Genomic DNA, 57,671 nt, shown 5'->3' with positions numbered 1-57,671 from the left:
AGGATCCTGAAGGCGTGTATCTTGTGGTGGGGATTTTAATTCATTTGTCTCTGCAGGTTATACTTAATATTGCGGTTGTAACGGGAGTGTTGCCTAATACCGGAGTTTCACTTCCATTTATAAGTTACGGAGGTACATCTATTTTGGTACTGCTTGGAGAGATGGGAATTGTTCTGAGTGTCGCAAGATCAATAAAGCTGGACTACTGATATGAAGAAGTTTTACATTGTTTTATTTTGCCTTGCCTTTATAATTGTCGGAATTTTCTCGGTCAAAATAACCGATTTCAATTTTGGAGGAAATACAAGGTATACTGATGAAGAAATGAAGGAAATGCTGTTTCCGAATGAATTATCAAAAATAACACTTTATAATTTTATACGAAGTAAATTTAAAAAAGATTACAATATACCTTTCATTCAAGGGGTTGATATATATGTAACCGGAATGAACAGCGCCGATATCATAGTATATGAAAAAAGTGTTGTAGGCTGTGTAAAATATATGAGTTCATATATGTATTTTGATAAGGACGGAATTGTGGTGGAGAGTTCAAATAATCTTCTTGACGGAATTCCTATAATAGACGGTTTGGATTTCGGAAGAGTTGTATTATATGAGAAACTTCCAATCTCAAATGAAAAAGTTTTTGAAGAAATGCTAAATATTACTCAGGTTCTGGTAGGATACGGAATAACGGTAGATAAGATTACAATTTCTTCGGATAATAATATAACATTATATATAGGAAAAATAGAAGTCTATCTGGGAGATTCGAGTGAATTAAACGGGAAAATAGGCGAATTGAGAGATATATGGGATAAAATAAAGGATTTGTCCGGGATACTTTATCTGGATAATTATAATCCTATAAAAGAAAATACAACATATACTTTTAAGAAGAGATAACTATATGATATACTTAAGTTATTACAGAAGACTTTAAAGAAAAATAAGTTGATATTTATATAAAAAACCTTTATTATAAGATGAGAGTTTGCTTAAGTGTAGGGGTACAGGAGGAATATATCTGTGTTAGAAATAAATAAGCCGGTAAATGAGAATGCAGCGAAGATTATCGTAGTTGGTGTCGGAGGTGCCGGAAACAATGCCGTAAATAGAATGATTGATGAAAATGTAGAAGGCGTGGAATTTATTGGAGTTAATACCGATAAACAGGCCTTGGTTAATTGTAAAGCCGGGAGTATTATACAGATAGGCGAGAAGCTTACAAAAGGACTTGGTGCCGGAGCAAAGCCTGAAGTGGGAGAAAAAGCGGCAGAAGAGAATATTGAAGATATCACAAATAAGCTGAAGAATGCAGATATGGTATTTGTTACATGTGGAATGGGTGGTGGTACAGGAACAGGTGCATCACCGGTTATTGCCAGAGCGTCAAAAGATCTCGGTATACTTACAGTAGGTGTAGTAACAAAGCCTTTCCCTTTTGAGGGCAGGCAGAGAATGAAAAATGCACTTGCAGGTATAGAGAATTTGAAGCAGTATGTGGATACTTTGATTGTGATACCGAATGAGAAATTACTTCAGATAGTGGACAGAAAGACTACTATGCCTGATGCATTGAAAAAAGCTGACGAAGTATTGCAGCAAAGTGTTCAGGGTATAACAGACCTTATCAGTGAGACCGCTATTATCAACCTGGACTTTGCAGATGTTCAGACTGTAATGACGGGCAAGGGACTTGCACATATCGGTATCGGTTACGGAACAGGAGACAACAAGGCTCTTGATGCTGTGAAGGCTGCTGTTTCATCACCACTTCTTGAGACAAGTATTGACAATGCCACTCATGTTCTTATTTCAATATCAGGTGATGTCGGCCTTGTTGAGGCAGATGAGGCAACCGGCTATGTACGTGAGCTTGTGAGTGAAGAGGCAAATATTATCTTCGGTGTATCATATAATGATGCTGAGCCGGACAGTGTGAAGATTACAGTTATTGCTACAGGTGTAACCAATGCAATAAATGATACTCCTGTAGGAGAATTGATCAGAGATGTAAATACCAAGCATCAAAACGATAATATTCCGAAAAGAAATGATGCATATTTGCAGGGAATGAATACGGCGGGTATGGAAAGACCTGTACAGACTCAGCAGGAGCAGAATAATTATATAAATCCTACAGCTCCTACAGCAAACTATGCAGGAGAGAGCTATCCGGAAGGCGGTTATACCGGCGGATATACAGGAAACTTCGGGCAGTATCAAAGTGACTTTAACAATCAGAATTTGAATACTCAAAACAATCAGGGATTGAATAATCCGAATATGAATAATCAAAATTACAACGGAAATTACATATCAGGACAGCGCCCGACTATTATAAGAACAGGTGATGCAAAGATAAATGTACCTGATTTCTTAAAGAGAAAGAAATAATGCAATTAATAAGCCTTGGAAGAAATTTCCAAGGCTTATTTGTGCTTATATATGATTTTTGATATATAGCTTGAGCAATCCCTTAAGTAAAAGATTGTCATCTACGATAATATCATGTGTACAAAGAGGGGCTACAAAAGGTGCGAGACCTCCTGTGGCGATTACATTAAGTTTTTCACCAAGCTCTTCTTCCATACGTGATATAATACCGTCCATCATACCGGCATGTCCGAACAGGATACCGCTTCTCATACTGTCTATTGTATTCTTTGCTATAACTTTTTTCGGCATATCAAGATTTACTTGTGGAAGCTGAGCGGTTTTTGAACTTAGAGTATCAAGTGAGATTCTAAGTCCCGGATGTATTATACCGCCTATATAATTTCCGCTTTTATCTACTACAGATATGGTGGTGGCAGTTCCCATATCTATGATTGCCAAAGGGAGCGGATATTCATCCATTGCAGCAACAGCGTCAACTATCATATCGGAGCCGACAGTTTTCGGATTGTCCATAAGTATATTCAATCCTGTTTTCATACCTGATTCTACAAGCATACATTCAATACCGAGTACTTTTTTGATTGCATTTCTGATGGTTTCATTCAGAGGAGGAACTACACTTGAAAGAATTGCACCTTCTATATCAGAAGGTTTTATTCCATGTATATCAAGTATTCCTTTTATATACATAGAGTACTCAAGATCGGTTCTTGTAGTATAGGTTGTGACTCTTTCAAGAAAATATGTTTTTGTATTGTCGATACCGCCGATGACAATATTTGTGTTACCCATATCGATTGCTAAAATCATAAAATTTTCCTTCTTATGTAAGTAGATTTAAGGCTTTTAAAGTATATATACCGTCTAAGCGCCCAAGAACGATATTTCAAATAAAAGCTTTATTTTATATAAAGTATACTAATCTCTGTTCTTGCTTGCAATAATAAAATAGCGTATAATCGTGTAAGCATTATATCTAAATAAAAATTAAGATTTATGGAGGCTTTATGCTGAAAGATAAAAATATATTACTTGGTGTAACCGGAGGTATTGCGGCATATAAAATTGCAAACCTTGCAAGTATGCTAAAAAAACAGGGTGCAAATGTAAAAGTAATAATGACTGAGAATGCCTGTCAGTTCATCACACCTATGACATTTGAAACTCTCACTGCACAAAAAGTATATACAGATACATTTGACAGAAATTTTGAGTTTAAAGTGGATCACATAGAGCTTGGAAAGTGGGCGGATGTATTTTTGATTGCACCGGCCACCGCAAATGTTATAGGAAAGTTTGCAAACGGTATTGCGGATGATATGCTGACTACTACAGCTTTAGCAATGAGATGTCCTATATTGGTTTCACCCGCTATGAATACTACCATGTTTGAAAACAAGGTGGTTAAGCACAATATTATGAAACTTAGAACCTATGGTATGGATATTATCATGCCTGCAAGCGGTCATCTGGCATGTGGAGATAGCGGAGCAGGGAAGATGCCTGAACCTGAGATGCTCCTTGAATATATCAAAAGAGGAGTATATGCTAAAAAGGATCTGGCAGGAAAGAAAGTATGTGTAAGTGCGGGACCTACAAGAGAGGCAATAGACCCTGTAAGATATATATCAAATAATTCCACAGGGAAGATGGGAGTGGAGATTGCAAAGATGGCGGCTTATCGAGGTGCAAAGGTAAGCCTCGTAATGGGACCGTCAAATGTCTTTGTACCTGATTTCATAAACAGAATAGATATAAAATCGGCAGAGGATATGTATGAAGAGATAATGAAGATCTCAGATTCACAGGATATTATTATAAAGGCTGCGGCCGTTGCGGATTATACACCTGCAAACTACAGTGATGAAAAGATAAAGAAAAAAGATGGAGATCTTTCTATTGAACTTTCAAGAACCAAAGATATATTAAAAGAACTTGGTGAGAGAAAAGAAAATAATCCTAAAAAACAGTTTATTTGCGGATTTTCCATGGAAACCGAAAATATGGAAGAGAACTCAAAGAATAAACTGGCAAAGAAAAATGCGGATATGATAGTTGCAAATAATGTAAAGGTTGATGGAGCAGGATTCGGAACCGATACAAATGTGGTTACCATATTTACAAAGGATAATGAGATAAGACTTGATAAGCTGTCAAAAACAGAAGTGGCAGAAAAGATATTTGATGAGATAGTGAGGAATTTTTAAGTGAACTTTGGAGAGATAAGTAAGAGAAGAACATTTGCCATAATATCACACCCGGATGCCGGAAAAACAACATTGACCGAGAAGTTTTTGCTCTATGGAGGTGCTATTAACTTGGCAGGAAGTGTAAAGGGAAAAAAGACTGCCAAATATGCGGTAAGTGATTGGATGGAGATAGAAAAGGAGAGAGGTATCTCTGTAACCTCATCTGTTATGCAGTTTAACTATGACGGATTTTGTATAAACATTTTGGATACACCGGGACATCAGGACTTCTCAGAGGATACATACAGAACTTTGATGGCGGCAGATTCTGCAGTCATGGTAATAGATGCAAGTAAGGGTGTTGAGGCACAGACTATAAAACTTTTTAAGGTCTGTGTAATGAGAAAGATACCTATATTTACATTTGTAAACAAGCTTGACAGAGAGGCGAGAGATCCTTTTGAGCTCTTGGATGAGATAGAAAATGTGCTCGGCATAAGAACATGTCCTGTAAACTGGCCTATCGGATCGGGAAAGAATTTTAAGGGTGTATATGACAGACAGACGAAGCTTATAAATAAGTTTACTGCAAATCATGCCGGAATGAAGGAAGTTGATACTCAAGTTATCGATCTTGAGGACAGTAAGCTGGATGATTATATCGGATTTGACTATGCTGATATATTAAGAGGAGATATAGAGCTTTTAGACGGTGCAAGTGATGACCTTGATATGGAGAGAGTGTCTGCGGGTGAACTGAGTCCTGTATTTTTCGGCTCGGCTCTTACAAACTTCGGAGTGCAGACCTTCCTTGAACATTTCCTCAAAATGACCACATCACCTCTTAAGAGAAAAACTCATGACGGAGTGGTAGATCCTATGAAGGATGAGTTCTTCTCCGCCTTTGTATTTAAGATTCAGGCAAATATGAATAAAGCCCACAGAGACAGAATCGCATTTATGAGAATATGTTCAGGCGAGTATGATGCAGGTATGGATGTTTTCCATGTACAGGGAAACAGAAAGATAAAGCTCAATCAGTCAACACAAATGATGGCGGATGAGAGAAAGATAGTTGAAAAGGCATATGCCGGAGATATTATCGGAGTGTTTGATCCGGGTATATTCGGTATAGGTGATACACTTGCCACGGTAAATGATATTGAGTTTGAAGGTATACCTACTTTTGCACCTGAGCATTTTGCCAGAGTACGTCAGGTGGACACCATGAAGAGAAAGCAATTCCTAAAGGGGGTGTATCAGATAGCTCAGGAGGGTGCAATCCAGATTTTCCAGGAGTATAATACCGGAATGGAAGAGATAATAGTGGGAGTTGTAGGTGTGCTCCAGTTTGAAGTATTATTATACAGACTGAAGAATGAATATAATGTAGATGTAAAACTTGATAAGCTGCCTTACGAGCATATAAGGTGGATAGATGAAACATCTACTGTAGATATAGATAAGATACAGGGAACAAGTGATATGAAAAAGATTAAAGATCTTAAAGACCGCCCGCTTCTTATTTTTACACACCCTTGGAGTGTGAGAATGGTTGAGGAAAGAAATGAAGGATTGGTTTTAAGTGAGTTCGGAAAGAACTAAGAAAGGAACATTATGAGAAAATACAGACAGGAAATAGAAAAATATATAGATGAGCACAGAGACGAGATGGTAGCCGATATCATTAAGCTCTGCTCTATAAACAGTACAAGAGGCGAGTATGTGGAGGGTGCACCTTTTGGTGAAGGTCCCAAAAGAGCACTTACCATGGCACTCAGCATTGCAGAAAAATACGGTTTTGACATAACAAACTATGATAATTATGCGGGTGCGATAGATCTTAACAACAAAGAAAAAGGGCTTGATATACTTGCTCATTTGGATGTAGTACCTGAGGGAGAAGGATGGAGCGTTACAGCCCCTTTTGAACCTAAGGAAATAGACGGAAAGATCTACGGAAGAGGAACTTCTGATGATAAGGGACCTGCGGTTGCTGCGCTTTTTGCTCTTCGTGCGGTTAAGGATTTGAACATACCTGTAAAAAAGAATACAAGACTTGTTTTGGGTACGGATGAGGAGTGCGGAAGCAGCTGTATAAAGTATTACTATACCAAGGAAAAAGAAGCTCCTATGACATTTTCACCTGACGGAGAATTTCCGGTGGTAAATATTGAAAAGGGACAGCTGCAGGGTGAGTTTTCAGCCGCTCTTGAGGATGCCGGTGAAAAGAGACTTGTAAGTATTGAAGCAGGTACAAAGGTAAATGTAGTACCTCCAAAGGCAAAGGCGGTCATAGAGGGATTTGATATAGAAGAAGTTGAAGCAAAAGCCAAGGAAGTGACTAAGGAAACAGGTATACAGTTTAAGTACGATCTTGTGCCGGTTTTTGAGATTACGGCACTTGGTGCAAATGCACATGCATCAACTCCTGAGAACGGAAATAATGCCATTACAGGACTTTTGGAATTACTTTGCAGACTTGATTTTTCACCTTCAAAGAAGATAGAGACTATAAAGAAATTGTATGCTCTTATGCCGCATGGAGATACAAAGGGTGAGGCAATGGGCATTGCCGTAGAGGATGAGAAAAGCGGTGCACTTACACTTGCTTTTTCAATGCTCACTTTAAAGAATAATATAATGCACGGATTCTTTGACAGCAGAATTCCTGTAAGCGGTGACGGAGATAAGATATTAAAAACCGTCAGGGAAAAATTCACAGGCATAGACGTGGAGTTTTTAAATGATTCGGTTCTGGCACCACATGAGGTGGATGGAAATTCACCTTTTGTAAAGACATTGATATCAATATATGAGGACTATACAGGTCTTAAAGGCGAATGCATTGCCATGGGAGGCGGTACTTATGTACACAATATTGAAAACGGTGTAGCATTCGGTGCGGTTTTCCCGGGTACAGATACAAAAATGCATGGAGCTGACGAGTTTGTTGTAATAGATGAGCTTATTGCTTCAGCAAAAATATTTGCACAGTCCATAGTGGAGTTGTGTAATTAAGGGGGAGTATGGATTCTATTGTAAGCTTAAAGTCCATGGGCAAAGTCTTTCATACAAAGAACGGAGATGTAAAGGCCTTGGATGATATAAATCTGGATATAAACAGAGGAGAAATATTCGGAATAATAGGTTTATCGGGAGCAGGTAAGTCTACTTTGGTCAGATGTATCAATTATCTGGAGGTACCTACTGAAGGAGATGTGTATTTTGAAGGCAAGCCTTTAAAGCAAATGGGTGAGCCGGGTATAAGAAATATCAGAAGGAATATGGGAATGATATTTCAGCAGTTCAACTTGCTTTCACAAAGAAATATACTGAATAATGTGTGCTTTCCTTTAGAAATAAGCGGTGTTCCAAGGGCTGCGGCTGTAAAAAGAGCAAAAGAGTTACTTAAGCTGGTGGGACTCTCGGACAGAGAAAAGGCATATCCTGCGCAGCTTTCGGGAGGACAAAAACAAAGAGTGGCTATAGCAAGAGCGATTGCCACCAATCCGAAGCTCTTATTATGTGATGAGGCTACATCGGCACTTGATCCTAAGACCACAAAGCAGATACTTGATCTTATAAAAGATATAAATAAAAATATGGGAATTACGGTGATAGTAATAACTCATGAGATGAAAGTTATTGAGAGTATATGCGACAGAGTTGCAATTATTGAAAACAGCCGTATTGCCGAGATGGGCAGAGTTGAGGACATCTTTGCCAATCCGCAGTCTGATATCGGTAAGAAACTTATACTCGGTGATGTATTGCCGAATAAAGAAATTGTATCGGGAGTTAAACTTCGAATAGAATTTGACGGCAGAAGCTCTTTTGAGCCTGTACTCTCAAATATGATTTTATCCTGTGGAATTCCCGTAAATATTCTTTATGCTCAGACTAAAGATATAGGCGGTTCGGCTGTGGGACATATGATAGTTCAGATTTCAGGTGAAGAAGAAGCCGCAAAGGCAAAAAGATATCTTGACAGTATAGGTGTGGTATACCATGAGGTGGAATTAACCGAAGGAAAGGAGCTGATAGATTAATATGACATCAATGATTTTAAAAGGTCTGTTTGAGACTTTATTAATGACTGTTGCTTCATCATTCTTCTCATACCTTATAGGTATTCCGCTCGGGGTTATTTTGGTTGTTACAGATAATACAGGTATAAAGCCCATGCCGAAGCTTAACGGAGTTTTGGGAATGATTATAAATCTGATAAGATCGGTTCCTTTTATGATTTTGCTTATTATGGTAATACCTCTTACAAGAATTATAGTGGGAACATCAATAGGGCCTGTTGCAGTTATACCTCCACTTGTTATAGCGGCAGCACCTTATATCGCCAGAATGGTTGAGTCTTCACTAAAAGAGGTGGACGCAGGTGTAATAGAGGCGGCAAAGTCAATGGGTGCAAGTAATGCACAAATAATATTTAAAGTGCTTTTACCGGAGTCAAAGCCGTCTCTTCTTGTAGGTGCTGCAATATCAGTTACAACAATACTCGGGTATTCGGCAATGGCAGGATTTACAGGTGGCGGAGGTCTTGGAACAATCGCCATAAACTACGGATATTACAGATATCAGACAGATATAATGTTTATTACCGTAGCAATCCTTGTAATTTTGGTTCAAATAATACAGGAGATTTTTATGAGAAGTTCAAAGAGCTCCGATAAGAGAATAAGGTAATATAACAGGTTATAAAAAAAGACTATAAAGATATGAGAGCTAAATCATTGACATAATATATTGTATGGTCTATAAATTGTATATGAAATTTAAGGAGGAATAATAAATGAAGAAAAGAATATTATTAGCATTAGGTTTGGTATCACTTCTTGCACTTGCAGGATGTGGAAAGAAGGCTGCAGATACAAATACAAGTGAAAGCGCAAGTGAGTCTGTCAGCGAGTCGGCAGAAACAAGTGCAGTTTCAAAAGATTTAAAGACAATCACTGTAGGAGCAACTCCTGCACCACATGCTGAAATTTTAGAGGCTGCAAGAGCAGAGCTGAACAAAGAAGGCTATGATTTAAAGATAGTTGAGTATAATGATTATATTCAGCCGAATGTGGCTCTTGATACAAAGGAATTGGATGCAAACTACTTCCAGCATTATCCATATCTTGAGAACTTTAATAAAGAGCATAATACAACTCTTGTTTCAGCAGGTGCAATCCATTATGAGCCTTTCGGTATCTATGCCGGAAAGACTGCATCACTTGATGCTCTTGCAGACGGTGCAAAGATTTCAGTGCCGAATGATGCTACAAATGAGGCAAGAGCATTGCTCTTACTTGAGGCAAACGGACTTATAAAGTTAAAAGATGGTGCAGGAATCAATGCTACAAAGCAGGATATAGTAGAAAATCCTAAGAATCTTGATATTCAGGAAATTGAGGCTGCACAGGTTGCAAGAACACTTAAAGATGTTGATGTTGCCGTTGTAAACGGAAACTATGCAATCGAGGCCGGATTAAAGGTAAGCGATGCACTCGCTATAGAGGATTCCAAGTCACTTGCGGCTACTACATATGCAAATATTATAGCTGTAAGAGAGGGTGATGAGAAATCCGATGCAATTCTTGCACTTATAAAGGCTCTTGAAAGCGATACTGTAAAGAAATTTATCGAAAGTAAGTACAATGGTGCTGTTGTACCGATGTTCTAATCTATGAGTAGATTTACAGGGAAAAAGATTATATTTACTCTGATTGCCTGTGTATTTGCTTTTGTTTCTGTCGGAAGGATTACATTTGCTTCAGAGACAAGTGTAAAGACGGCTCTTGACAGTATTGATTTTGAAAGAAAGTCAAAAAATGAGATTAATCTGTTTTTTTCAGGCAACGGTATAAATGAAGTCGGAAGATATGTAATACTTAGAAAGGATGCATCTTCAAAGGACTTCAAAGAGATAAAGAGAATTTCATCCAAGGATGTAAATAAAACAGGAAATATTTCTTATACCGATAAAATAAGTACAAACGGATATGTAAAATATGAGTACAGAGTGGACGCATATTTAAAAAACGGAAAGCAGGTAAAGGGTAAATCAATATTTGCAAGTAATGTCCTTATATGTATTGATCCGGGACATTTTCAGACAAAGAATGCGATAGAAGGAGAGGACGGTTACGGCTACTCTGAATCTATGGCGGTATTAAAGCTTGGATTGGCCTTAAGAGACAGTTTAAAGAAAAACTACGGTATATCTTCTGTTCTCACAAGAACAACGGAAAGTATTACTATTGACGGATTTACAGATAAAAATCTCGATGGCGGTCATATTTCACTTAGAGGAGAAATGGCGGGAAGAAGCGGTTCGGATTTGTTTATATCATTGCATACTAATTCAAACAATTCACATGCAAACGGATATCCTACAAATTCACAGCCTGTTACAATTAATAAGCCGCTTATAATATTAAATTCTCTTGCAAAAGAGAATGAGATATGTATAAATATTGCCAATAAGATAGGTGAGAATTTATCTGTTGTAAACTTTAATGAAGGACTTGCAAAGAGTAAGGAATTTGATTCCGTTAAGAAAGGTTCCTTAAGTGAGTGGACTGTTGCTAAAAATGACAGTATTACAATTAATGGCAGTGTATACTATAGAATGGGAGAAAGTGGAGACTATTACGGTGTACTTAGAGGTGCAAATGTAGCCGGGGTGCCGGGAATGATAGTGGAACATGGTTTTCACTCGGTGCCTGAAGTCAGAAAAAAGGCAATGCAATCCGATTTGATAAATAAATGGGTTGATGCGGATGCCAAGGCTATAGCTTCAGGTTTCGGATTTTAAAAATTAACATAAATAAGAGTTATTACAAATAAAACTCCTCAGCAGGTGAACCGACTGAGGAGTTTTTATTTTAGTAAATAACCATGGCATCATATATTGCAATGGTTGCATTGGATCCCGGGTCTACAGAGTATTGTGAGAATCTCCATATACCGTCACTGCCTTTTTTTAGAATATATTCAGGCTTTTGGTTTACTCTTTCCCAGATACGTATCTGACTGTCTGCATTTGCACTCCATGAGTTTTTATATAGAGCGGTATTGACTTGAGTCAGCTTGTCGCCTGTAAATGAAGAGTATTTTCTGTCAAGTATAACATCATAATCTTCGTTGGTAGCAAGTTTTATGGTGTTTTCATCCACCACAGTTATAGAACTTACATTGTAGGACATAAGACTTTCGCTTACTACATTGGCAAAGCCACCCGTAACCTGTTTAGTCATCTGATATTTAAGTCCTGTTTCATCTGTAGGACTTACTGTATCGTCAATTTTTGAAGCCATCTGATTGTAGCTGTGTGCATTCATATCTTCAATATAGCTTCTTAGGAAATTGCCGAGAAGGGTGTTGAAGAAGTCATTTCCTGAGTTTGTTTCTATATCCGCACTTCCTCCGACTCCGTCTCCCTTCACATATACACTGATATCTCTCTTATCCGTATAATTATTTGCGTCAGGCATTTCATATTCTATCTCATAGTACTGCTTCATACCTTTGTAGATGCTGCTGTAGAAATTGCCCATATCCATACCGAATGAGTTGAAGTATTTAAATTCACCACCTGAAGCGGAAGTAATCTGAATAAGATCACTGTCATTTGCACTGTAATTATCACCTATTCTGACTATGTAAACAGGAATCTTATATGCCGATACCACATTTATAACATCACTTGCACTATTGTAGCTTCCGACATCTTCGCCGTCGGTAAAAGCAAGGACACATTTTGCACCGGGTATTCCGGATACATCCTGAACGGCATAGATAAGTGTATCATACAGTTTAGTTTGTCCTGATGCGATATATGAAAAAATCTTTTGGTTTAACGCGTTTACATCGGAAGTGAATACACCGCTTTTATCAATATATGAGTTGAACTCTGTAAGCTTTACCTTATCACCTACATTAAACTGAACCGTATTAAGGAAGGTGGACATTACAGTTTTTGCACTGCTCAGTCTTTCTCCCTCCATACTTGCACTTGTATCTGCAACCATATCAATATTTAATGCATCCTTTTGGTCAAGCATTGAAATATTTTTAATTGTAACAGATTGAAAGTCACCGTTTGCAACACTTTTTTGTGATACATAGAACATATTCGGTGAGAGATTTGTGACAACATCACCCGAAGAGTTCTTTACATCCACATACATTCTGACTGTAGGATAATTGGTGTAGTCAAATTGGACTATATTTACATCCAGACCGGTAAGTTTTGTACTTGAGTATTCTACAAGTTTGCTCCAGTTTTCTGAAACCTCCTTGTAATTGATAAAATCATGTTTCTTCAGCATTTCAGAAACGGTTTCACTGTATTCTGCAAGTTTTTTCTTTTCATCTTCCGAAGCATAGGGTACATCGGCATTATCTAATTTTTCTACAAGTTCTTTAGCTGAAGTCTCGATTCTGGATTCTACTTGTGAAGTCAGTTTGACAAGCTTTTTTGCAATCAAAAGCTGATTCTTGTAATCATTGTCTCCGATATCATCACATTCAGCATCAATCTTGTGAAGCCTCTCTTTTTCATTCTCCTCCAGACCGTAAGATTCAAGTTTTTCCACCAGGTCCATTTCCCATGCGTTGAACTCCTGACCTTCAGTTATCTTTTTCAGACTGCCCTTGTCAACAAGTCCGCATGCAGTCAAAGAAATCGACAGAGTCAAGAAAGTAACAGCAATTATGACTTTTTTCATATTCAATAAAACTCCTTACTTTATTATTAATATTATACATCTTAAAATATTAAGTGTAAATCAGGAACAGAGGTCGATTATATAGTATTCAGGAAAAATTTATGGTAAAATTATTATATAAAGAAGATAAGGGAGAATGAGCATGTTTTGTTCAAAATGTGGAAAGCAAGTCAGAGACGGAATGAATTACTGCACAAACTGCGGTGAGCCTGTAAAAAAGGATGAAGGTGGAGTAAATCTTAAAAAAGATGATGATAAGGTAAGTTCGGCAGCCACTTTACCTCACGGTAATGTTTCGGGTAAAAGTAATACGGAGGGTAATAAGGCTAAAAAAACCAAGAAAAATAAAGGTGTTAAAATTGTATTTATTACAATAGCGGGTATTATCCTTGCACTTCTTTTGATTTTATTTGCTTTAGTTCAGACAGGAATTATCAGCATATCAATTGATGACAGTACAAATCAGGAAAGTGTACTTGATAAAAAAAGCAAGTCGTCAAAGAGAGAAAAGGAAAAGGAGAGAAGAGCCAAGGAAAAAGAGAGTGAAGAAGGGGATGTAACAACACAGGCACAGACAGAGCCCGTTTCTACAGAGGCACAGACCGTACAGCCTGCTACAATGCCAAGTACAGTCGCAATAAATAATGAATTTATTTTGCCTGACAGCAGCGTAAGAGTACTTGATAAAAGCGAATTGTCAGGATTTAGTGCCGAGCAGTGTCGTCTTGCAAGAAATGAAATCTATGCAAAACACGGGAGAATGTTTGATGATGCAGGATTGCAAAACTATTTCAATTCCCGCAGCTGGTATCACGGCACCATACCTGCAAAACAATTTAACGACAATATGTTAAGTGATATTGAGATACAGAACAGAAATTTGATAATCGCCTTTGAAAAGGAGATGGGATATACAAAGTAAGGAGTGAATATGAAAAGAATTAAAAAGTATAATTTGTTATGTACATGTGTATTGGTTATATCTGCAGCGACAAGTATAAGTGTAAGTGCGGGTTTGGCAAAAAGAAAAGTAACTCCGGTTACAAGATACGGTACTGCAGAGACTACAGCTGCTACTCAGGCAGTTAATCAGCAGGAGGATAAGAATTCAAAGGGAAATAGTAAGATAATTACAGATAAAGGCGTGTATCATCTAAGTGAAAACTCAAAGTACAGACCATATTTGTGGAAAAATGCCGACGGTAGTGCTCCCGACTATAAGGCCTATGTATTTGAGCCGGCTGTATTCAACGGACATACCGTATTTGTAGACCCCGGACATGGTGACAATAATGCACCTGAAGCCAATCAAAAAAGAGAAAAATATTATCCTGTTGATGATTCAATGCTAAAGCCCATGAAGACTTCTATGGTAGGTGATAAGGGTTATGGAGTAGGTGTTGAAGCAAGAGACAGTAAGAATATCTATGACAAAACAGAGACGGAGCCTGAATTCAGTTTGAAAGTAGCACTGAAACTTAAGGATTTGCTTATAGATAAGGGATATCGTGTGGTGTTGAGCAGGACTGATTTTAATCAAAATATTTCAAACGGTGCCAGAAGTGCTTTAGCCGGTGAGACCTCGGATATAATGATATCAATTCACTCAAATACAGGTAAAAACTCAGGTACTCTAAGCTTTTATCCGGGAGACAATGATTATATTTCGGGTAGTAATTATCCGGGATATACAAGTATAATGGGACTGACAAAGATAAATATAGAGTTGTCAAAGAAACTTGCCGAAAATATGGAAAGCAATATTACTGCTGCTACAGGTCTGAAGAATAAGGGAACGCATACTGCAGTTCTTAGAATATTCTCATATTCATCTATTCCCACTTGCTTGGTAGAGGTAGGATTTGCCGATAACGCTATTGATGCCAAGATACTCTCAACGAAAAAGGATGAAATTGCAAAATCTATGGCAAATGCTATAGATCAGTACTTTAATAAATAGTGGAGGTTTTATGAGAAAAATAATATATTTAATTTGTGTATTTGTAAGTATATGTGTTTTGTCAGGTTGCGGTTCAAAAAGTGTTACCATAAAATTTGGAGGTGATACTGAAACCGTAGAAGAAAGTAAAGTTGAGTCCGGAACAGAAGAGGAGAGTAACATAGCTGAGAAGTCTGCTGTTCAGGAAACGGTAGCAGAGGTTGCAAATTCAGAATCTTTGCAGGAAACTCAGCCTCAAACTGTAGCTGTTACTCAGGCACAGGTTTTGACAACTCTTTATGTAGTGAATTGTAATGAAAGCATTACGCTTCGTGTATCAGATTCCACAAATTCAAAGGAGATAAAGCAGATACCTTTAGGTGCGGCGGTAAGCTTTATGGAGAATGCGGCAAACGGTTTTTATAAAGTAAGTTACAACGGAAGCATAGGTTATGCACTGGCATCATATTTAAGTGTCGACCCGTACGATCATTATGTTGCACCTACAAAAGCAAGTACGGTATGGTCAGGAAAAGTGGTAAGATGCAATGAATATATAACACTTCGTAGGACTCCAAGCACAAAGGGAGAGGAGATTACAAAGATTCCGCTTGGAGCTATAGTTACAGTTTATAGCGGAGCGGATAACGGATTTTACTATATAGATTATGACGGATTTGAAGGCTATGCATTGGCAGGATATATTGATGCATATTGATATTCTATTGTTCAGTAAGCTGTATTATTTGGTATAAGGATCAGTATTATAAATATTGACTAGATATATATCGTGGTATATACTACTTGTGAAAGGACGGTGATTTTATGTTGTCGGCAAAAATTTTTGAAAATGGTAGAAGTCAAGCGGTAAGATTACCTAAGGAGTATAGATTTTGCTGTGATGAAGTTATGGTAAATAAAATTGGTGATGTATTGATTTTATTGCCGAAAAACGGTAAGTGGGATTCATTTATTACAGCCATAGATATGTTTTCAGATGATTTTATGGCTGACAGAGGAGAAATCTCGGATCAAAAGAGAGAAGAACTATGAGATATATGTTGGATACAAATATATGCATATATATAATAAAGAATAAACCTGAGAGTGTAGTAAAAGAACTGAAAAGGCATGATCCTACGGAAATATGTATTTCCGCTATAACATATGCAGAGCTTATACATGGTGTCGAGAAAAGTATGGTAGTTGATAAAAACAGACTTGCGCTAACATTGCTGTTGTCGAATATAGAGGTATTGGAATTTGATATTAATGCAGCAAATAATTATGGAAAGATAAGGACATATTTGGAAAAACAAGGAACACTGATAGGTCCTCTTGATATGATGATAGCTGCTCATGCACAGTCGCTAGGTTATTCTATAGTAACCAACAATATTAAAGAGTTTATGAGAGTACCAAATTTAGAAGTATGTAATTGGGTCAAGTAAGTATGAAATCTGATTTTCCCCCTGTAAGTATGAAATCTGATTTTCCCCCTTGCATTTATGTAAGAAATGTGCTATAGTGATTAAAATATGTTTGACAGGAAAGTGGGCCGATGGGTCCACTTTTTTATGCATATGAAAGGATAGAAATGAGCAAAAGTGAAACTTATGTAAAAAGAACGGAAGAGTTCTTGGAAAAACTTAGCGGTGAGCTTCAATTTGAAGTGGTGGATGTCGAATTTGTAAAAGAGGCGGGAGAGTACTACTTACGAGCATACTGTGATATGGACAAAGAAGGCGGCATAGGAATAGATGACTGTGTCGAAATTTCAAGGCATCTTAGCGACTGGCTGGATGAAAAGGACTTTATTGAAGAGGGATATATTCTGGAGGTTTCCTCTCCGGGACTTGGAAGAGCACTGAAAAAAGACAAGGATTTCATAAGAGAACTTGGAAAGGAAGTGGAACTCAAGCTCTATAAGGCAAGAGAAGGTGTTAAAGATTTTGAAGGAATATTAAAGGCTTTTGACGGTGAAAATATTACCGTAGAAACAGAAGGTGGAGACGAAGTCTTTACAAAAAAAGAGATTGCAAATATCAGATTAAAGATAGATTTTTAACGGAGGATAATACTAAGGATGAATAAGGAATTACTGGAGGCACTTGATCTCCTGGAAAAAGAGAAAAATATAAGTAAGGCGGCAATTTTGGAAGCTATTGAGAACTCTTTAATTTCCGCATGTAAAAACAATTTCGGAACAGCGGATAATGTAAAGGTAAGTGTAAATCCTAACACATGTGATTATTCCATAATACAGGCAAAAGAAGTTGTAGAGACTTTGGGCAGCAAGCCTACTATAGAAGACAAGGCAACAAAGATATCACTTGCAGATGCCAGAATGCAAAATCCTAATTTAAGCATCGGTGATACAGTACTTGTACCGGTTATTTCAAAGGAATTCGGAAGAATAGCCGCAGGAGTTGCCAAAAATGTTATCTTACAAAAGATAAGAGAAGAAGAGAGAAAAGTGATATTCAACGACTACTATATGAAAGAAAGAGATATAGTAAGCGGTGTTGTTACAAGATTTATGGGTAAGAATATTGCAATCAATCTCGGCAGAATAGATGCCGTGCTTGCAGAGAGTGAGCAGGTAAAAGGAGAAGAATTAAAACTCGGAGACAGATTGAAGGTGTTTGTGTTGGAGGTAAAGGACAATCCCAAGGGACCGAGAATATCTGTATCAAGAACACATCCCGAATTTGTAAAGAGACTTTTCGAGTCTGAAGTACCTGAAATCAGAGACGGAGTGGTAGAGATAAAGTCAATCTCAAGAGAGGCCGGATCAAGAACAAAGATTGCCGTATGCAGCCATGAAGCTGATATTGACCCTGTAGGTGCCTGTGTAGGTGTTGACGGTGTCAGAGTAAATGCTGTGGTGGAAGAGCTTAGAGGAGAGAAAGTCGATATAGTAAACTGGGATGAAAATCCGGGATACTTGATAGAGAATGCACTTTCACCTGCAAAAGTAATTGCTGTTGTGGCGGATGAAGAAACAAAAGAAGCTGATGTAATAGTTCCTGATTATCAGCTTTCACTTGCTATCGGTAAGGAAGGACAGAATGCAAGACTTGCAGCCAGACTTACAGGATATAAGATAGATATAAAGAGTGAGAGCCAGGCAAGAGAAATGGGAGTATTTGATTCTTTGGACGGCAGTGAAGATATGTCTGATGATATGCCTGTTGACGAGGGATATACACCGGATACTGAAGAATTTGATGCTGAGGCAGAAACAAAAGATGACAACGACATTGAAGAATAAAACACCTCAAAGAAAATGCATCGGATGTAATGAGTCAAAGCCTAAAAAAGAATTGATACGAATAGTAAGGACACCTGAAGGAGAGATGCTTTTAGACAGCACCGGCAGAGCAAACGGAAGAGGTGCTTATATATGCAATAATATAGATTGTCTGCAAAAAGCAATAAAGACCAAGGGACTTAACAGAGCATTTAAGATGAATGTTGATAATGATGTTTTATTAAAGCTTAGTGAGGAGATGGCGGAACTTGGCAAGAGATAGGATATTAAATTTAATCGGACTTGCTATGAAAGCAGGTAAAGTGGTGTCGGGAGAGTTTTCGGTTGAAAAGTGCATAAAATCCGGTAAAGCGAGGCTGGTAATAATAGCATCGGACGCATCTGAAAACACGAAGAAGAAATTTGAAGATAAATGTAAATTTTATCATGTTCCTATATTAATATATTCCACAAAGGAAGATTTGGGAATGATTTTGGGCAAAGGGCTTAGATCATCAATAACATTAACTGAGGACGGATTTAAAAATGCAATATTAAAAATCACGGAGGAATGATAATTGAGAGTAAACGATCTGGCAAAAGAATTAGGCAAAAATAATAATGAGTTGACAGCATATTTGAAGGAGAAAGGCATATCAAAGGTGGCCATGTCAAATATATCAGCTGATGAAGAAAAAATGCTTAGAGAAAAATTCAATAAAATAGATGGAAATAAAGTAGTGAATAATAATAAAGAAAATATGGAAAACAACAGAACGGTAGAGACTACACAGGAAGTATCGGAAACAAAGAAGGAGGAAGCGCCTAAGAAAAAGGTTGTAGTATTCAGACCGCAGAATGCACAGCAGATGCCTGCAAAAAAGTCGGGTTCAAAAACAGCCGCAGCTCCTAAGAAGAATACAAAAAAGGATGCGGAAGCAGCAAAGCAGCCTCAAAAGAAGGCTACTGAAGAGAAGAAGACCGATGTTTCAAAATCCGATATTTCAAAAGAAATAAAGAAAGAAGAAAAGGCGGTTGAGACTGTAAAGACAGAGGAAGTTGTTACAGCAAAAGAGCCTGTAGCAAATGTAGAGAGTAAAACACCTGTTGCTACAGAGGAGAAGAAGGCACAAGCTCCGGTTTTAGAGAGTGCAGAGCCTGCTAAACCTAGAAATGTATATGCGGAGATGGAAGCCGCTAAAAAGGCTAAGGAAAGTGCTCAGCCTATAAGAAATATCTTCAAAGAAAGAGAAGAAAGAGATAAGGCAAGAGGTAAGGATTCCCGTCCGCAAAACAGAGATAAAAAGCCTTTTAATAAAGATAAGGACCAAAAGGGAAACTTTAAGAACGACAGAAACTCAAAGGGCAGAGACGGTGCCGGAAATAATGACAGAAACAGAAACTTTGCCGGAAAAGACAATAAAAACTTCCAGGGTTCAAATGACAGAAACAACAGAAATGACAGAAATAAGGATTTCTCCAAGGATGAGAATACAGGCAGAAGTTTCGGAAACAACAAGCAGCAGGGATTTAAGAAAAATGATGCTGCAGCAGGAGTTCCTGTACTTGACGGTTTAGGAAAGAAAACTTCCAACAGAGTTAATAAGAATAATTTCAAAAATAATAACAAGAACGATAAGAAGCACAGAACCGAGGACGGTCCTGCAAAGGGCAAGGTGAGCAAGCATCCGTTTATAATGCCTGTAAAGCAAAAGGTTGAAGAGGTACAGGATGATATCAAAGAAATCATCATTCCTGAGACAATTACAATCAAGGAGTTTGCTTCAAAGCTTAAGCTTCAGCCGTCAACAATTGTAAAGAAGCTTTTCTTAAAAGGCCAGATAGTTACACTTAATACGGAGCTTACTTTCGAGCAGGCTGAAGAGATTGCTCTTGAGTATGATGTAATCTGTACTATGGAGGAGAAGGTAGATGTTATCGGAGAGCTTTTGGCGGAGGCTGAGGATCCTGAAGAGACTTTGGTGTCAAGACCGCCTGTAGTGGTTGTAATGGGCCATGTCGATCACGGTAAAACATCACTTCTTGATGCTATAAGAAAAACTAATGTTACCAGCAGAGAGGCCGGAGGTATTACACAGCATATCGGTGCCTATATGGTAAAAATAAACGGAGAACCTATAACATTCCTTGATACACCGGGACATGAGGCGTTTACAGCAATGCGTATGCGTGGTGCACAGGCTACAGATATTGCAATACTTGTAGTAGCTGCAGATGACGGTGTAATGCCGCAGACTGTAGAGGCTATAAACCATGCAAAGGCGGCAGGAGTTGAAATAATAGTTGCTATCAATAAGATAGACAGACCGGCCGCAAATATTGACAAGGTAAAGCAGGAGCTTTCAGAGTATGAGCTTATACCTGAAGATTGGGGCGGTTCCACAATTTTCGTACCTGTATCTGCAAAGAACGGTGACGGTATATCAAATCTCTTGGAGATGGTAATACTTACAGCGGAAGTAAAGGAGCTTAAGGCAAATCCTAACAGAAAAGCAAGAGGTCTTGTAATAGAGGCGGAGCTTGACAAGGGTAAGGGACCTGTAGCGAGAATACTTGTTCAAAAGGGTACACTTCATGTAGGAGATTTCATAGCGGCAGGATCATGTTCAGGTAAGGTTCGTGCCATGATGAATGATAAGGGAGTTAAGGTAAAGTCGGCAGGACCTTCAACACCTGTTGAGATTTTGGGACTTGACAGCGTACCGAATGCCGGTGAAGTATTTGTAGCTACAGAAAACGATAAGGAAGCAAAGGCATTTGCGGCTACATTTATCTCGGAGAGCAAGAATAAGCTTATCGAAGATACAAAGGCCAAGCTTTCACTTGACGATCTCTTCAGTCAGATTAAGGCGGGAAATGTCAAGGAACTTCCTATAGTTGTGAAGGCTGACGTTCAGGGTTCTGTAGAGGCTGTAAAGCAGTCACTTACAAAACTTTCAAATGAAGAAGTTGCCGTAAAGGTAATCCATGGCGGTGTAGGTGCAATTAACGAGAGTGACGTTGTACTTGCGGCTGCAAGTAATGCGATTATTATCGGATTTAATGTAAAGCCGGATCAGATGGCAAAGGCTACAGCGGAAAGAGAAAATGTAGACCTTAGACTTTACAGAGTAATCTATCAGGCAATTGAAGATATAGAGAGCGCTATGAAGGGTATGCTTGAGCCTATCTATGAGGAGAAGGTTATCGGACATGCTGAAATCAGACAGATCTTTAAGGCTTCAGGCGTAGGCAATATCGCGGGAAGCTATGTGCTTGACGGTAAGTTTGTAAGAGGCTGTAAGGTAAGAATTACAAGAGACGGAGAGCAGATCTTTGACGGAAATCTTGCATCACTTAAGAGATTCAAGGATGATGTTAAGGAAGTTGCAACCGGATATGAATGCGGTCTTGTATTTGAAAAGTTCAATGATATTAAGGAATTTGACCAGGTAGAAGCATATGCTATGGTAGAGGTTCCAAGATCATAATAAAGAAAGGAATGTATGAGAAAGAACAGTTTAAAGTCTACTATGATCAACTCGGAGGTAATGAAGACAGTATCTGAAATCATAAGAGGTGATGTAAAGGACCCAAGAGTCGCACCTATGACAAGTGTAACAGATGCGGAAGTTACCACAGACTTAAAATACGCAACAATTTATGTCAGCGTATTGGGTGATGATGAGCAGTCAAAGAAGACATTACAAGGTCTTAAATCTTCTTCAGGATTTATAAGAAAAGAACTTGCAAGAAGATTAAACTTAAGAAATACTCCTGAATTAAAATTTGTTTTGGATGAGTCATTGGCTTACGGCATGAAAATGGATAAGCTGATAGATGAAGTAATAAAAAAAGATGAGAAGGGCAATGAATAAACTAATAGAGCTTATTGAAAATGCAAAAAATATAGCTATAACAGGTCATGTAAGCCCTGACGGAGACTGTACAGGATCCACCTTGGGATTGTATAACTATATAACAGAAAATTTTGAAGATAAGAATGTAAAAGTATGCCTTGAAAAGCCTTCAATGAAGTTTTCATTTATGAACGGGTTTGAGCTGATAAGTGAGGACCCGTTTATGGAGGCCGACTTACTTGTTTCTTTAGATGCGTCAGACAGAGAAAGACTTGGAAGCAGAGGTGTAATGCTTGAGAGTGCCGCACAAAGCATATGCATAGACCATCATATCACCAATACAAAGTTTGCAAAATTTAATATAGTGGAAGATTTCAGAAGTTCTACTTGTGAACTCTTGTACACTTTGCTGGATAGTGATAAAGTAAGTGTAGAGACTGCAAAATGCTTATATACAGGTATAGTCCATGATTCCGGAGTGTTTAAATATCAATCCACCACAAAGGAAACCATGGATATAGCCGGAGAGCTGATTTCAAAAGGTTTTGATTTCACAAAAATCATAGATGATACATATTTTAAAAAAGATTTTAATGCAAGCAAACTTTTGGGACTGGTACTTACAAATGCAAAATTGGAATTTGACGGTAAGTGCTGCTACGGTGTTCTGGATTATGATACCTGGAGTAAGTATATTTCAGATAAAAAGAAAATGGATGGAATCATAGACAATCTGAGAAATATAGACGGTGTGGAGATTGCATTATTTATGTATGAGACCGCTAAAGATGAATACAAAGTAAGTTTGCGTTCTATAAATAAAAACGTCAGCAGTATTGCGGCTGCACTTGGTGGAGGCGGTCATATCAGAGCCGCCGGTGCTACAGTGTACGGCAAGGCCGATGAAATTTTAAAAAACACACTATTGCCTATGATTGAGAAAGAATTGAATGGCTAAGAATGCTTATAACGGAATAATAAATATATTCAAAGAAAAAGGATTCACATCTCATGATGTTGTAGCAAAAATGAGAGGAGTTCTTAAGCAAAAGAAAATCGGGCATTCGGGAACATTGGACCCGGATGCTGTCGGTGTACTTCCGGTATTGTTAGGTAATGCTACCGTATTGTCGGATATGTTAACCGATAAGTCAAAAGAATACGAGGCGGTACTGCTTTTAGGAGTGTCTACAGATACACAGGATACTTCAGGAAAAATTTCGGAAAAAAAAGACACTTCACATTTGACCGAGGATGAAGTTAAAGAGGTAATAAATTCATTTCTTGGAGAGTATATGCAGCTTCCACCTATGTATTCGGCATTAAAAGTAGGCGGAAAAAAGCTTGTCGATCTGGCAAGAGAAGGCAAGGAAGTAAAGAGAGAACCGAGAAAAGTTGAAATTTTCAATATTGATATAATTGATATGGATTTGCCGAGAGTAAAGTTTACGGCCAAAGTATCTAAGGGAACTTATATCAGAACATTATGCCATGATATAGGAGAAAAACTTTCGGTAGGCGGTTGTATGGAGTCTCTTGTCAGAAAGAGAGTGGACAGATTTGATATAGACGGGGCCATTACCCTAAAACAACTGGAATCAGAGAGAGATAATATAGATAAGAGGATAATGAGCGTGGAAGAGTATTTTTCCTTCCTGCCCAAAATAAATACCTCCCCTGACTTTGATAAATATCTGCATAACGGAAATAAATTAAAATTTGAAAAAGATTTTGAAGACAGTGACTTATATAGAGTCTATGATTCTAATGACATATTTATTGCAATATATAAAAAAGAATCGGATGAATTAAAGCCATTCAAGATGTTTTTATAGATAGGTGATAATGTGATTACATTTATAAATACTACAGACATAAAGATAACAGAGAGAACAGCTGTTGCCATAGGGAAATTTGACGGTGAGCATAGGGGACACAGAAAATTATTCAGAACACTGAAGGAAGAGGCTAATAAAAAGGGTTTAAAGACTGTAGTTTTTTCTTTCAAAACTTTACCGTCAAATATTGTAAGAAATAATCATACCACACAGATATTTACAAATGTGGAAAGACAAAAAAAATTGGAAGAACTTGGAATTGATTATTATATAGAATATCCTTTTGATATGGACATTGCAAAGCTGTCAGGTGAAGAGTTTTTGACAGATATTCTTATAAAAAAACTGGGTATGGCTGTGATAGTTGCAGGAGCTGATGCGGCTTTTGGATATAAAAAGAGCGGAAATGTTGAGCTTTTGAACAGATTGTCAAAGACTTTGGGATATGATGTAAAGATAATTGAAAAGGAAAAGGATGATTTCCATAATGATATAAGCTCAACACTTATAAGATCAAAGCTTGATGAGGGCGATATGGAAGAAGCAAATAAGCTTCTTGGAGGAATATATTCTATAAGCGGAGTTGTTGAGGAGGGAAATAAGATAGGGGCGACCATAGGTTTTCCGACCTTAAATATTTTCCCTTCAAACCAGAAGCATCTGCCCAAGTATGGAGTTTATGCATCCAGAGTAAGAATCGGTGATGATGATACTCTTTATCTCGGACTTACAAATGTCGGATCAAATCCAAGTATTGAAAATGATAAAAAAAATCATATTTCAAGAGTCGAGACATACTTGTATAACTTTGAAGCAAACCTTTACGGCAGAGAAATAGAGGTATATCTTTATAAATATATAAGACCTGAGATGAAATTCGCCAGTCTTGAGGAATTAAAAAACCAAATAAGTAATGATAAACAGGAAGTTTTAAACTTCCTTAACAGTCAAGTAAAATAAAGGAGAACTATGGACGATAAGAATTTATTTGAAAACGGTATAGTGGAAGAAGGTAATGTTTCAGTATCTATAACACTTGAGGATGATACTGTACTTGAATGTGTTGTGCTCAACATTTTCAGTGCCGGAGACAGAGAGTATATTGCGGTAATGCCTGAGGATGACAATGATGAGGGGACTGTATATCTTTACAGATACTCGGAGACCGAGGACGGACAGCCTGAGCTTACCAATATAGAGACCGATGAAGAATATGAGATAGTTGCAGATGCTTTTGACGAGCTTCTTGATGAAGAAGAGTTTGAAGACCTGCTTGGTGAAGAAGATTTATAGTTTTTAATATGGAGCAATGTAGTACTGTTGTATTATATTGCTCCAAAATTTTAGAGAGAATATGAAAAAAGAACTGGATTATTTTTATATTGACGGAAAATACGGATGGAATCAGGAAGATTTCAAAAATCTGTGGATGAATAAGGGCGGATGCGCCTGTGTTACAGCCTGTGACAGCTTTGTTTATATGAGAAAGTATTTGGGTAAAGATAATCTCTACCCATATCATATAGAGAATGTGAACTCACTTGATTATGTGGATTTTTCAAATGATGTAAAGCCTTATCTGAGGCCAAGGTGGACAGGCATAGACAGACTTGAGATATATGTTGACGGTATAAGTGATTTCTTGGAAGATATTGATGAACACAGTATAAGTTTGTCTGAGTTTTCAGGTGATAATGATATCGAGGATGCTGTTAAGATTGTAAAATCTCAGATAGATAAAAAAATGCCGATACCCATGCTTGTACTGATGCATAAAAATCCGAAATTCAAAGATTTCGTGTGGCATTGGTTCTTACTTACAGGATATGAGGAAGACGGCAAAAAATTTATGGTTAAAGTTGTAAGCTATGGAAGTTACAGATGGTTTGACTTTAAAGAGCTGTGGAATACAGGGCATAAACGCAAGGGCGGACTTATATTGTTTAATGAAAACAATTGATTTATCTTAGATTAAAATTAATTAGCTTGACAATACATTAAATAAAGCATAGATTGATAGAGATAAGGCTTGTGTAGTTGCCGGAAAAAAGGATGGAATAGAATAATGGAAAAAAGAAATTTGACACTGTTGACTGACTTGTATGAACTTACAATGATGCAGGGCTACCATTTGGAAAATAATGTAAACGAAACGGTTATCTTTGATATGTTCTACAGATCAAATCCGAATAAAAACGGATATGCTATCTGTGCAGGACTTGATCAGGTGATAGATTATATTGAAAATTTGCATTTTGACGATGAAGATATTGAATATCTCAGAAAGACAAAGCTTTTTAGAGATGATTTCCTTGAGTACCTCAGAGATTTTAAATTTACAGGTGATATCTATGCTATACCTGAGGGAAGTGTTATATTCCCAAGAGAACCGCTTGTAAAGGTCATTGCACCTATAATGCAGGCACAGCTTATAGAGACAGCACTTTTAAATATCATAAATCACCAGTCACTTATAGCGACAAAAGCCGCCAGAGTGGTTTTGGCCGCAGACGGTGACGGAGTAATGGAGTTCGGACTCAGAAGGGCACAGGGACCTGATGCAGGTATCTACGGCGCAAGAGCGGCTGTGATAGGAGGTTGTGTAGGAACAAGTAATGTTCTCTGCGGAAGAATGTTTGACGTACCGATACTTGGAACACATGCTCACAGCTGGATAATGAGTTTCCCTGATGAGCTTTCAGCATTCAGAACCTATGCAAAGACTTTCCCGACAGCATGTACACTTTTGGTAGATACATATGATACCCTAAAATCAGGCGTACCGAATGCTATAACTGTATTTAAGGAGATGAGGGCTGCCGGTATACCTCTAAAGAATTACGGTATCAGACTCGACAGCGGAGACCTTGCATACCTTTCAAAGAGAGCCAAGGAGATGCTTGATGAAGCAGGCTTTGAGGATGCGGTTATATCGGCTTCAAATGATTTGGACGAGAATATTATATCTTCATTGAAATTGCAGGGCGCCACAATCAACAGATGGGGTGTAGGTACCAACCTAATTACATCAAAGGATTGTCCGGCATTTGGAGGAGTATATAAGCTTGCGGCAGTTATGAATGAAAAAACAGGAGAGTTTATTCCTAAGATAAAACTGTCAGAGAATGCCGAGAAGATAACAAATCCGGGAAATAAGAAAATATACAGAATTTACAATAAAAAGACAGGCAAGATAATAGCCGATTATATCTGTTTGGAAGAGGAGAATCTGTCTACAGACGAGTCGCTTATGCTCTTTGATCCGGTTGAGACATGGAAGAGAACAAAGCTTAATGCAGGTTCATTTGAGACTAAGGAACTCTTGGTACCGATATTTAAAAAAGGTGAATGTGTATACAAATCCCCTTCGGTAATGGAATTAAGAGAATTTTGTAAAAAAGAGCTTGATACCCTTTGGGATGAGTCAAAGAGACTTGCATATCCTCATGAGACATATGTGGACCTTTCACAGAAGCTATGGGATATGAGATACGAGCTGTTACAAAAGTATAATTATCAGGAGTTATAGATTTAAGCAGTAAAGAAAGAGTAGTATGATACAGGAAATATATCCGAAAGTATTTTATCCTGAATATAGGAGAAAGAAAGCCACAAAGGAAAATAATAAAAAATCATTTGTTTTACATTTTGAGTACAATAAGATAATGCTTATAAAGGATGCATTGACAGGAGCATTGAGTATTCCGAGATTTGAAGATTTGGAAGACGAAGATGAAAATATATATGAAAAATCCTACTATGTAAACTCTGTAGATGATGAGGAATTTTATCTGGTAGATGATATAAGTATTCCTGAGTTTGGCGGATTCTATATGGAGGGCATACAAGCTTTGCGTGAGTTTGAGCCTCGTTATCAGGCTTTTGCAAGTGTAAGTGCTTCACAGGTATACAGATGGATGCAGAGCAGAAAATATTGCGGATACTGTGGTACAAAGACTGAAAAGTCTGCGACTGAAAGGGCATTGATTTGCCCGAAGTGTAAGAACATAGAATACCCTAAGATATCTCCTGCAGTTATAGTAGCGATCAGAAACGGAAACAAACTGCTTCTTACAAAGAATGCAAAAGGTACTTATAAATATTATGCATTAGTTGCAGGCTTTGTTGAGGTAGGTGAAACACTTGAAGAAGCTGTTGCCAGAGAAGTAAAAGAAGAGGTCGGACTTAAGGTAAAAAATATAAGACCTTATAAATCACAACCATGGTCGTTTTCAGATACCATCATGCTTGCATTTATTGCAGATTTGGACGGAGATGACACGATCACATTGCAGGAAGAAGAGTTATCCGAAGCAAGGTGGTTTGAGAGGGAAGATGTACCTGTACTGCCTTTCCATATAAGCGTAGGACATGAAATGATTCAAAAGTTCAGAGACGGTGAAATATAAAAAAGTCGGGTTTTCCCGACTTTTTATGGTAGTCTGTACGGATAAAAAGGAAGATTCCTTATTACTCCATATATTAATAATATAACAATTATAACAATCATGATATTGTTTTCAAATTTACTTATTTTTCTTTGCCCGGTTTTTATATATCGTAATTGATAAAAAATATAGTAGATTACGATTAAAGGAAAAAGAAATACAAGTATCTGATTATAGTAAAAAGCGGACCTTATATCACCGTGAGAAAGTGATACACACATTCTGCTGACCCCACAGCTTGGACAATCCAAATGAGTTATAGTCTTAAACGCGCATGGGATACGGATATGAATAAAATACAGTATATATAAAAAAATACCAAGGCAAGAAATTGCAATGGTATTTTTTATTACTCTTTTAATTCTGTCTTGCATATTAGAATGGAGACTTGTTGCTGTCGCTTTCTGCAAGCTTATTGATAGAATCCTGCATTAAAGCATATGTTACAATTGCAAGACCGAAGAATGCAAGTACAACATAAAGAATAGGACGGCTTTCTGCTGTTCTTCCTGTCTCTACCATCTTCTGATCCAAAATAGTACCTGATTTATAAACCCAGTATAAGAAGAAAAGTCCGCAAGTAACAAAACTGAGAACAATAACAAGTACAGGTGACATTGCATTAGGATCGTCTGATATTGCATTGATATCAGTTGCGATGCAATAAAGCCAATAAAGACCGTAGATACCACATGTTACGATAGATAAAATTATACATGTGACAATATTTTTACTTTGTAAAGTACTCATAAAAATACTCCTTTCAAGATAATGGTATTTTTACATGTAAGCTTGTTAGAGAAATCAAACATACATGTACCATTTTGTTAAATTCGAGAAGATTTTAACAAAAAAATATGACATAGTAAATACTATAAATATAATTGTAAAGTTTTATAAAGAATAATGTAATAATAAAATAATACAGTATGAGAAGGGTCATATTATCCATCCTATATAAAAAATAAACTAAACAGATGATTATTTAAAAACATTTGAGCGAGAATATCTATTGCTTTGTAAAAGAACATATGATACAATACTGTAGTTGTGAATAAGGCGATGGTCCTCTGGAAGAAATTTTAAGAACATCAAAATAATAGGAGGTTTCACATGAACGATTTAATAAGAAGTATTGAGGCAGAACAGCTTAAGGCAAGTGTTGATGACTTTAGTGTAGGTGATACAGTAAGAGTACACAACAAGATCCGCGAGGGTAACAGAGAGAGAATCCAGATATTTGAAGGAACAGTTCTCAAGAGACAAAACGGTGGTGCAAGAGAGACTTTCACAGTTAGAAAGAACTCAAACGGTATCGGTGTTGAGAAGACTTGGCCATTACATTCTCCATCTGTTGACAGAGTAGAAGTTGTAAGAAAAGGTAAAGTTAGAAGAGCTAAATTATATTATCTTCGTGACAGAGTCGGTAAGGCTGCTAAGGTTAAAGAAGCAGGATCAAGATAATCTGAACTTAATATTTTTAATGGCTGCTACATATGTAGCAGCCATTTTTTACATAAATCTGAACAATCCGATAACCTTTCCGAGAATAGTAACCTCTTTTACCAAAATAGGTTCCATAGAATCGTTCTCAGGTTGGAGTCGATAGAAATTTTTCTCTTTATAGAATGTCTTTACAGTAGCTGAATCCTCAACCAAAGCTACGATAATATCGCCGTTTTTTGCCGTATTTTGCTTGGATACAATAATCTGATCGCCATCATGTATGCCGACATTGATCATAGATTCACCTTTGACTCTCAGCATAAATATATCGGTATTTGGCAGAAATTCACTTGGAATAGGGAAATAGTCCGTAATATTTTCTGTGGCCAGTATAGGCATACCTGCGGCAACAGTGCCGACCATCGGCACATTGACCACTTCTCTACGTGTCAGATTGAAAGTATCATCTGTAATTTCTATGGTTCTCGGTTTAGTAGGATCCTTTCTTATAAATCCCTTTTTCTCAAGAGTGTTTAAATGGGCATGTACTGAAGATGTGGACTTCAGTCCCACAAGTTCTCCGATTTCACGAACAGACGGCGGATATCCCTTACTTAAGATAGAATCCTTGATAACATTATATATTTCTTCCTGTTTTTGTGTTAATGTATCCATCGAATCTCCTTTGTTTTTCAGATATAATTCTACTACTATCCTAACATATGTTCGATTAAAATGCAAACAAAAGTTCGATTACAAAGATGTTGAAATAAAATTGAAATAAAAAAAGCCTTGAAAATCAAGACTTTCTAAGATGGAGATGACGGGAGTTGAACCCGTGTCCAAAGAACAATTCCCTGTTCTTCTACTATTATAGTTGCTTGTCAAAATTCCCCTTTAAAACAGTCAAACAACAAACTGTAGGAAAGAGTAGCTTCATGATACATCTATATACTCAAAGCTTTGTATATAAGGTTTCTCACATAAGTCGATACAGATTCTGTAAGTGTGAGTGCTTACAGGTCTGCAACTGCCTTAGGCAGCGTATGCTAAATTATTTTCAGCGTTTATATTTAATTTTGCCATTTAACGCATTGCATACGAATAGCTTCACCAGCTGCATGTTCCCTGTCGAAACCGGTACATCCCCAAATCATATGTAAATACAGAATTTACATATGATATTCTAACATATATAAAGAAAAATGCCACTTAAAATTTTCTTACATCATTTACATAACCGGTTATAAGATATATGTATAATGTAAAACTTTACTTTTTTTATAAATTATCTTACTATAGTAAAACGAAACAAGTCGACAGACTTTTAATATATATGTTAGGGAGAAGAGAAATGTTTAATATAGATGTAAAACTTACACCGGAGGATGAATCGGAGGTACTTAGGTATCTTCAACACAACGGTAAAGAAATAGATGAAAACCTACATGCACAGGTGCTCGAATGCATGGATAAAATAAATGCCGTAGCAAAGCCGAATTTTGTTTTCAGAGAATGGGATCTTGAAAACAAGGGAGAATTTCCGGCGGAGCTTGACTTTTTTGTGGGAAACAGTATAAAAAAGCATATAAAAGATTGCCATAAGCTTATTTTGATGGCGGCTACAATCGGAGTCGGAGTTGACAATGCCATAAGAAAAGAAGAACTTAAGAATGTAGCAAATGCCCTTATTATGGATTCATGCGGTTCAACACTTATAGAGGCTGTGTGTGACAGTATAGAAGCAGGATTTAGAGAGCAGTATTTAAAGGAAAATAACTATCTGACATTCAGATTTTCGCCGGGTTACGGTGATTTGCCTATAACCATACAAAGGCAGTTTGTAAATGTGGTCAATGCGACAAGAAGAATAGGAGTAAATGTCAGTGACAGCGGAATAATGTTACCAAGAAAGTCGGTAACCGCCATAATAGGAGTCAGCGATCAAAAATTGGAGACATTAAAAAAGACCTGCGCAGGATGCAATCTTTTAAAATCCTGCAGATACAGAAAGATAGGAGTCAGATGTTATGCATAAATTATTGATACTTGACGGTGCAATGGGAACAATGCTTCAGGCTGCAGGTATGAAGGCCGGAGAACATCCTGAGGTATTCGGATTTGACAATCCCGATATAGTAAAAAACATACATTTAAAATATATAGAATCCGGCAGTAATGTAATATATACAAATACATTCGGTGCAAATGCACATAAACTTGAAGGCTGTAAGATAGATGTGGATACAGCTGTAGAGACTGCAATTAAGTCTGCAAAGGAAGCAATAGCGGAGAGTAAAAGGGATGTAAAGATAGCTCTTGATATCGGACCTATAGGAGAGCTTTTGGAGCCGCTTGGTGTGCTTAGATTTGAGGACGCCTATGAAATATATAAGGAAATGGTAACAGCAGGTGAAAAATACGGAGCCGATGTTATTATATTTGAGACATTTACAGATCTTTATGATGTAAGAGCAGGTGTGCTTGCCGCAAAGGAAAATACAAAGCTTCCTGTTTGGGTTACAATGACTTATGAGACTACAGGAAGAACCTTTACGGGCACAAAGATAGAATCAATGGCTGTGACACTTGAAGGACTGGGAGTGGATGCTGTAGGCTTTAACTGCTCACTTGGACCGAAGGAAATACTGCCCCTTGCAAAGAAGCTTAAAGAATGGACTAATCTGCCTATAATAATAAAGCCAAATGCAGGTCTTCCAAATCCTTCAACAGGAGAATATGATCTGCTTGCAAGTGATTTTGCGGATCTGATGGCGGATTTTGGTGAAATAGGTATAGATTATGCAGGCGGATGCTGTGGCACATCTCCTGAATATATCAGTGAATTAAAATCAGCATTTGATAACAGAGAGTTCCCAGAGTTAAAGCCTACAAAGGCAAAAACAGGTATATGTTCAGGCAATGAAATGGTGGAGCTTAACGGTGTAAGAGTTGTGGGTGAGAGATTAAATCCTACAGGAAAGAAAAGATTCCAGGAAGCACTTTTAAACCATGAGATGGAATATATATGTAAGGTTGCAATAGAGGAAGAAGAGTCAGGAGCTGATATTCTGGATATCAATGTAGGTGTTCCGGGTGGTGATGAAGTTGCACTTATGATCGAGGCTGTAAAGGCGGTACAGTCTGTGGTTAATATTCCTTTGCAGATAGATTCATCAAATCCTGAGGCAATAGAAGCCGGACTTCGTGTATACAATGGTAGAGCTATAGTAAACTCTGTAAATGCCGAAGATGAGAGACTTGATCTGATACTTCCTATCGTTAAAAAGTATGGTGCGGCGGTTATAGGACTGGCTCTAAATGAGAACGGTATACCTACAACAGCACAGGAAAGAGTTGATAATGCAAAGCATATACTTGATAAGGCACTTGAATACGGCTTAAAGAAAGAGGATGTTATAATTGACTGCCTTACACTTACAGTTTCCGCACAGCAGGATCAGGCAAAAGAGACACTTGAGGCTGTAAGAAGAGTAACAAAGGAGCTTGGATTACATACAACCCTTGGTGTCAGCAATATTTCTTTCGGACTTCCTGCAAGAAGTCATATTACAGAGAATTTCCTGATACAGGCAATGTATGCAGGACTTGATCTGCCTATAGTAAATCCGAATATTGAAGGCATTATGAACGCAATATACTCATTTAAGGTACTTTCAGGCGAGGATAAGGACTCTGTAAAATATATTGACAGATTTGCAACTGCAAAGGTTGAGACAAAGGTTGTAGCGGTATCCGACAATGGTGAAGTTACAAAAGAAGTTGTGCAGGATGCAATATTAAAAGGACTTAAGGAAGAGACTTATAATAATGCAAAGAAGCTTTTGGAAGATCACGGAGAGCTTGAAATAATAAACGAATACCTTATACCGGCACTTGATACGGTGGGAGATTTATATGAAAAGCAGGTAATATTCCTCCCACAGCTTATCAATGCCGCCAATGCTGCCAGCTCCGCCTTTGAGCTTATCAAAGAAAGAATAGCAAACAAGGGTGAGCACAATGTCAGCAAGGGTAAGATAGTTGTATGTACCGTAAAAGGCGATATACATGATATAGGAAAAAATATAGTAAAGGTAATCTTAGAAAACTACGGTTACAGAATGATCGATCTTGGAAGAGATGTGGATATTCAAAAAGTGGTGGATACGGTAATAAGAGAGGATGTAAAACTTGTAGGACTTTCAGCTCTTATGACTACCACATTGCCGGCTATGAAAAAGACTATTGAAGAGATTAGAAAAGTGTCAAATGATTGTAAAGTATGGGTAGGCGGTGCCGTACTGACAAAAGAATATGCGGATGAGATGGGTGCAGACTTCTATGCGCCTGATGCCAGAAGTTCAGTTGACATTGCAAAGACAGTTTTAGGATGATAAATTATGGAAAATATTAGAGATTATTTAAAGAACAATATATTGCTCTTTGACGGAGCAATGGGAACATACTATGATGAGCTTACAGATGACGGTATCGGATGTGAACTTGCCAACATTAAAAATCCTGAGCTTATAAAGGGTATACATAATGAGTATATTGAAGCAGGAGCAAAGGCGATACTCACAAATACCTTTTCTACAGGTATAGATGCATTCTTAGGTGATAGAGATTTGCAAAAAAAAGTGATACTTTCAGGGATAGATATAGCGCTTGAGGTTGCAAAAGACAGAGCATATGTATTTGCGGATATGGCTTCAATAAATGCCGACAGCAACAGCGCGGCATTTGAAGAATATAAAATCATTGCGGATATATTCCTTGAAAAAGGCATAAATAACTTTTACTTCGAGACAAGAAACAGTTCCATCGGTTTGAAATCTATAGGTGAGTACATTAAGGAAAAATCACCTGAAGCTTTTATAATAGCATCCTTTGCAGTAATGCCTGACGGTTATTCAAGTGAAGGTTATTATTATAAAACAATGTTTAAAGAAATCTGTGAGTCCGGCTTTTTTGACGGAGTGGGACTTAACTGTGTTTCAGGTGCAAATCATATGGCAAAGCTTTTAAAGGATGTGGACACTGAAGGATTATACCTTGCAGCTATGCCGAATGCCGGATATCCTATAGTAAGAGACAATAAAATATACTACGGATCATTGGCAAATTATTTTGCGGCTCAGATAGAAGATATTCTTGATATGGGTGTAAATGTGGTTGGAGGATGTTGCGGAACAACTCCGAAACATATAGAGCTTTTAAAAAAGAGCATGAGCGGAATGCTTATAAAGCCGAGAAAATCTGTAAAGAAAGAAAAGAATGTCTCACAGAATGTAAGATTAAACAGGTTTGAGCAAAAGCTTATATCCGGACAAAAACCTATAGCTGTAGAACTTGATTCACCGATAGATACCAATGTTTCCAAGTTTATAGACAATGCAGCAAAATTAAAATCGGCAGGTGCGGATATAGTAACCATAGCGGATAATCCTATAGCAAGAGCAAGGATGGACAGCTGTTTGCTTGCGTGTAAAGTCAGAAATGAACTTGACTTTGATGTGCTTCCACATATGACTTGCAGAGACAGAAATGTAAATGCTGCAAAGGGACTCTTACTTGGTGCAAGCGCAATGGGAGTTGACAATGTACTTGTAATTACAGGAGATCCGATACCGAATGCTCAAAGAGATGAGATCAGATCCGTATTTGAGTTTAATTCAGTGAAGTTTGCAAACTTTATCAATTCTTTGAATGATGAAGTATTTGAAAGCCCTATGAATATCTGTGGTGCTTTAAATGTAAATTCCAAGAACTTCAGTGCAGAGCTTAGAAAAGCAAAAAGAAAACAAGAAAATGGTGTAAAGGTACTCTTTACTCAGCCGGTTTTGACAAAAAGAGCTATTGATAATCTTAAAGAAGCCAGAGAGAATCTTGATGTTAAGATAATGGGTGGAATCATTCCTATCGTAAGTGAGAGAAACGCCAGATATATGCAAAGTGAAGTGAACGGTATATATATTACTGATGATATCGTGGAAAAGTATATAGGCAAAGAAAGGGAAGAAGCCGAAGAGATCGCACTTTCAATGTCAAAAGAGATAGCAAATGAGATCTATGATCTGGTGGACGGATATTATCTTATAACTGTTTTAAACAGGGTAAATTTAATGGAAAGACTTATAAAGACAGTAAAAGAGGTTTGTGAGAATAGATAAAAGGGCAAAAGCCCTTTTATCCTCTAAGTTTATCTATACTCGCTTTTAATATTTCAAAGGTTTTATTGACCTCATCTTCCGTATTGTACTTGCTCAATGTAAGTCTAAGGGAAGATGAGGCTCTTTTTTTATCATTTGAAATAGCCATAATTACATGTGAAGGGTCTATACTTCCGGTGGTACATGCTGAGCCAAGAGAAGCACATACACCGTTTTGATTTAATAAAATTAAGAGCAGTTCACCGCTTATATTTTCAAAGTAGATATTTATATTGTTAAAAAGCCTACTCTCTATATCACCGTTTACATGAGAGCCCTCTATATTTTCAAGTATTAAAGAAAATAACTTATCTCTTAGAGATTTTACATATAAACTGTCTTTATCCAAAGTTTTATAGGAATTTTTCAAAGCATTTGCCATAGCGATTATACCGAATGTATTTTCCGTACCCGCTCTGCGATTTCTTTCCTGACTGCCGCCATGTATCAATGAAGTAAGCTTGATACCGCTTCGTATGTATAAGAAGCCTACTCCCTTGGGAGAGTGAAATTTATGTCCGCTTGCACTGAGTAAATCAATATTAAGCTCATTAACATCAATGGCAAGATGCCCTACAGCCTGTACTGCATCAGTGTGAAATAAAATACTATGCTCACGGGCAATCTTTCCGATTTCTTTAATAGGTTGTATTGTACCTATTTCATTATTTGCAAACATTATGCTTATAAGGACTGTATCCTCTCGGATAACAGACTTAAGCTCATTTATATCAATAATCCCTTTTTCATCAGTACTTAGATAAGTGACATCATATCCTCTTTTTTCAAGATAGGAAAGAACATGTAGCACAGAATGATGCTCAACCTTTGAACTGATGATATGTTTTCCTTTATTTTCCATAAGTTCACAAGCTTTTAGTATTGCCCAGTTATTTGCTTCACTGCCGCCTGAGGTAAAATAGATCTCATTATATCTTGCGCCGAGGATATCTGCAATCATTTCTCTGGCATCTTCCATATAGGCCTTTACATCATTTGCCATAGAATAGCTTGATGAAGGATTTGCATAGTTTTCAAATAAATATTTTTTTGCTATATCAAAAGCCTCTTTATCTACAACAGTGGTAGAGGCATTGTCCATATATATCATAGTACTCCTGTTCTTTATTAGAGGTATGGCAGAGCGTTTCTGCCATATAGTATAAATAATATTAACAATAAAATAGTAAATGATTGAATTTGAATTGACAAGTACAATATGAGTATTGTATAAAAATTCTATAATTAAAAAGAGGTGATATACCGATTCTAGAGCAATGATATAGAGGTGATTATGAGATTTGAAGGTAGAATACTGGGGAAAGCCGGTGTTAATAAGTTGCAGACAACATATATATTGGGCCATATCCTTATGGATATGGGCTATAGCATGAGATTTTCTTTTGATAAATATGTGTACAGTATATCATATATGAAAGAGGAAAATGATATTTTGTTCTTTAATGATGCGGAGCATATGATAGAGGTGTACAGTTATGAAAGGAATCTTGAAATACCGACCGAAAGAGCAAAGGAACTGGGGCTTGAGACATATTATCGTTTTTCAAATATATATGGAAAAGAACTGATTATTCTTGAATTGTTGCACAGATATTTAGAGGAGAATCCAAATGATATATTTTATGTGGACAATGGAAGATATTATAATAAAGCAATGATAGACAGTATTTATAAGGGAAAGCCTGATAAGAATTGGATTTATAAATCACCATACAGCGTAGGAAGTATGGATTATTATATAAATATATGTCTTACGACAATCGGAGCTTTTACAAAAGGTATGCTAAAGACATTGTACTCTAAAAATATTACAGAAGGCGTCGAGCTTAGATATGAGGGAAGAATAATCGGAAAAAGACTTCAATCAAAGCAGGGTATTCCTTACAGAATGGCACAAATATTGAGGAAAATGAATAGAAGAAATACAATTACCGTTAAAAGAGAAAGTTATAATATATTATATACAAAATTTAATAGAGACGATTATTTTTATTATGACGATGACAAAGTGATTGAAATATATTGTAACACTCAGATGATAGATATCCCTACAGATGAAATAATGCAGATGAGCTTTGAGACATATTTTAGGATTACCGATCTTATCGGAAAAGAGATGCAGGTGCTTGAAATAGTACATAACTATTTAAATAAGTTTCCGGAGGATATTTTCTATATTGATAACGGCTGTTTCTTTACAAAAGCACAGATTGATGAAATATTTAATAATAAAGATAAAAATGAAAAATGGATATTTAAAGAAAGAGAGAGGAGCAATTTTAAGTCGGTAGAATGGCAGGAGATGTACAAATTTTAAGAAGAAAAGGTGATAATTGTTGTAGAGATATAAAAGATATTGTAAATATACTGATGTCGCGAGGATTTACCAATGAATTTTTGAGTGATTATGGTGATTATTATTCGTTTTCCGTAAATAAACCCGGTTACGATGATGATGGAAGATGGTATTTGGATGACGCTTCTTCATGGGCAGTTATGTATGTACATATAATAAAAGATGGATTTTCAAATTATACAGTAGAAGATGCTTCAGGACAAAAGACGGATTACTACAGATACATATATATTGAAGGGTACGGAGACAGAGCCTTTATGTATTTGAATTTTTTGCATGAGTATTTCAAACTGTTTCCGGATGATATTTTCTCAGGCGCAGCAGATTACTTATATACAAAAGAAGATATTGACAGGATATATGAAAAAGAAATATGGTCAGAGATTTGGCATTGTCTTGATCCGAAAACTTTATAGTATATTAATACAAATCAATTAAGTATATGGTATACTGTCTGTCATGGAATTTAAAAAATCGGAGAATATATGGAAAAGAAAAAAGTAGTGGTAGGTATGTCGGGAGGAGTAGACTCCTCAGTGGCAGCCTATCTTTTAAAAGAGGCCGGATATGATGTCACAGGTGTGACCATGCAGATATGGCAAAGTGAAGATGAAGAGGATATGTCAGGCAGTGGAGGATGCTGTGGTCTGTCTGCTGTAGATGATGCCAGAAGAGTGGCAAGGGATATCGGCATACCATATTATGTAATGAATTTTAGAGATGAATTCAAAGATAAGGTAATAGATTATTTTGTGAATGAATATGTACAGGCAAGGACACCCAATCCATGTATTGCCTGCAACAGATATGTAAAATGGGAATCTCTTTTAGAGAGAAGTATGATGCTTGGAGCTGACTATATTGCCACAGGTCATTATGCCAGAATAGAAAAGCTTGAAAATGGAAGATATGCACTCAGAATGTCCAAAACAAGTGCCAAGGATCAGACCTATGCGCTTTATAATCTTACTCAGGATCAGCTCTCAAAGACATTGATGCCTGTAGGTGATTATGAAAAAGATGAGATAAGAGAGATTGCAAAAAAGTTTAATCTCAGAGTGGCAAATAAGCCTGACAGTCAGGAGATATGCTTTGTTTCAGATAATGACTACGCCTCATTTGTAGAAAATGAAATAGGCAAAAAAATGCCTGAGGGAAATTTTGTAACTGCGGACGGAGAGATACTTGGGAAGCATAGGGGAATACTGCATTATACCATCGGGCAGAGAAAAGGACTTGGTATAGCGCTGGGGCATCCCATATTTGTTACCGAGATAAGACCTGAAACAAATGAAGTTGTAATAGGTGAAAATGATGATGTTTTCGGATACAGTCTGGAGGCAAATAATCTTAATGCAATGGCGGTGGAAAGCTTTTTTGACGGCATGAGAGCTATAGGAAAAATAAGATATTCACATAAGGGCGAACACTGTACAGTCAAGGTGCTTGGAGAAGACAGGATAAGAATAGACTTTGATGAAAAGGTAAGAGCTATCACACCTGGGCAGGCGGTAGTCTTATATGATGAGAGCGGACTTGTGCTTGGTGGAGGAACAATTATAGGAAGATGCGATTAATTACAAGGTACTATATAAGCTGTAATAACAGAAAGGTTGTAGATAGATGAAAAAATATCTTTTTAGAATTTCGTTAATATCAAGCATGGGTATAAGTTACATAATCGCAATGATACTTTTTGTAATGTATCAGTTGGCGGAGTCTTTAAGATCATATGTCTATGGTTTAAATAGGCTTAGTTTACAGGAATTTATACCGGGCTTAATTATGTGGAGTTTCTTTGTATCTATAATATTGGTGTACCCGATAGTTTTGACGGGGTATCATATTATACTTTTATATCTGGAGGCAAATAAGCATCTTTTAAAACCTTTTATCAGATTTGATCAGGTGGCTATATGGTATGGCTTGATATTGGAATTCCTCTACCTTACAGAAGGAAAATATGTCACAGATTCTGACTGGAGTGTACAGCTAAAGAATCTGGAAATGCATACACCGATTTTTTCAGAAGCGGCCCCCACAATTACTTTTATTTTTATAATAGGTATTGCGGGGTACTTGTATCTGAGAGTCAGGCCGTTAAAGAAAATACCACCTTTGATGGCAATTATTTCAATGTCTGCAATGTATCTTTGGGTAATTGAAGTTCTTGTTTTCACAGTACAGGTTTTTAAAGGTGATTTATCGGGTGACAACCTGCTTGATGTATACTTACTTGTTTACCCTGTTTGTATTATCTGCATTGTTGCAAGAACAGTGATTTCAAAGGTTCATGAATGGCAGGAATATGAAATGGAAAGAGCAAAAATACAAAGCAATTATTTTTTAAATTTTGCAGATAAAATACTGTCAAACTCAAAACTTTGGCCTATATACGCAATCGTTTTTATGTTTCCTTTACTTGGAATAATAATAGGAATACTGCTGCTTTTCGGTCAGGCACCGGATTCTGTTATAAAAGCATGGACCGAAACTGCGGATTGGACATTGTCACTAAAGGAGGCACCTCAAAATATCGAATATGATGAGCATTACCTTTGCACCGTAGCGGCAGGCGGACATAGGAAATTGGTAAAGCCTGTAAGAAAAGGAATCCGTCATGGTCACGAGGTCATTGTAAACAGACAGCTATGCATAGCAAATGCCTTTGAACAGATTTTAGAGGAGAAAACTCCACGCTTCCACAAACTTGTAAGAGGATTATATGATAGCTACGGCTTCCCAGTTGCAAGGCTTATAAAGAGCAAATGGATTGCAGATATTATATATATTTTGATGAAGCCTTTGGAATGGATATTCTTGATGGTGATTTATATGATTGATGTTCATCCGGAAAACAGAATAGCTACTCAGTATATGGGTAAAAATAATTTATATTAATTGCACTGTAAGTGGAAAATTATTGTAATTTCTTCAGTACAAAATAAAAGTATCCTGTAAAGTACAAGTTTTTAACTAAGTAACTTTTACAGGATATTTTTATTTACTAACATGATGATTTTTGTAGAAAAATAAAAACACAACTAAATATGCAATTACTTATATAATTTAGATAATATTATGACAAAAAAATATGGATATATTGCCTATGCTTATAAATATTTGATATAATATATTTATTCAACGATATGTTTATATAATGTTAACTAATATGCGAGGAATATACTATGTTTAAAATTGCCATTTGTGATGATGTAGAAAATGTGTGTAGTGAACTAAAGACAATGCATTTAAATCTAAATTACACAAAATGTAGGCTTATATTGCGAATAGAAAATTCATATCTTAATGTAAATTTAGTTCGAGAAAATTTCTTAATAACAAAAAAAGATAAGAAAGAGCATGGTTTAGGTCTGGAAAGTGTAAAAGAGGTATTAAGCAAGTATAACGGAGTTCTGCAAATTAACTGTGATAAAAGGGTATTTATAGTAGAAGCGGTTTTATATTGCCGGTAGAATAAAAAGAAGTTTTGATTTTGTAGACTTGGGAATTGATTTAGGACATTTTATTACAATTAACCATACAACTTATTACATTTTTCGCATATAGTAATATTGGTGTGTATAATAAGTGATAATATACAAGAATTAAAGGATGGTGTTGGCTATGAATGAGTTAAATACTATGAGATATAAAAATGGAAACAAATTAAAGTTAAATAGCAGTATGAAAATCATAAAAAAGTACATGTTAAGCTTAGTTGTAATAACAACTATACTTGTTGGTTGCAGTGTAAGTGTTAAACAGGATTCAGGCAGTATGAGTTCTGTAGATATGTCTATAGTTGAAAAAGAAAGTACCGGAGAGGCTAATATCGATAATATTCCTGTCAGCGTGGATAATAGTTTATCTCAAGGAACAATAAAGGATGGAGTTTGTCTTGAACTTGTTTCAGACATAGATATGACACCGATGCATTATCTTACATTTAGAAAAAAGGACACTACTAATGGTGAGATAATTAAAATTGAAGGAGAAGATCATCAGTTGGATATTTCAGTGCAAAATTTAGTTGCATATAATTTTGAAGATGGAAATCTTGTAATGGAATTAAATACATTGGAGGAAAATTTGCCGATTAGTATAATTTTTGACGGATATGAATATTTATACTCACCAACCAAGGTTTCTCCAAAAACAATTACTTTAAATTACGATATCAGCTATGATATTTATACTGCAAAAATTGATAAAAGTGAGATTTACCCAAATTCTATAGTTTTATATCTATCAAACCCCAATGATAAGAATGCTTTTCACGAAGCTTTTATTCTGGTAGATGACACTACTGGGAAAGAAACAGTTCCAAATACAATGTTTACGGATGAAGGTATGACCCTTATTTATCCCGGGAAAGATTTTGGAAAAAAGGATAGTATAACGCTTAAAATTGGAGGTAAGGAAAATTATAGTTTTCAGGATATTTTACTTAAATAATCACAAAGCTAAGATAGAGCTATAAAATGTTTAATTAGCAAAATAAAGGGAGTATGTGACCTACTATGAGTTACATACTCCCTTTGTTTAAACTGTTTCTACTACAGTTCTTTTTACGGAGGCGAAGAGATTCGAACTCTCGTGCCACAAAAAGTGACAACCTGATTTCGAGTCAGGCTCGTTATGACCACTTCGATACACCTCCATGCTCTAGTATACAAAAAAATACGAATTAAATCAACCTTAATAATGATTAAGAAAAACACAATAATTACATTTAATATGGAAGAAACTCACATTTAGATAAATATTTTATTGTCATATAACAATAAAATAGATTGAAAAACAATACAATTTATGTTAAGGTATTGGCAACAATAAAATATCTCGGGAGGGTTAGGCATGCAGTGTAAAAAATGTGGTTCTATGAACATCGACGGAGCAAAGGTTTGTGAGAGTTGTGGAGTTACCATGGAGGACGTGAACATGAAGCAGAATCAAAATGATACCGGAACAAAGATATCTAATACCGGTAGTACCCCCGGCAGTCAAAAAAAGTTACCGAAAAATCTTATCTTCGGTATAGCAGGTGCTATGGCTGCATTTCTTATTATTCTGATAGCTGTTTTGGCTATGAATTCAAGTAAAGTTATTGATTTAAATAAATATATCACTTTTGAGTCAAGCGGATATGACGGTTATGGACAGGCAAGTATAAATATTGACTGGGAAAAGCTTGAAAAGGATTATGGCAAAAAGATAAAGTACAGCAGTAAGGGTAAAAAGGAGTACGGTGTTTTGACCTATGCTTTTGAGCCTGTATATGTCCTTCATGATGCCGTATCGGGAGTAGAACTTGAAAAGACTGAAAAGTTAAGCAATGGTGAAAAGGTTAAGTATACTTGGACGGTGGACGATGAAAAAGCCAAGGGTATAAATTATAAGTTAAAGTATAAGAATGGAGAATATTCAATATCAAACTTATATGAACTTGGTAAGTTTGATCCATTCAAAGATATAAAGCTTGAATTTTCAGGGATTGCACCGGAGGGAGAAGCTAAGTTTACTTACAGCGGTGACGATATAATACATAAAGGCAAGTTTAAAATTGATAAGCATGATAACCTGAAAAACGATGATGTAGTGACAATAAGTCTTGATCTTGATGAAGATGAAATCAGCTTCTTGGCAACAAGATACGGAAGAGTACCTGAGAAAATGAGCGAAAGTTATACAGTATCGGGACTGGAAACTTATGTAACAAAATACAGCGAGTTTCCGGAAGATTTTATAAAAGAAGCAAATGATAAAGCAACGGAGGTTATAAAAGAATATACAGACAGTGCATACGGTGAGGGTACTACACTTTCAGATTTGAAGTATGAAGGCTATCTTTTCAAAACAAATGTGGACGGATATAATGTATTATACATCATTTACAGCAGAGTACTTACAAGTGTGGAACATAAATATGTGACTACTAAGATGTACTATCCTGTGGCATTTAGGACCTTAATGCTTAGTGATAAAATAAGCTATAAGACAGGTCCGGAGTTGGTCGGCAAATCCTATGGAGTCGGAGATAACAGCGATACAAAGGGATTTAAGTTCCCAAGTGAGCTTTATAACAGCAACTATAAGAATACAGTCATAGAAGCCGGAGACGGTTTTGAAAAGTTCAAGGAGCAGTCATATGTACACAAACTTGAAGATATGACCGATGAATACAGAAAAGCATTGCAGGATGAGGCAAGAGTAACTCTGGACGCCTATATTGCAAAAGATTATAAGCCGAACATGCAGGTAAGCGATATTGAATTTGCCGGAGAGTATTTACAGTATACCTCAGATGACAAGCGTCAGTTTAACGGTACAAATATATACTTTGTAGTGTTTAAGGCTAATTTGTCGGATGCAAACGGTAAATTTCCTACTACCACAATTTATTATCCGGTAGAATATACCTATATAATGAAATTAAGTGATAATGATTTTACCGCGGCCAATAATACAAGTGTTTTCCTTAACTACACAACTCTTCCAAATACCTATGATACTACAAGAGGTTTTATAGACGGCAATGAGATGTACAATAAAATAATAAGCAACCGTACAAAGTTATACGAGTATCAAGTCAGCGACAGTTTAAAACAATTTGGTGAGTAATAATAAGTATATTATGCTTATACAAGCAAATATGTAGAATAGTAAAAAAGGGGGCTGACAGTCAGCCCCTCTTTTATAACGTAATCGTTTGAATATTGGACAAATCTAAAGTAACAGTAGCTGTTTTAAAGTGTATTTCATATAATAACAATAAATTTCCTGCATGTTCTATAGTGTTTTCGTAATCGGGTATCTTGTCACAAAAGCAATCTGCCAAATCAAAAACAGTTTTTTTGCTTCTTACGGCAATTCCTCTTGCCTTTATATGTTCATTGCCATTCGTGGGGATTGTTGTAAAGGCTACATTTTGATTTTGATCTATTTCTTGTACTTTTTTATTATCTTTAAAGGTCGCAAAGTATATGATATTATTTTTAGGATTAAAATAATAGTTGACTATTCTGACATTTGGATTGCCGTCTGTTCCGACGGTTGACAAAGCAAGGTCAGTCTGTGTAGTCATGATTCTTTGGAATTCTTTTAGTGTATCCATGAAAACCTCCGTTTATTTATAATAAATGAATAATACAATACCGAAAAAGGTTTATCAAGCCGATATTGCGTGCAACTCAATACCAACTTGGAATAGACATAAAAGCTCATTTGATGTATACTTTTCTCTATGTAAGATATCAAAAGATATCGTCTAAATATTTAGATATAGAGAAAAAGGGGAAGCCATGATTGATATTAAATTTTTAAGAGAAAATCCGGATATTGTAAGACAGAATATAAAAAACAAATTTCAGGATTTTAAACTTCCAATGGTTGACGAAGTTATAGAACTTGACGAAAAGCTTAGAAAGACAAAGGCCGAGGCTGATGAACTCAGATCAAAGAGAAACAAGATCTCAAAAGAGATTGGTGCTTTGATGGCGCAGGGTAAAAAGGAAGAAGCTGAGCAGATAAAGGCGTCTGTAGCAAGTATCGGTGAGACATTGGCAGGTTTGGAGCCACTTGAGGCTGAACTTGAAGAAAAAGTAAAGAAGATCATGATGACCATTCCAAATATCATTGACCCGAGTGTACCTATAGGCAAGGATGACAGTGAGAACGTGGAAATCGAGAAATTCGGAGAGCCTTTTGTACCTGAGTTTGAAATACCTTATCATACAGATATTATGGAGAAACTTAACGGTATCGATCTTGACAGCGCAAGAAAGGTAGCAGGAAACGGATTCTACTATCTAATGGGAGATATTGCCAGACTCCATTCAGCTGTAATATCTTATGCCAGAGATTTTATGATTGAGAGAGGATTTACATACTGTATACCTCCTTTCATGATCAGATCGGAAGTAGTTACAGGTGTAATGAGCTTTGCGGAAATGGATGCGATGATGTACAAGATTGAGGGAGAAGACCTTTATCTTATCGGTACAAGTGAGCACTCTATGATCGGAAAGTTTATTGATACATTAAATGATGAGGCTAAGTTGCCATATACACTTACATCTTATTCACCATGTTTCAGAAAAGAAAAGGGAGCACATGGTATTGAGGAGAGAGGTGTTTATCGTATACACCAGTTTGAGAAGCAGGAAATGATAGTTGTTTGCAAGCCTGAAGAGTCAAAGATGTGGTATGAGAAATTATGGCAGAATACTGTTGATCTTTTCAGATCCCTTGATGTACCTGTAAGAACACTTGAGTGTTGTTCGGGAGATCTTGCAGATCTCAAGGTAAAATCATGTGACGTGGAGGCATGGTCACCAAGACAGAAGAAGTATTTTGAGGTGGGAAGCTGCTCAAATCTTGGAGATGCACAGAGTAGAAGACTTAGAATCAGAGTAAAAGATGAAAACGGAAATAAATATTTTGCACACACACTCAATAATACAGTGGTTGCACCACCTCGTATGCTTATCGCATTCCTTGAGAACAATCTCAATGAAGACGGAAGCATAAGAATACCGGTAGCACTCAGACCTTATATGGGTGGAAAAGAAGTTATAAAAGGTTAAAAATATTACACCCTGTAGAATATACAGGGTGTATATTGTAATGAAAGGGATAAAAATGAAATTTTCATTTGCACATTTTAATTTTAATGTACTTGATTTAGAGAGAAGTTTGAAGTTTTATAAGGAAGCGCTTGGTCTTGAGCCTGTAAGAACAAAGGAAGCAGCAGACGGATCATTCACTTTGGTTTATCTTGGAGATAAGGAAACAGGATTTCAGCTTGAACTTACTTATTTGAGAGACAGAAAAGAGCCATATAATTTAGGAGAACTTGAATATCATCTTGCACTTGAAACAGATGATATGGAAGCCGCTCATACATTACATGAAAAGCTTGGCGTAATATGCTATGAGAATCCGGGTATGGGAATATATTTTATAAGTGATCCGGACGGATATTGGATAGAGATAGTGCCTAAAAAATAATAGTTTATAGAATCAGAGGTAAATATGGCTAAGATACAGATGATTACTCCACTTGTTGAGATGGATGGAGATGAGATGACAAGGATTCTGTGGAAGATGATTAAGGATGAGCTTATTCTTCCATTTGTAGATTTGAAGAGTGAATATTATGACTTGGGATTAAAGCACAGAGATGAAACGGATGATAAGGTAACTGTGGAGTCGGCCAATGCTACAAAAAGACTTGGAGTAGCTGTAAAATGTGCTACCATCACTCCGAATGCCGCAAGAGTTAAGGAATATGACCTAAAGGAGATGTGGAAATCTCCAAACGGTACTATCAGAGCTATTTTAGACGGAACAGTGTTTAGAAAGCCTATATTGGTAAAGGGTATTGAGCCTAATGTCAGAACCTGGAAAAAGCCTATTACTATTGCTCGTCATGCCTATGGTGATGTATACAAAAATACGGAGATGATTATTGACGGACCGGGCAAGGTGGAGCTGGTATATACAGACAGCAAAGGCAATGAAAAGAGAAGTCTTATACATGAATTTAAAGCTGCCGGTATTGCACAGGGAGTTCACAATCTGGATGCTTCTATTGAAAGCTTTGCAAGAGCCTGCTTTGAATATGCTCTTAGTCAAAAAGAGGATCTTTGGTTTGCTACAAAGGATACCATTTCAAAACAGTATGATCATACCTTTAAGGATATTTTTGAGGAAATATATGAAAAGGAATATAAGCAGAAGTTTGAAGAGGCGAATATCACATACTTCTACACTCTTATAGATGATGCGGTTGCCAGAGTTATGAAATCTGAGGGTGGATTTATTTGGGCATGTAAAAACTATGACGGAGATGTAATGAGTGATATGCTCTCATCTGCATTCGGATCTCTTGCAATGATGACATCAGTACTTGTTTCACCTGACGGTTGCTATGAATATGAGGCGGCACATGGTACGGTTCAAAGACATTATTATAAATATTTAAAGGGTGAGAGTACTTCTTCAAATTCGGTAGCTACCATCTTTGCCTGGAGCGGAGCGCTGAGAAAGAGGGGAGAGCTTGATAATCTTCCTGATTTGGTTGATTTTGCAAACAGACTTGAAAAGGCAACACTTGACACTATAGAGTCGGGCAAGATGACAGGTGATCTCGGTGCGATTTCAAGCCTGGAGAATATACAAGTTTTAAACAGTGAAGAATTTATACATGAGATTGCAAAGAAGTTGCAATAATGTGGTATTGACTGAGGGTTTACCTCATACATAACAATGGATGGCAGTTTCCTATGGAAGCTGCCATTTTTAGGAGAAATATGGGATACAGATTTTATTTTGGAGCATCGGGTAGCGGAAAAACCTATAGAGCTTTTGGCGATATTATAAATGAGTCTATAAAGAACAGGGAAAAAAGATATTTTATTATTGTACCTGAGCAGTTCACCATGCAGACTCAAAAGGATATAGTGCAGATGCATCCGAATCATGCAAGCAATAATATAGATGTACTAAGTTTTAACAGACTTGCATACAGAATTTTTGAAGAACTGGATATTGAAAATCCGAAGCTTCTTGACGAGCTTGATAAGGCACTTATACTGAGAAAGATAGCAAATCAGGTAGAGTTAAAGGCGTGGAAGAAGCAGTTTCAAAAATCAGGTTTTATAGACAGTATAAAATCTCTTATATCGGAGTTTATGCAATATGATATAAGTGACGAATTTATAAAAGAGCAGCAGGAAAATAATGAAGTAAACTCATTATTAAAAATAAAACTTGAAGATATTTATAAGTTGAAAGAGGGTTTTGGAGAATATATAGCCGGAAAGTATTTTACCAATGAACAGGTACTTGATATATTAAATAAAAATATTGAAAATAGTGAATTACTAAAGGAAGCAGTTATATTATTTGACGGTTATACAGGATTTACTCCGGTACAAAATCGTATAGTTGAAAATCTTATGAAGGTGGCGGATGAAGTGAGGTTTTCAATAACTTTGGGAAAGAGCATAAATCCTGATTTAAAGACATCTGAAAGTGATTTGTTTTTTATCAGTACAAAGATGATTTCTCAAATCAATGATATGGCTAAGAGATGTGATATCAAAAGGCTGTCTGATATAAATTTAAATATAGGTGAAGTACACAGGTTCAAAAATTCAAAGGATCTGGCATTTTTTGGAGAGCATTTTTTAAGATATGACGGAAAAAAGGCGAAAAGGGTTTCAGATATTGAGATAAATCATCTGCTGAACCCTTTGGATGAGATTGATTTTGTGGCAAATAAGATACTTAAACTTGTAAAAGATGAGGGCTACAGATACAGAGATATTGCGATAATATACGGAGATTTGGAAGGTGTATCAGGCTCACTTGCCAATAGATTTCATCAGCTTGAAATTCCGTACTATCTTGATGAAAAGATGGATATAAACAATAATGAACTGGTGGAGCTTATAAATGCCTTTATTGCTTTAATAAGTGAGAACTTTTCATATGATGCGGTCAACAGGTTTTTAAGACTTGGACTTTTAAATTTTGACTACAGGATGGTATCATTACTTGATAATTATCTGTTGGAAACCGGAATAAGAGGATATAAAAGACTGCATACGGATTTTACTTATTTGCCGAAGAGCTTTTCAGAGACTGAACTTGAAGAGATAAACGAGTTTAAAAATACTGCACTTAAAAAAATATCTCCGCTTTATAAGGCGATGAGTAAGAGTAAAATAAATATAAATGATGTATGTGATGCCTTCAGGAAAATATTTGATGAGCTGGGGATAGAGGAAAAGCTTGAGAATGTAAAAAAAGAGCTTGAACTTTGTAATGATATAAAAAGAGCCAGAGAGTATGAGGGTGTACTTGATGAGGTACTAAGTCTTTTTGAAAGACTTGAGCTGATACTTGAAGGGGAGAGTATAACTAAAAAGGAAATTACAGATCTTTTGCATACAGGCTTTGAGGAGATAAAGCTCGGTATGATACCTGACAGGGTTGACAGAGTGGTTATAGGTGATTTAAAAAGGACCAGACTTAGCAGCATAAAGGCATTATTTGTATGTGGAGCAAATGACGGTTCCTTGCCCACAGTAAAGGATGCGGGCGGACTTATAAATGACAGGGAAAAAAGAGAGCTTAAGTCTATCGGATTTAATCTTTCAGATACTGTCAGAGAAGACTTGTATACAGGAAGATTTTATTTATACCAAGTGCTTACAAAGCCTTCAAACAAGCTCTTTGTAAGTCTTACAGGCATGGATTTTGACGGTAAGACATGCAGACCGTCAATACTTATAAATATGATCAAGAATATTTTCCCAAATATTGAAATAAAAAATCAAAAAGAAACTGAAATATACTCAAGATTTGAAGCCGAGGAATATTTGACCGACAATCTTAGAAAACTAAGAGCGAAAGAGAATGTTGATGAGGATTTTTTAAGGTATGTAGCTACATTTTTTGATAAGGAGTTTATCAGAAAGCTTATATCTTGCGCTATGTACATATACCGTGACTCCGGTATCGGAGAAAGTGCCGCAAGGGAATTGTTCGGTGAGGAGCTTCGTGTAAGTGTAACAAGACTTGAAAACTATAACGGCTGTCCTTTTGAGCATTTTATCAGCTACGGTTTGGGAGTTGAAGAAAGGCAGGTACATTCATTTAAGGCTTCCGATATAGGTACTTTGGTACATGAGATGCTTGAAAGATGCTTCAGATATGCAAAAACAAGAAAGAAAACCGTTGCAACTATGGATGAGACAGAACTTTACTCTCTTGTGGATGAAGCTGTAAAAGAAAGTATTGTATCAGAGAAAAGTACTATATTTGAAGAGAGTAAAAAGTCAAAGTTTCAGCTTGAAAAGATAGTAAGAATGACAAAGCTTACAATGATGGTACTTGCAAAGCAACTTGCCGCCGGAAACTTTAAACCTTTTGATTTTGAAAGAATCTTTGGAGAAAAGGACAATCTTGAAGCCCTAAATATCGATTTAAAAAACGGAGCTAAAATGTATCTCAGAGGAAAGATTGACAGAGTGGATACCTGTGATACAGACGGAAAAACTCTTGTAAAAATAATAGATTACAAGACCGGAAATACGAAATGGGAAATAGATATGCCATATTATGGAAGAGCATTGCAGCTGGTGATATACCTTGATGCTGTAATGGAGCAGCTCGCAAAGTCGGGTAAAGAGATATTACCTGCGGCATTTTTCTATTATCATATAGATACACCTTTCCTGACCAGAGATGAAGCAAAAAATGAGAATGCCATTTTAAACAAGCTAAAACCAAGCGGTATAGTCAATACGGATCTTGATATAATAAAAAATCTGGACAGAAGTTTTGAAACAGAGAGTGATGTAATACCCGTTTCAACTAAAAAAGACGGAAGTTTTGCAAAATTCGCAAGTGTTGCAAGTACCAAAAGAATAAATTTTCTTAGGGAGTATGTAAGACAAAAGGCAAAGGATACTGCTGAAAATATTTTAAGCGGTGAGATAAGTATAAAGCCTTCATTAAGGAGAGGTTTAGCAAAATGTGATTACTGCCCATATACTGCCATATGCGGTTTTGATGAGGGAATAGAAGGATTTTCATACAATAGCTTGACACCTATAAAAGATGATGAAATTTGGGAAAAGATGGAGAGTGAAAAAAATGTGGACTGAGGCACAACAGGCGGCAATAGATATAAAAAAGGGAAGTATATTGGTATCTGCAGCGGCCGGAAGCGGAAAGACCGCAGTACTGGTCGAGAGAATAATAAAAAAGATTACAGACAGCAAAAATCCTATAGATGTGGACTCTCTTTTGGTGATGACCTTTACCAGAGCCGCAGCCGCTTCCATGAAGGAGAAAATCTATAATGCTCTCTTAAAGGAAATGGAAAAGCATGAAAATAACTCCAAAGAATTTAAAAGACTTAAGGAGCAGTCAATACTTCTTTCATCAGCGAAGATAATGACCACTGACAGCTTTTGTCTTTCAATATTAAAGGAAAATATAGATAAATTAGATATAGATCCGGCATTCAGCGTGGCTGATGAGAGTGAAATATCACTTTTAAGAGCTGACACGATGGAGGAGCTTTTGGAAAGCGAGTATGAATTAGGAAGTGAAGACTTTATTGAACTTTCAGATGCCTTTGCAAATACCAAAGGAGATAAAAGCATATCGGAGTTTATTGAAAAACTGTATCGCTTTGCAATCAGCAAGCCATGGCCGGAAGAATGGCTGAATTCACTGAATGAAAAGGGAGATGAGTGGCAGCAATATATTTTCAAAGAGATAATCAGAAGTATCGATTCAATTTTGTCCGATATAGAGGAAATAATAGAGATTTGTAATGAGGATGAAGGTCCTGTGCAATATCTTGATAATGTCCTGGAAGAGCAATCAAGTATCGGCAATATAAAAAATGCTAAAGATATATTTGAGCTGTCTGAAAAGTTGAATAATGTAAGTTTCGGCAGATTAAAGTCCGTAAAGGGTGGCAATGAAGAATTAAAGGAAAAGGCCAAGGGACTCAGAGATTCATATAAGAAAGCTATATCAAAGCTTTCGGAGGAGTATTGCTTTGATAAAAAAAGACTTTTAGAAGAGGAAGAAAAAGAAAAACCGAAGATCAGAGCAATTGTAGATCTGACAAAGAAATATATTGCGCTTTTCAATGAAAAGAAGAGGGACAAAAATATTGTAGACTTTTCGGATATAGAGCATATGGCACTAAGAATACTTTTGGATGAGAATAAAAATCCTACCGAGATTGCAAAACGTTATAGAAAAGAATTCAGTGAAATATATATTGATGAGTATCAGGATTCAAACTACTTGCAGGAAGCCATTGTGGAGGCTATTGAAAAGAACAATGTATTTATGGTAGGTGATGTAAAGCAGTCTATATACGGTTTTCGTCAGGCTTCACCGGGGCTTTTTATGGACAAGTATAAGAGGTTTACACACTTTGAGAAGGCTGATTTTGATGATGAAACACAAAAGAAGGTAATTCTAAGTAAAAATTTCAGAAGCCGCAGTAATGTGCTTAGTTGTGCTAATGTTATTTTCAAAAAGATTATGAAAGAAAACACAGGTGGAATTGAGTATGATGATGATGCGGCGCTTTATCTCGGTGCGGATTTTAAAGAGGGAAAAGAATATATCAGCGAGATAATGCTGACACAGACTTCTGATATTGAGGATGATACCAATGCAATAGAACTTGAAGCAAGAGCCATAGCAAAGCGAATTAAGGAACTTAAGGTAGAGCTTAAGGTGGGTGATGGCAGAGATTTAAGGTATAGCGATATTGTGATCCTTGTCCGCAACAATATTGGTGAGAGTATTGCGAAGGTGTTAAATGATGAAAATATTCCTGCATATGCTGAAAACAATAAGGGATATTTTAAAACCTTTGAGGTAAGAAAGATACTTGCTATACTTGCTGCAATCGACAATCCTTATTCAGATGTGGACCTTACAGCATTTCTCAACTCAAATTTGGTTGGAATAACCGATTTGGAGCTTGCAAATATTGTTTCAGCTTATAGAAAATCAAAGAATATAGAAAAATCTGAAAAAATTAGAATGATGGATGCCATTTTGTATGAGGGAAGTGAAAGCAATATTGAGCTTGAAACAAGAGAAAAGATAAAAAATGCTCTGGAATTTTTAAATAGATACAGGAAAAAGTCCGCATATATGAATATTGCGGCACTCTTGCAGGATATTTATAATGAGACCGACTTTTTAAATCTGATAGCGGCAATGCCCGGAGGACAGGTAAGAAGAGCAAATCTGATGTTACTTATAAATAAGGCAAAGACATTCAGTAACTCGGGATATAGCGGACTTTATAATTTTATCAGATATATTGCCAAGCTGAAGGACTTTGACAATGATTTCGGTGAAGCAAGTATTCTCTCTGAAAATGACGATATAGTAAGAATCATGACTATACATAAGTCAAAAGGACTGGAATTTCCGGTATGTTTCCTTGCATGTGCACATAAAAAATTCAATAAAACAGACTTAAGGCAGGGAATGGTTATAGATACGGACTTCGGATTGGGAGTGCAATATGTTGACAGTAAAAATAATATAAAAGACAGCTCTATAAAGCAGAATGTAATAAAACATAAACTTAATGTAGATCTTATGGGCGAGGAGCTGAGAGTATTGTATGTTGCGCTTACAAGAGCTATGGAAAAGATGATCATTTCAGGAAGCTGCAATGATGCAGAGAAGGAACTTGAAAAAATGAAAGAATCCCCGAGTTTTCTTGATATAAGAACATGTAATTCATACCTCGATATGATACTTTTAGGACGTGACAATGTACATTTTGATATTAAAACATATGATTATAATATGCTCTTAAAAGAAGAGGTGGAAACTCAAAAAGAGGTAAGAGATCTTAATAAGGTGTTTGAAGAGCCGAGTACAAATGAGTATGATGATTTAAAAAACAGGCTCGAATACAGCTATCCATATGCTGAAAATATAGATTTAAAGACGAAATTTTCGGTATCCGAGATAAAGAGAATGTCACAGAGTGAAGAGTTTGAGGTTAAGGAAAATAAAAAGCCTACCATAAATGCCGGAAATGCAAGTGAGAGAGGAAATGCATATCATAAGCTGATGCAAAAGATTCACTATGAAAATATTGATAAATTCAGCAGCAGAGAGGACTTTGTAAGAGAAGAGATATCACTTTTAAATAATCATGTATACAGAGAACTTATAAATCCACTTGATATAGTAAAGTTTTTAGACAGTAAACTTGGAGCTGATTTTATAAAGTATAATGATAGCTTAAAAAGAGAAAATCAATTCATTATGGGAATCCCGGCTAAGGAAGCAGGTATGGGTGAGAGCGATGAGACCATACTTATACAGGGAATTATAGATGCATATATTGAAAAAGATGATAATATTATTTTGGTGGATTATAAGACTGATAATGTAAGAGATGCAGAAAGTCTTATAAAGAGGTATAAAACTCAGCTCATGCTTTATAAAAAATCACTTGAAATGAGTACAGGTAAAACTGTAAATGATATTTTCATATATTCATTTGCACTTGGTAAGGAGATAAAAATATAAATGATCTGTGAAAATCAATTTACTAATAATAATTAAAATATTATAAAAACGGCGCGTAAATTTTAAAATCTACGCGCCATACTCTTGTAAATAATATAAAAATTATTTCTTATCTTTATTAACGATATTTTTTACACCTTCAACAGTTCCTTCTATAGCGTCTTTAACATCCTCAGCAACCTCTTTAACTTTTGAAGCGGCTTTTTCCGCAGCACCTTCTTTTTCTATTTTCTTATCGCCGGTTACCTTACCTACACTCTCTTTTATCGCACCTTTAGCCTGGTCAATTTTTTCTTCTAAAGACATAATAACCTCCTCATATAATTATATTATTTGATGCTCTTAAATATTAAAGCATTTTGTCAATCATTTTCATAACGTATTTTTTACTGAAAAAAGATTGTTTATTTTTTCTGGTAAAGAAAAATGATAGTACGACTCCAACAACTAATGAAGATATTACAGAAGAGACTAAAGCTATTATAGCTACATCTCTATCTGTAGATATTTTATCTACACCTTGTTTTACGGCTTCTTTAGCTTCTTCAACTTTTTCTTCCACCTTATTTTTAACATCTGTAGCGACTTCTTTTACTTTTTCTGAAATTTCCTCTTTTTCTTTTTCAGCCTCATCAGTCACTTCCTCTACTTTATCTTCTATATCTTCCTTAACATCTTTTACAGCATCTTTTGCCTTGTCAACTTTATCTTCAGCTTTCTCTTTAACATCTTTTACGGCATCTTTTGCCTTATCAACTTTATCTTCAGCCTTCTCTTTAACATCTTTTACGGCATCTTTTGCCTTGTCAACTTTATCTTCAACCTTCTCTTTAACTTCTTTTGCAGTATCTTTTACCTTCTCTTCAACTTTTTCTTCTTTTGCCATAGTAATACCCCTTCTGTTTAAATTATGTTTTATATAGCTTATTAAAAAATGTGTATTAAATCCTAAATATGTTTATTCATTATCAAAAAAGAAAAAGGAAAAAACACCTATAACAACGATTGCAACTATTACAGAGGAAACTAATGATATTACAGTTATATTTTTATTGTTTTTTAATTTATCTAATCCCTCTTTTGCCGTATCTTTAGCTTGTTTAATTGTTTTTTTAAATGTCATAATATAGCCCCCTTAGAATAAAATATTGTTATTAAATTGTACTCTTAAATGCAAAAACCTTTATTACCTCTTACCAAATAAAAGCGAAACCACAGCAATAACAATTACGGCACCAAGTATAGATGGAATCAATGCCATTCCTGCCATAGTAGGTCCCCAGTAACCAAATAGTGATTGACCTACAGATGATCCTAATAAACCTGCAATTATATTAGCAATAATTCCCATTGCACCACCTTTTTTAGTAAGTGCACCTGCAATGAAACCTATAAATCCGCCTACAATAATAGACCAAATCATAAATTAACCACCTTTCTAAAAATATATAATATATATTTCAAAAAATATTAAAAAACTAAAATATATATCTGTAAAATAGTATATACTAAAAAAGTGGATTTGTCAAAAAATACAAAAATACACACTGCAATAACGCTTTTATACTTAAATTAATAATAAAATCATATAAGCTAATTAAGAGAATATATTATTATAAAAGGGTACTATTGCAAGTTATAGTACCCGGGTCTTTGACACTTTGTTTTCCTAAATAAGTATTAGAAAAGTCCTAGAACCCGCATGTATCCTATCTTTCTTAATCAATTTTTTTATCAAAATATTCGTTTTAATATATAGTATTTTCTAGTATTTTATGATATAATAAGGTGTGGAGGTTATCTATGAAAGTTACTACATCAAAATCAAAAAATGCAGAGTCCTTCTATATTTC

General features: G+C 36.3%; 55 protein-coding genes, 1 tRNA gene and 1 other RNA gene (1 of these 57 running past the window's edge). 44 read left to right on the top strand and 13 right to left on the bottom strand.

Annotation, left to right across the window (positions count from 1 at the left end; all coding sequences use genetic code 11):
• From HMPREF1140_RS02550 to ftsZ, 3 genes are all read left to right on the top strand, one after another.
• Positions 1 to 209, top strand: partial view of an FtsW/RodA/SpoVE family cell cycle protein gene (locus HMPREF1140_RS02550; RefSeq protein ID WP_009662354.1) — the end only. The gene continues 1,138 nt to the left of window position 1, outside the view; only the last 209 of its 1,347 coding nucleotides appear in the window; the start codon falls outside the window, past its left edge; it ends in the stop codon at positions 207 to 209.
• Between the two features lies 1 nt (position 210).
• Positions 211 to 909, top strand: a complete 699-nt coding sequence (locus HMPREF1140_RS02545) for a cell division protein FtsQ/DivIB (protein WP_009662382.1) — start codon at positions 211 to 213, stop codon at positions 907 to 909.
• A gap of 123 nt (positions 910 to 1,032) precedes the next feature.
• Positions 1,033 to 2,403 (top strand): cell division protein FtsZ, encoded by a 1,371-nt coding sequence (ftsZ, locus tag HMPREF1140_RS02540; RefSeq protein WP_009662381.1) that lies wholly within the window; start codon positions 1,033 to 1,035, stop codon positions 2,401 to 2,403.
• A gap of 45 nt (positions 2,404 to 2,448) precedes the next feature.
• Here ftsZ and HMPREF1140_RS02535 read toward each other — a convergent pair whose 3' ends face one another.
• Complete coding sequence (locus HMPREF1140_RS02535; RefSeq protein ID WP_009662395.1) at positions 2,449 to 3,216, bottom strand: type III pantothenate kinase; 768 nt, start codon at positions 3,214 to 3,216, stop codon at positions 2,449 to 2,451.
• 197 nt (positions 3,217 to 3,413) lie between these two features.
• On the opposite strand from HMPREF1140_RS02535, the gene coaBC reads away from it, so the two are divergent.
• The 7 genes from coaBC (at position 3,414) to HMPREF1140_RS02500 (ending at position 11,412) form a co-directional block, all read left to right on the top strand.
• Positions 3,414 to 4,613, top strand: coding sequence for a bifunctional phosphopantothenoylcysteine decarboxylase/phosphopantothenate--cysteine ligase CoaBC (gene coaBC, locus HMPREF1140_RS02530; protein ID WP_009662331.1), 1,200 nt, complete (start codon positions 3,414 to 3,416; stop codon positions 4,611 to 4,613).
• Positions 4,614 to 6,200 carry a peptide chain release factor 3 gene (locus HMPREF1140_RS02525; RefSeq protein WP_009662388.1) on the top strand — a complete coding sequence of 529 codons (1,587 nt, stop codon included), beginning with the start codon at positions 4,614 to 4,616 and terminating at the stop codon, positions 6,198 to 6,200.
• Between the two features lie 12 nt (positions 6,201 to 6,212).
• On the top strand, positions 6,213 to 7,616 hold the full coding sequence (pepV, locus tag HMPREF1140_RS02520) for a dipeptidase PepV (RefSeq protein ID WP_009662308.1): 1,404 nt from the start codon (positions 6,213 to 6,215) through the stop codon (positions 7,614 to 7,616).
• A gap of 8 nt (positions 7,617 to 7,624) precedes the next feature.
• The gene (locus HMPREF1140_RS02515) at positions 7,625 to 8,647 is read left to right on the top strand and encodes a methionine ABC transporter ATP-binding protein (RefSeq protein ID WP_009662320.1); all 1,023 of its coding nucleotides are present in this window, start codon (positions 7,625 to 7,627) and stop codon (positions 8,645 to 8,647) included.
• Between the two features lies 1 nt (position 8,648).
• Positions 8,649 to 9,296: a methionine ABC transporter permease gene (locus HMPREF1140_RS02510; protein WP_009662332.1), complete on the top strand. Its 648-nt coding sequence runs from the start codon at positions 8,649 to 8,651 to the stop codon at positions 9,294 to 9,296.
• Between the two features lie 106 nt (positions 9,297 to 9,402).
• Entirely contained in the window at positions 9,403 to 10,278 is an 876-nt protein-coding gene (locus HMPREF1140_RS02505) for a MetQ/NlpA family ABC transporter substrate-binding protein (RefSeq protein ID WP_009662317.1), read from the top strand.
• 3 nt (positions 10,279 to 10,281) lie between these two features.
• On the top strand, positions 10,282 to 11,412 hold the full coding sequence (locus tag HMPREF1140_RS02500) for an N-acetylmuramoyl-L-alanine amidase family protein (protein WP_009662306.1): 1,131 nt from the start codon (positions 10,282 to 10,284) through the stop codon (positions 11,410 to 11,412).
• 70 nt (positions 11,413 to 11,482) lie between these two features.
• Here HMPREF1140_RS02500 and HMPREF1140_RS02495 read toward each other — a convergent pair whose 3' ends face one another.
• Positions 11,483 to 13,327, bottom strand: coding sequence for a VWA domain-containing protein (locus tag HMPREF1140_RS02495; RefSeq protein ID WP_009662372.1), 1,845 nt, complete (start codon positions 13,325 to 13,327; stop codon positions 11,483 to 11,485).
• A 142-nt stretch (positions 13,328 to 13,469) separates the two neighbouring features.
• On the opposite strand from HMPREF1140_RS02495, the gene HMPREF1140_RS02490 reads away from it, so the two are divergent.
• From HMPREF1140_RS02490 to nudC, 18 genes are all read left to right on the top strand, one after another.
• Positions 13,470 to 14,249: a YARHG domain-containing protein gene (locus tag HMPREF1140_RS02490; RefSeq protein WP_009662313.1), complete on the top strand. Its 780-nt coding sequence runs from the start codon at positions 13,470 to 13,472 to the stop codon at positions 14,247 to 14,249.
• Positions 14,250 to 14,258: 9 nt separating this feature from the next.
• Positions 14,259 to 15,287, top strand: coding sequence for an N-acetylmuramoyl-L-alanine amidase family protein (locus tag HMPREF1140_RS02485; RefSeq protein ID WP_009662338.1), 1,029 nt, complete (start codon positions 14,259 to 14,261; stop codon positions 15,285 to 15,287).
• Positions 15,288 to 15,297: 10 nt separating this feature from the next.
• The gene (locus tag HMPREF1140_RS02480) at positions 15,298 to 15,984 is read left to right on the top strand and encodes an SH3 domain-containing protein (RefSeq protein WP_009662352.1); all 687 of its coding nucleotides are present in this window, start codon (positions 15,298 to 15,300) and stop codon (positions 15,982 to 15,984) included.
• Positions 15,985 to 16,091: 107 nt separating this feature from the next.
• A complete protein-coding gene (vapB, locus tag HMPREF1140_RS02475; protein WP_009662384.1) occupies positions 16,092 to 16,319 on the top strand; it encodes a type II toxin-antitoxin system antitoxin VapB in 228 nt (75 codons plus the stop codon).
• Positions 16,316 to 16,717 carry a type II toxin-antitoxin system tRNA(fMet)-specific endonuclease VapC gene (gene vapC, locus HMPREF1140_RS02470; RefSeq protein WP_009662360.1) on the top strand — a complete coding sequence of 134 codons (402 nt, stop codon included), beginning with the start codon at positions 16,316 to 16,318 and terminating at the stop codon, positions 16,715 to 16,717. The genes vapB and vapC overlap by 4 nt, the downstream gene beginning before the upstream one ends.
• Before the next feature lie 110 nt (positions 16,718 to 16,827).
• Positions 16,828 to 17,334: a ribosome maturation factor RimP gene (rimP, locus tag HMPREF1140_RS02465; RefSeq protein WP_009662356.1), complete on the top strand. Its 507-nt coding sequence runs from the start codon at positions 16,828 to 16,830 to the stop codon at positions 17,332 to 17,334.
• Positions 17,335 to 17,352: 18 nt separating this feature from the next.
• The gene (nusA, locus tag HMPREF1140_RS02460) at positions 17,353 to 18,540 is read left to right on the top strand and encodes a transcription termination factor NusA (protein ID WP_009662348.1); all 1,188 of its coding nucleotides are present in this window, start codon (positions 17,353 to 17,355) and stop codon (positions 18,538 to 18,540) included.
• The gene (rnpM, locus tag HMPREF1140_RS02455) at positions 18,518 to 18,802 is read left to right on the top strand and encodes an RNase P modulator RnpM (protein ID WP_034212993.1); all 285 of its coding nucleotides are present in this window, start codon (positions 18,518 to 18,520) and stop codon (positions 18,800 to 18,802) included. The genes nusA and rnpM overlap by 23 nt, the downstream gene beginning before the upstream one ends.
• Entirely contained in the window at positions 18,789 to 19,094 is a 306-nt protein-coding gene (locus HMPREF1140_RS02450; RefSeq protein ID WP_007593108.1) for a L7Ae/L30e/S12e/Gadd45 family ribosomal protein, read from the top strand. Before rnpM ends, HMPREF1140_RS02450 begins: the two co-directional genes overlap by 14 nt.
• 3 nt (positions 19,095 to 19,097) lie before the next feature.
• On the top strand, positions 19,098 to 22,010 hold the full coding sequence (gene infB / locus HMPREF1140_RS02445) for a translation initiation factor IF-2 (RefSeq protein ID WP_009662340.1): 2,913 nt from the start codon (positions 19,098 to 19,100) through the stop codon (positions 22,008 to 22,010).
• Between the two features lie 15 nt (positions 22,011 to 22,025).
• A complete protein-coding gene (rbfA, locus tag HMPREF1140_RS02440) occupies positions 22,026 to 22,397 on the top strand; it encodes a 30S ribosome-binding factor RbfA (RefSeq protein ID WP_007593104.1) in 372 nt (123 codons plus the stop codon).
• Positions 22,390 to 23,337, top strand: coding sequence for a DHH family phosphoesterase (locus HMPREF1140_RS02435; protein ID WP_009662327.1), 948 nt, complete (start codon positions 22,390 to 22,392; stop codon positions 23,335 to 23,337). The genes rbfA and HMPREF1140_RS02435 overlap by 8 nt, the downstream gene beginning before the upstream one ends.
• Positions 23,330 to 24,214 (top strand): tRNA pseudouridine(55) synthase TruB, encoded by an 885-nt coding sequence (gene truB / locus HMPREF1140_RS02430; protein ID WP_009662318.1) that lies wholly within the window; start codon positions 23,330 to 23,332, stop codon positions 24,212 to 24,214. Before HMPREF1140_RS02435 ends, truB begins: the two co-directional genes overlap by 8 nt.
• Positions 24,215 to 24,226: 12 nt before the next feature.
• Positions 24,227 to 25,177, top strand: coding sequence for a bifunctional riboflavin kinase/FAD synthetase (locus tag HMPREF1140_RS02425; protein WP_009662362.1), 951 nt, complete (start codon positions 24,227 to 24,229; stop codon positions 25,175 to 25,177).
• A 9-nt stretch (positions 25,178 to 25,186) separates the two neighbouring features.
• Entirely contained in the window at positions 25,187 to 25,510 is a 324-nt protein-coding gene (locus HMPREF1140_RS02420) for a DUF1292 domain-containing protein (protein WP_009662326.1), read from the top strand.
• A 61-nt stretch (positions 25,511 to 25,571) separates the two neighbouring features.
• Positions 25,572 to 26,177 carry a hypothetical protein gene (locus tag HMPREF1140_RS02415; RefSeq protein ID WP_009662369.1) on the top strand — a complete coding sequence of 202 codons (606 nt, stop codon included), beginning with the start codon at positions 25,572 to 25,574 and terminating at the stop codon, positions 26,175 to 26,177.
• Positions 26,178 to 26,282: 105 nt separating this feature from the next.
• Positions 26,283 to 27,746 carry a nicotinate phosphoribosyltransferase gene (locus tag HMPREF1140_RS02410; RefSeq protein ID WP_009662376.1) on the top strand — a complete coding sequence of 488 codons (1,464 nt, stop codon included), beginning with the start codon at positions 26,283 to 26,285 and terminating at the stop codon, positions 27,744 to 27,746.
• A gap of 25 nt (positions 27,747 to 27,771) precedes the next feature.
• Positions 27,772 to 28,626: an NAD(+) diphosphatase gene (gene nudC / locus HMPREF1140_RS02405; RefSeq protein WP_009662351.1), complete on the top strand. Its 855-nt coding sequence runs from the start codon at positions 27,772 to 27,774 to the stop codon at positions 28,624 to 28,626.
• Between the two features lie 23 nt (positions 28,627 to 28,649).
• Here the strand turns inward: nudC and HMPREF1140_RS14005 are convergent, their stop codons facing one another.
• Positions 28,650 to 29,039 (bottom strand): DUF2752 domain-containing protein, encoded by a 390-nt coding sequence (locus HMPREF1140_RS14005; RefSeq protein WP_035619758.1) that lies wholly within the window; start codon positions 29,037 to 29,039, stop codon positions 28,650 to 28,652.
• Between the two features lies 1 nt (position 29,040).
• Entirely contained in the window at positions 29,041 to 29,415 is a 375-nt protein-coding gene (locus HMPREF1140_RS02395; RefSeq protein WP_009662328.1) for a DUF4234 domain-containing protein, read from the bottom strand.
• 363 nt (positions 29,416 to 29,778) lie between these two features.
• Here HMPREF1140_RS02395 and rplS point away from each other — a divergent pair, with 363 nt between their 5' ends.
• The gene (rplS, locus tag HMPREF1140_RS02390; protein ID WP_007593088.1) at positions 29,779 to 30,129 is read left to right on the top strand and encodes a 50S ribosomal protein L19; all 351 of its coding nucleotides are present in this window, start codon (positions 29,779 to 29,781) and stop codon (positions 30,127 to 30,129) included.
• A 48-nt stretch (positions 30,130 to 30,177) separates the two neighbouring features.
• Here rplS and lexA read toward each other — a convergent pair whose 3' ends face one another.
• Together lexA and ssrA are read right to left on the bottom strand one after the other, a co-directional pair.
• Positions 30,178 to 30,786 carry a transcriptional repressor LexA gene (lexA, locus tag HMPREF1140_RS02385; RefSeq protein ID WP_007593087.1) on the bottom strand — a complete coding sequence of 203 codons (609 nt, stop codon included), beginning with the start codon at positions 30,784 to 30,786 and terminating at the stop codon, positions 30,178 to 30,180.
• A 137-nt stretch (positions 30,787 to 30,923) separates the two neighbouring features.
• Positions 30,924 to 31,261: a transfer-messenger RNA gene (gene ssrA, locus HMPREF1140_RS13180) on the bottom strand.
• A 204-nt stretch (positions 31,262 to 31,465) separates the two neighbouring features.
• Between ssrA and HMPREF1140_RS02380 the strand changes: the two genes are divergently transcribed.
• The 3 genes from HMPREF1140_RS02380 to HMPREF1140_RS02370 are packed head-to-tail and all read left to right on the top strand — an operon-like array spanning position 31,466 to position 36,287.
• On the top strand, positions 31,466 to 32,149 hold the full coding sequence (locus HMPREF1140_RS02380; RefSeq protein ID WP_009662321.1) for a vitamin B12 dependent-methionine synthase activation domain-containing protein: 684 nt from the start codon (positions 31,466 to 31,468) through the stop codon (positions 32,147 to 32,149).
• Positions 32,142 to 34,508 (top strand): homocysteine S-methyltransferase family protein, encoded by a 2,367-nt coding sequence (locus tag HMPREF1140_RS02375; RefSeq protein ID WP_009662353.1) that lies wholly within the window; start codon positions 32,142 to 32,144, stop codon positions 34,506 to 34,508. The genes HMPREF1140_RS02380 and HMPREF1140_RS02375 overlap by 8 nt, the downstream gene beginning before the upstream one ends.
• A 6-nt stretch (positions 34,509 to 34,514) precedes the next feature.
• Positions 34,515 to 36,287 (top strand): bifunctional homocysteine S-methyltransferase/methylenetetrahydrofolate reductase, encoded by a 1,773-nt coding sequence (locus tag HMPREF1140_RS02370; protein ID WP_009662339.1) that lies wholly within the window; start codon positions 34,515 to 34,517, stop codon positions 36,285 to 36,287.
• Positions 36,288 to 36,303: 16 nt separating this feature from the next.
• On the opposite strand, the gene HMPREF1140_RS02365 is transcribed toward HMPREF1140_RS02370, so the two are convergent.
• The gene (locus HMPREF1140_RS02365) at positions 36,304 to 37,437 is read right to left on the bottom strand and encodes a cysteine desulfurase family protein (RefSeq protein WP_009662305.1); all 1,134 of its coding nucleotides are present in this window, start codon (positions 37,435 to 37,437) and stop codon (positions 36,304 to 36,306) included.
• Between the two features lie 183 nt (positions 37,438 to 37,620).
• Between HMPREF1140_RS02365 and HMPREF1140_RS02360 the strand changes: the two genes are divergently transcribed.
• The 6 genes from HMPREF1140_RS02360 (at position 37,621) to HMPREF1140_RS02335 (ending at position 43,161) form a co-directional block, all read left to right on the top strand.
• Positions 37,621 to 38,664 carry a hypothetical protein gene (locus HMPREF1140_RS02360; RefSeq protein ID WP_009662349.1) on the top strand — a complete coding sequence of 348 codons (1,044 nt, stop codon included), beginning with the start codon at positions 37,621 to 37,623 and terminating at the stop codon, positions 38,662 to 38,664.
• Entirely contained in the window at positions 38,640 to 39,119 is a 480-nt protein-coding gene (locus tag HMPREF1140_RS02355; RefSeq protein WP_009662391.1) for a hypothetical protein, read from the top strand. The genes HMPREF1140_RS02360 and HMPREF1140_RS02355 overlap by 25 nt, the downstream gene beginning before the upstream one ends.
• 69 nt (positions 39,120 to 39,188) lie before the next feature.
• Entirely contained in the window at positions 39,189 to 40,280 is a 1,092-nt protein-coding gene (gene mnmA, locus HMPREF1140_RS02350) for a tRNA 2-thiouridine(34) synthase MnmA (RefSeq protein ID WP_009662304.1), read from the top strand.
• 46 nt (positions 40,281 to 40,326) lie between these two features.
• The gene (locus HMPREF1140_RS02345) at positions 40,327 to 41,604 is read left to right on the top strand and encodes a DUF6688 domain-containing protein (RefSeq protein WP_009662355.1); all 1,278 of its coding nucleotides are present in this window, start codon (positions 40,327 to 40,329) and stop codon (positions 41,602 to 41,604) included.
• Positions 41,605 to 41,891: 287 nt separating this feature from the next.
• A complete protein-coding gene (locus HMPREF1140_RS02340) occupies positions 41,892 to 42,179 on the top strand; it encodes a GHKL domain-containing protein (RefSeq protein ID WP_035619756.1) in 288 nt (95 codons plus the stop codon).
• 151 nt (positions 42,180 to 42,330) lie between these two features.
• Entirely contained in the window at positions 42,331 to 43,161 is an 831-nt protein-coding gene (locus HMPREF1140_RS02335) for a hypothetical protein (protein ID WP_009662378.1), read from the top strand.
• Positions 43,162 to 43,277: 116 nt separating this feature from the next.
• On the opposite strand, the gene HMPREF1140_RS02330 is transcribed toward HMPREF1140_RS02335, so the two are convergent.
• Positions 43,278 to 43,366, bottom strand: a tRNA-Ser gene (locus tag HMPREF1140_RS02330).
• A 197-nt stretch (positions 43,367 to 43,563) separates the two neighbouring features.
• Between HMPREF1140_RS02330 and HMPREF1140_RS02325 the strand changes: the two genes are divergently transcribed.
• Positions 43,564 to 45,327, top strand: a complete 1,764-nt coding sequence (locus HMPREF1140_RS02325) for a zinc ribbon domain-containing protein (protein WP_009662324.1) — start codon at positions 43,564 to 43,566, stop codon at positions 45,325 to 45,327.
• Positions 45,328 to 45,400: 73 nt separating this feature from the next.
• Here HMPREF1140_RS02325 and HMPREF1140_RS02320 read toward each other — a convergent pair whose 3' ends face one another.
• Positions 45,401 to 45,820, bottom strand: a complete 420-nt coding sequence (locus HMPREF1140_RS02320) for a pyridoxamine 5'-phosphate oxidase family protein (protein WP_009662359.1) — start codon at positions 45,818 to 45,820, stop codon at positions 45,401 to 45,403.
• 187 nt (positions 45,821 to 46,007) lie between these two features.
• On the opposite strand from HMPREF1140_RS02320, the gene serS reads away from it, so the two are divergent.
• The 5 genes from serS to addA all read left to right on the top strand — a co-directional run bounded on the left by serS (position 46,008) and on the right by addA (position 55,818).
• On the top strand, positions 46,008 to 47,291 hold the full coding sequence (serS, locus tag HMPREF1140_RS02315; RefSeq protein WP_009662307.1) for a serine--tRNA ligase: 1,284 nt from the start codon (positions 46,008 to 46,010) through the stop codon (positions 47,289 to 47,291).
• A gap of 55 nt (positions 47,292 to 47,346) precedes the next feature.
• On the top strand, positions 47,347 to 47,715 hold the full coding sequence (locus HMPREF1140_RS02310; protein WP_035619754.1) for a VOC family protein: 369 nt from the start codon (positions 47,347 to 47,349) through the stop codon (positions 47,713 to 47,715).
• Between the two features lie 24 nt (positions 47,716 to 47,739).
• Complete coding sequence (locus HMPREF1140_RS02305) at positions 47,740 to 48,939, top strand: NADP-dependent isocitrate dehydrogenase (protein WP_009662319.1); 1,200 nt, start codon at positions 47,740 to 47,742, stop codon at positions 48,937 to 48,939.
• An 80-nt stretch (positions 48,940 to 49,019) separates the two neighbouring features.
• Positions 49,020 to 52,385: a PD-(D/E)XK nuclease family protein gene (locus HMPREF1140_RS02300; protein WP_009662335.1), complete on the top strand. Its 3,366-nt coding sequence runs from the start codon at positions 49,020 to 49,022 to the stop codon at positions 52,383 to 52,385.
• Positions 52,375 to 55,818, top strand: a complete 3,444-nt coding sequence (gene addA, locus HMPREF1140_RS02295) for a helicase-exonuclease AddAB subunit AddA (protein ID WP_009662346.1) — start codon at positions 52,375 to 52,377, stop codon at positions 55,816 to 55,818. The genes HMPREF1140_RS02300 and addA overlap by 11 nt, the downstream gene beginning before the upstream one ends.
• 102 nt (positions 55,819 to 55,920) lie before the next feature.
• Here addA and HMPREF1140_RS02290 read toward each other — a convergent pair whose 3' ends face one another.
• From HMPREF1140_RS02290 to HMPREF1140_RS02280, 4 genes are all read right to left on the bottom strand, one after another.
• Complete coding sequence (locus HMPREF1140_RS02290; protein ID WP_009662325.1) at positions 55,921 to 56,124, bottom strand: CsbD family protein; 204 nt, start codon at positions 56,122 to 56,124, stop codon at positions 55,921 to 55,923.
• Positions 56,125 to 56,167: 43 nt separating this feature from the next.
• On the bottom strand, positions 56,168 to 56,704 hold the full coding sequence (locus HMPREF1140_RS13665) for a YtxH domain-containing protein (RefSeq protein ID WP_009662330.1): 537 nt from the start codon (positions 56,702 to 56,704) through the stop codon (positions 56,168 to 56,170).
• Positions 56,705 to 56,776: 72 nt separating this feature from the next.
• Positions 56,777 to 56,941, bottom strand: coding sequence for a hypothetical protein (locus tag HMPREF1140_RS13475; RefSeq protein WP_009662347.1), 165 nt, complete (start codon positions 56,939 to 56,941; stop codon positions 56,777 to 56,779).
• A 63-nt stretch (positions 56,942 to 57,004) separates the two neighbouring features.
• Positions 57,005 to 57,241, bottom strand: coding sequence for a GlsB/YeaQ/YmgE family stress response membrane protein (locus tag HMPREF1140_RS02280; RefSeq protein WP_009662364.1), 237 nt, complete (start codon positions 57,239 to 57,241; stop codon positions 57,005 to 57,007).
• Positions 57,242 to 57,671: the final 430 nt, after the last annotated feature.

The sequence above is a fragment of the Lachnoanaerobaculum sp. ICM7 genome, assembly GCF_000287675.1.
Lineage (GTDB): Bacteria > Bacillota > Clostridia > Lachnospirales > Lachnospiraceae > Lachnoanaerobaculum.
Note: the sequence above shows the minus strand (reverse complement) of the source record. Positions and strands in the feature narration are given on the sequence as shown.

Coding starts and splice junctions, on each gene's coding strand:
- HMPREF1140_RS02510 (WP_009662332.1), top strand. CDS start 8,649: ATGACATCAATGATTTTAAAAGGTCTGTTTGAGACTTTATTAATGACT.
- HMPREF1140_RS02495 (WP_009662372.1), bottom strand. CDS start 13,327: ATGAAAAAAGTCATAATTGCTGTTACTTTCTTGACTCTGTCGATTTCT.
- HMPREF1140_RS02365 (WP_009662305.1), bottom strand. CDS start 37,437: ATGATATATATGGACAATGCCTCTACCACTGTTGTAGATAAAGAGGCT.
- HMPREF1140_RS02545 (WP_009662382.1), top strand. CDS start 211: ATGAAGAAGTTTTACATTGTTTTATTTTGCCTTGCCTTTATAATTGTC.
- HMPREF1140_RS02370 (WP_009662339.1), top strand. CDS start 34,515: ATGGAAAATATTAGAGATTATTTAAAGAACAATATATTGCTCTTTGAC.
- HMPREF1140_RS02345 (WP_009662355.1), top strand. CDS start 40,327: ATGAAAAAATATCTTTTTAGAATTTCGTTAATATCAAGCATGGGTATA.
- rnpM (WP_034212993.1), top strand. CDS start 18,518: ATGACAACGACATTGAAGAATAAAACACCTCAAAGAAAATGCATCGGA.
- HMPREF1140_RS02325 (WP_009662324.1), top strand. CDS start 43,564: ATGCAGTGTAAAAAATGTGGTTCTATGAACATCGACGGAGCAAAGGTT.
- HMPREF1140_RS13475 (WP_009662347.1), bottom strand. CDS start 56,941: ATGACATTTAAAAAAACAATTAAACAAGCTAAAGATACGGCAAAAGAG.
- HMPREF1140_RS02395 (WP_009662328.1), bottom strand. CDS start 29,415: ATGAGTACTTTACAAAGTAAAAATATTGTCACATGTATAATTTTATCT.
- HMPREF1140_RS02500 (WP_009662306.1), top strand. CDS start 10,282: ATGAGTAGATTTACAGGGAAAAAGATTATATTTACTCTGATTGCCTGT.
- vapB (WP_009662384.1), top strand. CDS start 16,092: ATGTTGTCGGCAAAAATTTTTGAAAATGGTAGAAGTCAAGCGGTAAGA.
- HMPREF1140_RS02380 (WP_009662321.1), top strand. CDS start 31,466: ATGTTTAATATAGATGTAAAACTTACACCGGAGGATGAATCGGAGGTA.
- rbfA (WP_007593104.1), top strand. CDS start 22,026: ATGAGAAAGAACAGTTTAAAGTCTACTATGATCAACTCGGAGGTAATG.
- HMPREF1140_RS02515 (WP_009662320.1), top strand. CDS start 7,625: ATGGATTCTATTGTAAGCTTAAAGTCCATGGGCAAAGTCTTTCATACA.
- HMPREF1140_RS02320 (WP_009662359.1), bottom strand. CDS start 45,820: ATGGATACACTAAAAGAATTCCAAAGAATCATGACTACACAGACTGAC.
- rimP (WP_009662356.1), top strand. CDS start 16,828: ATGGGTCCACTTTTTTATGCATATGAAAGGATAGAAATGAGCAAAAGT.
- coaBC (WP_009662331.1), top strand. CDS start 3,414: ATGCTGAAAGATAAAAATATATTACTTGGTGTAACCGGAGGTATTGCG.
- HMPREF1140_RS02490 (WP_009662313.1), top strand. CDS start 13,470: ATGTTTTGTTCAAAATGTGGAAAGCAAGTCAGAGACGGAATGAATTAC.
- rplS (WP_007593088.1), top strand. CDS start 29,779: ATGAACGATTTAATAAGAAGTATTGAGGCAGAACAGCTTAAGGCAAGT.
- pepV (WP_009662308.1), top strand. CDS start 6,213: ATGAGAAAATACAGACAGGAAATAGAAAAATATATAGATGAGCACAGA.
- HMPREF1140_RS02505 (WP_009662317.1), top strand. CDS start 9,403: ATGAAGAAAAGAATATTATTAGCATTAGGTTTGGTATCACTTCTTGCA.
- HMPREF1140_RS02535 (WP_009662395.1), bottom strand. CDS start 3,216: ATGATTTTAGCAATCGATATGGGTAACACAAATATTGTCATCGGCGGT.
- HMPREF1140_RS02280 (WP_009662364.1), bottom strand. CDS start 57,241: ATGATTTGGTCTATTATTGTAGGCGGATTTATAGGTTTCATTGCAGGT.
- HMPREF1140_RS13665 (WP_009662330.1), bottom strand. CDS start 56,704: ATGGCAAAAGAAGAAAAAGTTGAAGAGAAGGTAAAAGATACTGCAAAA.
- serS (WP_009662307.1), top strand. CDS start 46,008: ATGATTGATATTAAATTTTTAAGAGAAAATCCGGATATTGTAAGACAG.
- HMPREF1140_RS02340 (WP_035619756.1), top strand. CDS start 41,892: ATGTTTAAAATTGCCATTTGTGATGATGTAGAAAATGTGTGTAGTGAA.
- HMPREF1140_RS02435 (WP_009662327.1), top strand. CDS start 22,390: ATGAATAAACTAATAGAGCTTATTGAAAATGCAAAAAATATAGCTATA.
- nudC (WP_009662351.1), top strand. CDS start 27,772: ATGATACAGGAAATATATCCGAAAGTATTTTATCCTGAATATAGGAGA.
- HMPREF1140_RS02415 (WP_009662369.1), top strand. CDS start 25,572: ATGAAAAAAGAACTGGATTATTTTTATATTGACGGAAAATACGGATGG.
- HMPREF1140_RS02360 (WP_009662349.1), top strand. CDS start 37,621: ATGAGATTTGAAGGTAGAATACTGGGGAAAGCCGGTGTTAATAAGTTG.
- HMPREF1140_RS02410 (WP_009662376.1), top strand. CDS start 26,283: ATGGAAAAAAGAAATTTGACACTGTTGACTGACTTGTATGAACTTACA.
- HMPREF1140_RS02485 (WP_009662338.1), top strand. CDS start 14,259: ATGAAAAGAATTAAAAAGTATAATTTGTTATGTACATGTGTATTGGTT.
- HMPREF1140_RS02420 (WP_009662326.1), top strand. CDS start 25,187: ATGGACGATAAGAATTTATTTGAAAACGGTATAGTGGAAGAAGGTAAT.
- HMPREF1140_RS02305 (WP_009662319.1), top strand. CDS start 47,740: ATGGCTAAGATACAGATGATTACTCCACTTGTTGAGATGGATGGAGAT.
- nusA (WP_009662348.1), top strand. CDS start 17,353: ATGAATAAGGAATTACTGGAGGCACTTGATCTCCTGGAAAAAGAGAAA.
- HMPREF1140_RS02480 (WP_009662352.1), top strand. CDS start 15,298: ATGAGAAAAATAATATATTTAATTTGTGTATTTGTAAGTATATGTGTT.
- vapC (WP_009662360.1), top strand. CDS start 16,316: ATGAGATATATGTTGGATACAAATATATGCATATATATAATAAAGAAT.
- mnmA (WP_009662304.1), top strand. CDS start 39,189: ATGGAAAAGAAAAAAGTAGTGGTAGGTATGTCGGGAGGAGTAGACTCC.
- HMPREF1140_RS02335 (WP_009662378.1), top strand. CDS start 42,331: ATGAATGAGTTAAATACTATGAGATATAAAAATGGAAACAAATTAAAG.
- truB (WP_009662318.1), top strand. CDS start 23,330: ATGGCTAAGAATGCTTATAACGGAATAATAAATATATTCAAAGAAAAA.
- HMPREF1140_RS14005 (WP_035619758.1), bottom strand. CDS start 29,039: ATGCAAGACAGAATTAAAAGAGTAATAAAAAATACCATTGCAATTTCT.
- lexA (WP_007593087.1), bottom strand. CDS start 30,786: ATGGATACATTAACACAAAAACAGGAAGAAATATATAATGTTATCAAG.
- HMPREF1140_RS02300 (WP_009662335.1), top strand. CDS start 49,020: ATGGGATACAGATTTTATTTTGGAGCATCGGGTAGCGGAAAAACCTAT.
- addA (WP_009662346.1), top strand. CDS start 52,375: ATGTGGACTGAGGCACAACAGGCGGCAATAGATATAAAAAAGGGAAGT.
- HMPREF1140_RS02375 (WP_009662353.1), top strand. CDS start 32,142: ATGCATAAATTATTGATACTTGACGGTGCAATGGGAACAATGCTTCAG.
- HMPREF1140_RS02290 (WP_009662325.1), bottom strand. CDS start 56,124: ATGTCTTTAGAAGAAAAAATTGACCAGGCTAAAGGTGCGATAAAAGAG.
- HMPREF1140_RS02310 (WP_035619754.1), top strand. CDS start 47,347: ATGAAATTTTCATTTGCACATTTTAATTTTAATGTACTTGATTTAGAG.
- HMPREF1140_RS02355 (WP_009662391.1), top strand. CDS start 38,640: ATGGCAGGAGATGTACAAATTTTAAGAAGAAAAGGTGATAATTGTTGT.